At 70.9% G+C, this 56894-nt stretch carries 54 protein-coding genes and 2 rRNA genes (1 of these 56 running past the window's edge); 10 read left to right on the top strand and 46 right to left on the bottom strand.

What is annotated here, in order from left to right; genetic code table 11:
* The 9 genes from LY41_RS23020 to LY41_RS22980 all read right to left on the bottom strand — a co-directional run.
* Positions 1-255: the beginning of an SCO3242 family prenyltransferase gene (locus LY41_RS23020; RefSeq protein ID WP_253866557.1), read on the bottom strand. 645 nt of this gene lie to the left of the window's left edge; the window shows 255 of its 900 coding nt (coding positions 1-255); its start codon is at positions 253-255; its stop codon lies beyond the left edge, outside the window.
* The gene (locus tag LY41_RS23015) at positions 252-1448 is read right to left on the bottom strand and encodes an inositol-3-phosphate synthase (RefSeq protein WP_253866556.1); all 1197 of its coding nucleotides are present in this window, start codon (positions 1446-1448) and stop codon (positions 252-254) included. Before LY41_RS23015 ends, LY41_RS23020 begins: the two co-directional genes overlap by 4 nt.
* Before the next feature lie 97 nt (positions 1449-1545).
* On the bottom strand, positions 1546-3666 hold the full coding sequence (locus tag LY41_RS23010; RefSeq protein ID WP_253866554.1) for a PQQ-dependent sugar dehydrogenase: 2121 nt from the start codon (positions 3664-3666) through the stop codon (positions 1546-1548).
* Positions 3667-3775: 109 nt separating this feature from the next.
* Positions 3776-4735, bottom strand: coding sequence for a sugar phosphate isomerase/epimerase family protein (locus tag LY41_RS23005; RefSeq protein WP_253866552.1), 960 nt, complete (start codon positions 4733-4735; stop codon positions 3776-3778).
* A gap of 80 nt (positions 4736-4815) precedes the next feature.
* Positions 4816-5817: a sugar phosphate isomerase/epimerase family protein gene (locus LY41_RS23000; RefSeq protein ID WP_253866551.1), complete on the bottom strand. Its 1002-nt coding sequence runs from the start codon at positions 5815-5817 to the stop codon at positions 4816-4818.
* Positions 5817-7004: a Gfo/Idh/MocA family protein gene (locus LY41_RS22995; protein ID WP_253866549.1), complete on the bottom strand. Its 1188-nt coding sequence runs from the start codon at positions 7002-7004 to the stop codon at positions 5817-5819. The genes LY41_RS23000 and LY41_RS22995 overlap by 1 nt, the downstream gene beginning before the upstream one ends.
* A 37-nt stretch (positions 7005-7041) precedes the next feature.
* Positions 7042-8088 carry a substrate-binding domain-containing protein gene (locus LY41_RS22990; RefSeq protein ID WP_253866548.1) on the bottom strand — a complete coding sequence of 349 codons (1047 nt, stop codon included), beginning with the start codon at positions 8086-8088 and terminating at the stop codon, positions 7042-7044.
* Between the two features lie 77 nt (positions 8089-8165).
* The gene (locus LY41_RS22985) at positions 8166-9125 is read right to left on the bottom strand and encodes an ABC transporter permease (RefSeq protein ID WP_253866722.1); all 960 of its coding nucleotides are present in this window, start codon (positions 9123-9125) and stop codon (positions 8166-8168) included.
* A 77-nt stretch (positions 9126-9202) separates the two neighbouring features.
* Positions 9203-10741, bottom strand: a complete 1539-nt coding sequence (locus LY41_RS22980) for a sugar ABC transporter ATP-binding protein (protein WP_253866546.1) — start codon at positions 10739-10741, stop codon at positions 9203-9205.
* A gap of 149 nt (positions 10742-10890) precedes the next feature.
* On the opposite strand from LY41_RS22980, the gene LY41_RS22975 reads away from it, so the two are divergent.
* The gene (locus LY41_RS22975; RefSeq protein WP_253866544.1) at positions 10891-12066 is read left to right on the top strand and encodes an ROK family transcriptional regulator; all 1176 of its coding nucleotides are present in this window, start codon (positions 10891-10893) and stop codon (positions 12064-12066) included.
* Positions 12067-12520: 454 nt separating this feature from the next.
* On the opposite strand, the gene LY41_RS22970 is transcribed toward LY41_RS22975, so the two are convergent.
* Positions 12521-12850: an RHS repeat domain-containing protein gene (locus tag LY41_RS22970; protein ID WP_253866542.1), complete on the bottom strand. Its 330-nt coding sequence runs from the start codon at positions 12848-12850 to the stop codon at positions 12521-12523.
* Positions 12851-13068: 218 nt separating this feature from the next.
* On the opposite strand from LY41_RS22970, the gene LY41_RS22965 reads away from it, so the two are divergent.
* Complete coding sequence (locus LY41_RS22965; protein WP_253866540.1) at positions 13069-13593, top strand: rRNA adenine N-6-methyltransferase family protein; 525 nt, start codon at positions 13069-13071, stop codon at positions 13591-13593.
* Between the two features lie 218 nt (positions 13594-13811).
* Here the strand turns inward: LY41_RS22965 and htpG are convergent, their stop codons facing one another.
* The 5 genes from htpG to aztB all read right to left on the bottom strand — a co-directional run bounded on the left by htpG (position 13812) and on the right by aztB (position 20200).
* Positions 13812-15764, bottom strand: a complete 1953-nt coding sequence (gene htpG, locus LY41_RS22960; RefSeq protein ID WP_253866538.1) for a molecular chaperone HtpG — start codon at positions 15762-15764, stop codon at positions 13812-13814.
* Positions 15765-15945: 181 nt separating this feature from the next.
* A complete protein-coding gene (gene aztD, locus LY41_RS22955; RefSeq protein ID WP_253866536.1) occupies positions 15946-17136 on the bottom strand; it encodes a zinc metallochaperone AztD in 1191 nt (396 codons plus the stop codon).
* A gap of 63 nt (positions 17137-17199) precedes the next feature.
* Positions 17200-18132, bottom strand: a complete 933-nt coding sequence (aztC, locus tag LY41_RS22950; protein ID WP_253866534.1) for a zinc ABC transporter substrate-binding protein AztC — start codon at positions 18130-18132, stop codon at positions 17200-17202.
* Positions 18129-19313 (bottom strand): WD40 repeat domain-containing protein, encoded by a 1185-nt coding sequence (locus LY41_RS22945; protein ID WP_253866532.1) that lies wholly within the window; start codon positions 19311-19313, stop codon positions 18129-18131. The genes aztC and LY41_RS22945 overlap by 4 nt, the downstream gene beginning before the upstream one ends.
* Before the next feature lie 8 nt (positions 19314-19321).
* Positions 19322-20200, bottom strand: coding sequence for a zinc ABC transporter permease AztB (gene aztB, locus LY41_RS22940; RefSeq protein WP_253866530.1), 879 nt, complete (start codon positions 20198-20200; stop codon positions 19322-19324).
* A gap of 66 nt (positions 20201-20266) precedes the next feature.
* Between aztB and aztA the strand changes: the two genes are divergently transcribed.
* Positions 20267-21088 (top strand): zinc ABC transporter ATP-binding protein AztA, encoded by an 822-nt coding sequence (gene aztA, locus LY41_RS22935; RefSeq protein WP_253866528.1) that lies wholly within the window; start codon positions 20267-20269, stop codon positions 21086-21088.
* 40 nt (positions 21089-21128) lie between these two features.
* Here aztA and LY41_RS22930 read toward each other — a convergent pair whose 3' ends face one another.
* A complete protein-coding gene (locus tag LY41_RS22930) occupies positions 21129-22496 on the bottom strand; it encodes an MFS transporter (RefSeq protein ID WP_253866526.1) in 1368 nt (455 codons plus the stop codon).
* A 79-nt stretch (positions 22497-22575) separates the two neighbouring features.
* On the opposite strand from LY41_RS22930, the gene LY41_RS22925 reads away from it, so the two are divergent.
* Entirely contained in the window at positions 22576-23193 is a 618-nt protein-coding gene (locus LY41_RS22925; RefSeq protein WP_253866524.1) for a TetR/AcrR family transcriptional regulator, read from the top strand.
* A gap of 83 nt (positions 23194-23276) precedes the next feature.
* Here the strand turns inward: LY41_RS22925 and LY41_RS22920 are convergent, their stop codons facing one another.
* From LY41_RS22920 to mbhE, 11 genes are all read right to left on the bottom strand, one after another.
* The gene (locus LY41_RS22920) at positions 23277-24179 is read right to left on the bottom strand and encodes a proteasome assembly chaperone family protein (RefSeq protein ID WP_253866522.1); all 903 of its coding nucleotides are present in this window, start codon (positions 24177-24179) and stop codon (positions 23277-23279) included.
* Between the two features lie 113 nt (positions 24180-24292).
* Positions 24293-25738: a ribosome biogenesis GTPase Der gene (der, locus tag LY41_RS22915; protein WP_253866520.1), complete on the bottom strand. Its 1446-nt coding sequence runs from the start codon at positions 25736-25738 to the stop codon at positions 24293-24295.
* Between the two features lie 2 nt (positions 25739-25740).
* Positions 25741-26346, bottom strand: a complete 606-nt coding sequence (locus LY41_RS22910) for a lysophospholipid acyltransferase family protein (RefSeq protein ID WP_253866720.1) — start codon at positions 26344-26346, stop codon at positions 25741-25743.
* 74 nt (positions 26347-26420) lie between these two features.
* Positions 26421-27134 (bottom strand): (d)CMP kinase, encoded by a 714-nt coding sequence (gene cmk, locus LY41_RS22905; protein WP_253866718.1) that lies wholly within the window; start codon positions 27132-27134, stop codon positions 26421-26423.
* 136 nt (positions 27135-27270) lie between these two features.
* Positions 27271-27612, bottom strand: coding sequence for a monovalent cation/H(+) antiporter subunit G (gene mnhG / locus LY41_RS22900; protein ID WP_253866518.1), 342 nt, complete (start codon positions 27610-27612; stop codon positions 27271-27273).
* Positions 27609-27875, bottom strand: a complete 267-nt coding sequence (locus LY41_RS22895) for an MrpF/PhaF family protein (RefSeq protein ID WP_253866516.1) — start codon at positions 27873-27875, stop codon at positions 27609-27611. The genes mnhG and LY41_RS22895 overlap by 4 nt, the downstream gene beginning before the upstream one ends.
* Positions 27872-28495 (bottom strand): Na+/H+ antiporter subunit E, encoded by a 624-nt coding sequence (locus LY41_RS22890; RefSeq protein ID WP_253866514.1) that lies wholly within the window; start codon positions 28493-28495, stop codon positions 27872-27874. The genes LY41_RS22895 and LY41_RS22890 overlap by 4 nt, the downstream gene beginning before the upstream one ends.
* The gene (locus LY41_RS22885) at positions 28495-30027 is read right to left on the bottom strand and encodes a Na+/H+ antiporter subunit D (protein ID WP_253866513.1); all 1533 of its coding nucleotides are present in this window, start codon (positions 30025-30027) and stop codon (positions 28495-28497) included. The genes LY41_RS22890 and LY41_RS22885 overlap by 1 nt, the downstream gene beginning before the upstream one ends.
* Positions 30024-30512: a Na(+)/H(+) antiporter subunit C gene (locus tag LY41_RS22880; RefSeq protein WP_253866511.1), complete on the bottom strand. Its 489-nt coding sequence runs from the start codon at positions 30510-30512 to the stop codon at positions 30024-30026. Before LY41_RS22880 ends, LY41_RS22885 begins: the two co-directional genes overlap by 4 nt.
* Positions 30509-31246: an MnhB domain-containing protein gene (locus LY41_RS23950; RefSeq protein ID WP_308292299.1), complete on the bottom strand. Its 738-nt coding sequence runs from the start codon at positions 31244-31246 to the stop codon at positions 30509-30511. Before LY41_RS23950 ends, LY41_RS22880 begins: the two co-directional genes overlap by 4 nt.
* Positions 31243-33603 (bottom strand): hydrogen gas-evolving membrane-bound hydrogenase subunit E, encoded by a 2361-nt coding sequence (gene mbhE, locus LY41_RS22870; protein ID WP_253866509.1) that lies wholly within the window; start codon positions 33601-33603, stop codon positions 31243-31245. The genes LY41_RS23950 and mbhE overlap by 4 nt, the downstream gene beginning before the upstream one ends.
* Positions 33604-33762: 159 nt before the next feature.
* Between mbhE and LY41_RS22865 the strand changes: the two genes are divergently transcribed.
* Both LY41_RS22865 and LY41_RS22860 read left to right on the top strand, forming a co-directional pair.
* A complete protein-coding gene (locus tag LY41_RS22865) occupies positions 33763-34245 on the top strand; it encodes a cation:proton antiporter regulatory subunit (protein ID WP_253866507.1) in 483 nt (160 codons plus the stop codon).
* A gap of 9 nt (positions 34246-34254) precedes the next feature.
* Positions 34255-35433, top strand: coding sequence for a cation:proton antiporter (locus LY41_RS22860; protein ID WP_253866505.1), 1179 nt, complete (start codon positions 34255-34257; stop codon positions 35431-35433).
* 60 nt (positions 35434-35493) lie between these two features.
* Here the strand turns inward: LY41_RS22860 and LY41_RS22855 are convergent, their stop codons facing one another.
* On the bottom strand, positions 35494-36117 hold the full coding sequence (locus LY41_RS22855; RefSeq protein ID WP_253866503.1) for a TetR/AcrR family transcriptional regulator: 624 nt from the start codon (positions 36115-36117) through the stop codon (positions 35494-35496).
* 107 nt (positions 36118-36224) lie between these two features.
* Between LY41_RS22855 and LY41_RS22850 the strand changes: the two genes are divergently transcribed.
* On the top strand, positions 36225-36653 hold the full coding sequence (locus LY41_RS22850; protein ID WP_253866501.1) for an organic hydroperoxide resistance protein: 429 nt from the start codon (positions 36225-36227) through the stop codon (positions 36651-36653).
* A gap of 101 nt (positions 36654-36754) precedes the next feature.
* On the opposite strand, the gene LY41_RS22845 is transcribed toward LY41_RS22850, so the two are convergent.
* The 6 genes from LY41_RS22845 to xerD all read right to left on the bottom strand — a co-directional run bounded on the left by LY41_RS22845 (position 36755) and on the right by xerD (position 42107).
* Positions 36755-37495, bottom strand: a complete 741-nt coding sequence (locus LY41_RS22845) for a pseudouridine synthase (RefSeq protein WP_253866499.1) — start codon at positions 37493-37495, stop codon at positions 36755-36757.
* Entirely contained in the window at positions 37485-38261 is a 777-nt protein-coding gene (gene scpB / locus LY41_RS22840) for an SMC-Scp complex subunit ScpB (RefSeq protein ID WP_253866497.1), read from the bottom strand. The genes LY41_RS22845 and scpB overlap by 11 nt, the downstream gene beginning before the upstream one ends.
* Positions 38258-39238, bottom strand: a complete 981-nt coding sequence (locus tag LY41_RS22835) for a segregation and condensation protein A (protein ID WP_253866495.1) — start codon at positions 39236-39238, stop codon at positions 38258-38260. The genes scpB and LY41_RS22835 overlap by 4 nt, the downstream gene beginning before the upstream one ends.
* Entirely contained in the window at positions 39238-39651 is a 414-nt protein-coding gene (locus tag LY41_RS22830; protein ID WP_372493352.1) for a cobyrinic acid ac-diamide synthase, read from the bottom strand. Before LY41_RS22830 ends, LY41_RS22835 begins: the two co-directional genes overlap by 1 nt.
* 275 nt (positions 39652-39926) lie before the next feature.
* Positions 39927-40949, bottom strand: coding sequence for a ParA family protein (locus tag LY41_RS22825; RefSeq protein ID WP_253866493.1), 1023 nt, complete (start codon positions 40947-40949; stop codon positions 39927-39929).
* 225 nt (positions 40950-41174) lie between these two features.
* Entirely contained in the window at positions 41175-42107 is a 933-nt protein-coding gene (gene xerD, locus LY41_RS22820; RefSeq protein WP_253866492.1) for a site-specific tyrosine recombinase XerD, read from the bottom strand.
* Between the two features lie 133 nt (positions 42108-42240).
* Here xerD and LY41_RS22815 point away from each other — a divergent pair, with 133 nt between their 5' ends.
* Complete coding sequence (locus tag LY41_RS22815) at positions 42241-42741, top strand: DUF1707 domain-containing protein (protein WP_253866491.1); 501 nt, start codon at positions 42241-42243, stop codon at positions 42739-42741.
* 35 nt (positions 42742-42776) lie between these two features.
* Here the strand turns inward: LY41_RS22815 and LY41_RS22810 are convergent, their stop codons facing one another.
* Both LY41_RS22810 and pyrG read right to left on the bottom strand, forming a co-directional pair.
* Positions 42777-43412: an NUDIX domain-containing protein gene (locus tag LY41_RS22810; protein ID WP_253866489.1), complete on the bottom strand. Its 636-nt coding sequence runs from the start codon at positions 43410-43412 to the stop codon at positions 42777-42779.
* The gene (pyrG, locus tag LY41_RS22805) at positions 43409-45106 is read right to left on the bottom strand and encodes a CTP synthase (RefSeq protein ID WP_253866487.1); all 1698 of its coding nucleotides are present in this window, start codon (positions 45104-45106) and stop codon (positions 43409-43411) included. The genes LY41_RS22810 and pyrG overlap by 4 nt, the downstream gene beginning before the upstream one ends.
* Before the next feature lie 86 nt (positions 45107-45192).
* Between pyrG and aroA the strand changes: the two genes are divergently transcribed.
* Complete coding sequence (gene aroA, locus LY41_RS22800; RefSeq protein WP_308292298.1) at positions 45193-46539, top strand: 3-phosphoshikimate 1-carboxyvinyltransferase; 1347 nt, start codon at positions 45193-45195, stop codon at positions 46537-46539.
* Positions 46540-46568: 29 nt separating this feature from the next.
* Here aroA and LY41_RS22795 read toward each other — a convergent pair whose 3' ends face one another.
* The 3 genes from LY41_RS22795 to recN all read right to left on the bottom strand — a co-directional run bounded on the left by LY41_RS22795 (position 46569) and on the right by recN (position 50893).
* Positions 46569-47519, bottom strand: coding sequence for a copper transporter (locus LY41_RS22795; RefSeq protein WP_253866485.1), 951 nt, complete (start codon positions 47517-47519; stop codon positions 46569-46571).
* On the bottom strand, positions 47516-48700 hold the full coding sequence (gene steA, locus LY41_RS22790; protein WP_253866483.1) for a putative cytokinetic ring protein SteA: 1185 nt from the start codon (positions 48698-48700) through the stop codon (positions 47516-47518). Before steA ends, LY41_RS22795 begins: the two co-directional genes overlap by 4 nt.
* Positions 48701-48892: 192 nt before the next feature.
* The gene (gene recN / locus LY41_RS22785) at positions 48893-50893 is read right to left on the bottom strand and encodes a DNA repair protein RecN (protein WP_253866713.1); all 2001 of its coding nucleotides are present in this window, start codon (positions 50891-50893) and stop codon (positions 48893-48895) included.
* Here recN and LY41_RS23740 point away from each other — a divergent pair.
* Positions 50784-51518: a DUF4232 domain-containing protein gene (locus LY41_RS23740; protein WP_301297535.1), complete on the top strand. Its 735-nt coding sequence runs from the start codon at positions 50784-50786 to the stop codon at positions 51516-51518. The genes recN and LY41_RS23740 overlap by 110 nt on opposite strands.
* A 151-nt stretch (positions 51519-51669) precedes the next feature.
* Here LY41_RS23740 and LY41_RS22775 read toward each other — a convergent pair whose 3' ends face one another.
* The 7 genes from LY41_RS22775 to LY41_RS22745 all read right to left on the bottom strand — a co-directional run.
* Complete coding sequence (locus tag LY41_RS22775) at positions 51670-52593, bottom strand: NAD kinase (RefSeq protein WP_253866479.1); 924 nt, start codon at positions 52591-52593, stop codon at positions 51670-51672.
* 25 nt (positions 52594-52618) lie between these two features.
* Positions 52619-53440, bottom strand: a complete 822-nt coding sequence (locus LY41_RS22770) for a TlyA family RNA methyltransferase (RefSeq protein ID WP_253866478.1) — start codon at positions 53438-53440, stop codon at positions 52619-52621.
* Positions 53441-53497: 57 nt separating this feature from the next.
* Complete coding sequence (locus tag LY41_RS22765; protein ID WP_253866737.1) at positions 53498-53728, bottom strand: hypothetical protein; 231 nt, start codon at positions 53726-53728, stop codon at positions 53498-53500.
* An 87-nt stretch (positions 53729-53815) separates the two neighbouring features.
* The gene (locus LY41_RS22760) at positions 53816-54838 is read right to left on the bottom strand and encodes an HAD-IIA family hydrolase (protein WP_253866475.1); all 1023 of its coding nucleotides are present in this window, start codon (positions 54836-54838) and stop codon (positions 53816-53818) included.
* Complete coding sequence (locus LY41_RS22755; protein WP_253866473.1) at positions 54831-56312, bottom strand: hypothetical protein; 1482 nt, start codon at positions 56310-56312, stop codon at positions 54831-54833. Before LY41_RS22755 ends, LY41_RS22760 begins: the two co-directional genes overlap by 8 nt.
* Positions 56313-56419: 107 nt before the next feature.
* Positions 56420-56536 (bottom strand): 5S ribosomal RNA (gene rrf, locus LY41_RS22750).
* A gap of 101 nt (positions 56537-56637) precedes the next feature.
* Positions 56638-56894: ribosomal RNA gene (locus tag LY41_RS22745) — 23S ribosomal RNA — on the bottom strand; the annotation flags it as partial.

Raw genomic sequence — 56894 nt, 5'->3', positions numbered from 1 at the left:
CAGCGCGAGTGCCTCGCCGGGCCGCACCCTCCCGGACGGGATCGGGCGCTCGGGGCGTTCCACGGCGTCCAACTCGCGGTCGGCGTAGTCGTTGAGCGCCATGCCCGCCAGGTAGAAGCACGCCGAGGCGGCCGGCATCGCCCAGCCCCGCTTGCCGTACGGCCAGCCCGCCGCCGCGCCCCCGGCGAGGCTGTCGCCGGGGATGGTCAGTACGGCAGGCAGCCGTACCAGCTCGACTGCGTCCCGCGCCTTCATCGGTCACCTCCGAGCCGCCCACACCATTCGGTGAGGGCGCGCCACTGGCCTGCCAGGTCGTGCCCGCCCTCCCCTGCGGGGTCCTTGAAGAAGAAGCCGAGCGCGCCGAGTGGGCCGGACTCCCCGACCTGGTGGGCGCGCGCCACCAGCCGGGCGAGGTCGAGCACCAGCGGCGCGGCGAGCGCGGAATCGCAGCCCTGCCAGGTGAACTGCATCGACATCCTGGTGCCGAGGAAACCTTCGAACGACACCATGTCCCATGCCGTCTTCCAGTCACCGAGATCGTCGACGTAGTCGATGTGCAGCGGGCCGTCCACCGGCTCGCCCAGCATCTCGGTCAGTCCCTTGCCCTTGGTCGCCGTCTTGCTCGTCGCCGTCACCGGATCGGCCAGTGCCCGACCGTCTCCGCCGCCGAGCAGGTTGTACGACGCCCACGAGCGCACCCGCAGGGCTCGGGTCGCGAACATCGGCGCGAGCGCCGACTTGACCAGCGTCTCACCGGTCTTGCCGTCCGACCCCGCCCACGGCAGGCCCATCCGCTCGGCCAGTTGACCCAGCGCGGGAAGCCGGGGGCCTGGGCTCGGCGTGAACGCGACGACCGGGCACCCCGCCCGGAATGCCGCGTAGGCGTAGAGGGAGCTGAGCGGCAACGGCGACTCCCCCGCCGCCAACGCCCGCTCCAATGCGTCCAGATCGGACAGTTCCGGGGTCACGTCGACCGGTGGCTCGGTGGTGGCGACGTCGACGACGATCACCCGATCCAGCGCGTGCGCCGCACGGAACCCGGCGAGGTCGCGGCTGATCCGCTCGACGGCGTCTCGCTGGGTGCCCTCGTCGGGACCTTCCGAACCGGTGTGCTGCCCGTCGTGCGGACCGCTGCTCGCGACGCCGTGCCGGATGCGGGCGTCCACCCGGGTCAGCCCGTCGTGCACCGCCCGCGCGAGCTCGACGCCGAACACCCCGCCGTCCGCCAACGCCTCGGCGCGTTTCGGCAGTGAGTCGCCGGCGACGTCGTGGCCACCGATCGCCAGGTCGGCCACTCCGGGCGGCCGGGCGGCCGCCACCTCGGCGAGATCCGTGACGCACCCGGTGCGCCGCGTGAGCCCCGCGGTGAGCGCGAGCGCGCCGACGGTAGCGGTGGTGGCCACCGACCCGCGCGCGCCGATGAACCACAGTCCGGTCTTCGGTGCCATCCTCCGGCCTCCCTGGGGTGGTTGGGTCACGGGGAGCGTGAGTCGTTGCGGCCGGCAGACGGCCACAACGACTCACGCTCCGTCAGGAGTGGTGCGTTTACTCCGCCGGTTCGAGCACGACCTCGTCACTGCCGGTCAGCGACGGCAGACCGTCGGCGCCCGGGTCGCTGTAGGTCGCGTTGAACACGCCGTGCAACTCGTCGTGTTCGGGGTCGTGACCTTCCGGCTCGCTGGTCTCGATCGAGCCGGAGCAGCCGGACGCCGTCGTCTGCGGGTGGCCGTGATCGTCGTGGCCGAGGATGTAGGTCACCTCGACCTGCGAGCAGTCCACCGCCTGGTCGTCGCTCACCGAGACCTCGAACTCGACGACGTCGCCGAAGGAGAACTGCTGCCCGTCGACCGGCGTGGTGAACTCGACCACCGGCTCCTGGTTGCCGACGACGATCTCCACCTCGGCGACGCCGGTCTTGCCCCGGTGCTTGCCGCCGACGTCGGTCACCTGCAACGAGGCGTTGTAGACCCCGTTCTCGGTGTAGGTGTGCGTGGGGTTCGGCTCCCGCGAGTCGACCTCACCGTCGGCGTCGAAGTCCCAGGCGTAGCGCAGCCGGTCGCCCTCGGCGTCCTCGGTGCCGTCGCTGGAGAACGACACCGTCAGCGGCGCCTGCCCGTTGTCGACGTCGGCCGTGGCCGCCGCCTCCGGGCTGTGGTTGCCGTTCGGTCCGATGTAGTCGATCCGCGACAGCGCCGCCCCCGGCAGTTCGCCGAAGTAGCCCTTGCCGTACTCGAGCATGTAGAGCGCACCGTCCGGGCCGAACTCCATGGCCATCGGGCCGGACAGCGGGATGGACGACACCACGTCCTCGATGCCGCTCACCGCGCCGGAGTCGTCGAGGTGGAATCCCTTGATGTAGTCGCGGGTCCACTCGAAGAACAGCGGCATCCCGTCGTAGTGCTTCGGCCAGCCGACCGGGGCGCGGCCACGCCGGTTCTTGTGGTCGAAGTCGTAGGCGGGACCCGCCATCGGCCCGATGCCGCCGGTGCCGAGCTCGGGGAACTCCGACGACTGCTCGTAGTCGTACCAGACCTGCGGCTGCTCCACCGGCGGGAGCTCCGTGAGCCCGGTGTTGTGTGGCGACTCGTTCACCGGCGCCGCGCAGTCGAAGGCGTCGCCGGACTCGCCGGTGGCGAAGTCGTAGTCCACATAGGGCAGCTCGGCGGTGGCGCAGTACGGCCAGCCGTAGTTGCCCGGCTCGGTCGCGACGAACCACTTGCCGGTCCCTGCGGGCCCGCGGTCCGGGTCGGCGGTGGCCGCGTCCGGCGAGTAGTCGCCGACGTAGAGCGCGCCGGAGTGGGGGTCGACGTCGATGCGGAACGGGTTCCGCAACCCCATCAGGTAGATCTCCGGGCGCGTCTTCGGTGTGCCCTGCTCGAAGAGGTTGCCGTCCGGGACGGTGTACGAGCCGCCCTCGCCGACATCGATCCGCAGCACCTTGCCGCGCAGGTCGTTGGTGTTGGCCGAGCTGCGCTGCGCGTCGAAGGCCGGGTTGCGGCCGTCCCGTTCGTCGATCGGCGCATAGCCGTCCGAGGCGAACGGGTTGCTGTCGTCGCCGGTGGCGAGGTAGAGATTCCCGTCGCTGTCGAACGCGATGTCCCCGCCGACGTGGCAGCACGTGCCCCGGTCCACCGGGACGTCGAGGACCTGCTGCTCGCTCGACAGATCCAGGGTGTCGCCGTTGAGCTGGAACCGCGACAGCCGGAGCGCGCCTTCGAACGGGGCGAAGTCCTCCGGCGTGCCGAATTCCGGCGCATCGCCTTCATTGACGTCCGGTGTGGACGGATCGTCCACCGGGGTGTTCATCGGCGGCGAGTAGTAGAGGTAGACCCAGCGGTTCGTCGTGCCGTTGAACCCGGGGTCGATCGCGATGCTCTGCAGACCCTCCTCGTCGTGTTCGTAGACGTCGACGTCGGCGGCGACGATGTTGCGGCCGGTGTCCGGGTTGTGCATCCGCACCTCACCCGACCTCGTGGTGTGCAGCACTCTGCCGTCCGGCAGCACGGCGAGATCCATCGGCTCACCGGGGGTGTCGTCGAGGACGACCTTCTGGAACTCCGAGTCCGGCGGTGGCGGCGGAGCTTCCTCCGCCGTGGACAATCCTGGCGCTGTCAGTAACGCGGTTGTCACGGCGGTCACGACCGCCGCGACGGGAATTTTGCGCATGACGAACTCTCCTCGGATAGGTGGAGACCAGACGCGCGGCTGAGGTGACCGCGCGCCACTGGGACGGGATCGGCTCCGGTGACGACCGGCCGATCAACGGGAAGGGGACTCAGAAGCGCAGGTTGCGCAGGTAGGAGTAGCCGACCTCGGAGGTCCGGGGGACGCTCACGTCCGGGGTGTCGTTCTCGACGATGTACTCCCGCACGGAGTGCGCGCGGAAAATGCGGGCGAAGTCGATGTGGCCGGTGCCCAGGTCGGCCATGTCGCCGTCGTGGGCGTGCCGGTCCTTGACGTGGTACTGCAGCACCCGCTGCGGCGCGGACCGCATCGTGTCGATGGTGAAGCCCTCGGGGTCGCTCGCCCCGTCGCCGCTCTCGATGCCGCCGCGGACCACCCAGTAGATGTCGATCTCGAGGTGCACGAGCTTCGGGTCCAGTTCGGACGTCAGCACCTGCCACGGCGTGACGCCGCCGCCGAGGTCGGTGGTGAACTCGTGCGCATGGTTGTGGTAGCCGTAGTGCAGGCCGGCCGACCGGGCCACCTCGGCCTCGTGGTTCATCCGCTCGGCCCATCGCTGCCAGTCGGCCTTGTCGGACGAGTTCAGGTACGGCACCACCATGTACGACTGGCCGAGCGTGAGTGCGTTGTCGATCTTGGTGTGCAGCGCCTGCTCGCTGTCGCTGATGTCGTCGTGGCCGGACGTCGCCGAGATGCCGATGCCGTCGTAGAACTCCCGCAGCTCCCGCGCGGTGCGGCCGAAGTAGCCGAGCGCCTGCTCGACCTTCGGGTAGCCGGTCTCGGCCAGCATCCGCAACGTGGCGTCGAAGCCCGGCTCACCCTGCAGTGCGGAACGCACCGTGTACAACTGCATGCTGATCAGCCCCGGCGGCACCAGGGGCCGGCCGGTGCCCTTGATGGTGGCCTGCGCCGCCGGTGCGGCCACGCCGGCGGCGAGCAGGCCGGCACCGACGGCACCGCCGAGTGCGGTCCGCAACGCGCCTCGTCTGCTGAGGCCCCGCTCACCGAGCGAGCGGCGGATCGCGCTCTCACCATCGAATCCGTAACACATGAACCCTCCTTTTCCGTACTACTTCGTTGGAGACGTCAGGATCGGGTGCAACCGCACGCGAGGCGCGCGGGTGTCGAGGTTCAGGAACTGAACGCCGCGTCGAACGCGGCATCCGGTGGGTCGAACAACTGCTCGCGCACGTACCGCAGCGACTCGGGAGCGCCCCGCAGCCGGTCCATGCCCGCGTCCTCCCACTCGATCGAGACCGGACCGTCGTAGCCGATGGAGTTCAGCACGCGGAAACACGTCTCCCACGGCACGTCGCCGCGTCCGGTGGACACGAAGTCCCAGCCGCGCCTCGGGTCGCCCCACGGCAGGTGCGAGCCGAGCCTGCCGTTGCGGCCGTTGCCGGTGTTGCGCTTGGTGTCCTTGCAGTCGACGTGGAAGATCCGGTCCGCGAAGTCGACGAGGAACCCGGCTGGGTCGATGTCCTGCCACACCATGTGGCTCGGATCCCAGTTGAGGCCGAACGACTCCCGGCGCCCGATCGCGTCGAGGGTGGCCACGGTGGACCAGTAGTCGTAGGCGATCTCCGACGGGTGCACCTCGAGCGCGAACCGCACGCCCTCGGCCTCGAAGACGTCCATGATCGGGTTCCACCGATCGGCGAAGTCCTGGTACCCGGCCTCGACGAGCTCGGCGGGCACCGGTGGGAACATCGCCACGTACTTCCAGCTCGCCGAACCCGTGAAGCCGACGACGGTGTTCACGCCGAGTTGCGCGGCGACCCGGGCGGTGTGCTTCATCTCCTCGGCCGCGCGTTGCCGGATGCCCTCCGGCTCGCCGTCACCCCAGATCCGCTCCGGCAGGATCGCCTTGTGGCGCGCGTCGATCGGGTCGTCGCAGACCGCCTGCCCCTTGAGATGGTTGGAGATCGCCCACACGCCGAGGCCGTACTTGTCCAGGATGTCCAACCGGGACCGGAGATACGACTCGTCCTCCACCGCGCGCCAGACGTCGAGATGATCGCCCCAGCAGGCGATCTCCAGTCCGTCGTAGCCCCATTCCGATGCGAGCTTCGCGACCTCCTCGAACGGCAGGTCCGCCCACTGCCCGGTGAACAGGGTGACCGGTCGTACCATCAGACAACCTCCCTCGTCGTGCCTGCTGCCTTCGTCTCGTGTACGGCGACCCACTGGCTGCCTGCCGCCGCGCTGGCCTGCACGGCGGCGACCACCCGCTGCACCCGCAGCCCGTCGGCGAACGACGGCTCGGGGTCGGTGCCCTCCGCGATCGCGGTGAGCAGATCGGCGGCCTGGTGCGAGAAGCCGTGTTCGTAGCCGAGCAGGTGGCCGGGTGGCCACCACGCGCCGAGATACGGGTGCGTCGGCTCGGTGACGAGGATCCGCGTGAATCCCTGGGTCTCGGCCGGCGCCGAGGCGTCGTGGAACCACAGGGTGTTCATGTCCTCGAAGTCGAACGCCAGGCTGCCCTCGGTTCCGTTGAGTTCGATGCGAATGGCGTTCTTGCGGCCTGCGGCGTAGCGAGTGGCCTCGAAGGTGGCCATCGCGCCGCCGCTGAACCGGCCGTGGAACACCGCGGCGTCGTCCACGGTCACCCGGCCGGTGCCGTCGCCGTCGGGTAGTGGGCGTTCGGGGACGAAGGTGTCCAGCGTGGCGCTGACCCCGGTGATGTGCTCGTCGGTGAGGAACTGGGTCAGGTCGATCACGTGGGCACCGATGTCCCCGAGCGCGCCGGAGCCCGCCCGGGTGGCGTCGAGCCGCCACGAGTAGGGCGCGGCCGGGTCGGTGAGCCAGTCCTGCAGGTACTGCGCCCTGACGTGGCGCAGCGTGCCGATCCGGTCGTCGCGCACGAGTTTTCGGGCGAGCGCGAGTGCGGGAACGCGCCGGTAGGTGAATCCCACCATCGCCCGGACGCCCTCGGCGTGGGCTTGTTCGGCGGCCTCGGCCATCTTCTCGGCTTCGTCGACCGAGTTGGCGAGCGGCTTCTCGCAGAGCACGTGCTTGCCCGCCGCGAGCGCGGCGATCGCCATCTCGGCGTGCGTGTCACCGGGGGTGCAGATGTCGACGAGGCCGACATCGTCCCTGGCGATCAGCGCGCGCCAGTCGGTTTCCACGCTCTGCCAGTCGAACCGGCGGGCCATCTCCTCGGCCTTGGCACGGTCGCGCCCGCCGAGCGCGACCAGCCGGGGCTCCAGCTTCGGGTCGAAGAAACTCTTGGCATTACGCCACCCCTGGGAATGCGCCATCCCCATGAAGGCGTAGCCGATCATGCCGATCCCGATCGGCTCTCTGTCCACGTGCGTCATCAGCCCTCCCGGGGCGGTCGTTCGTCGGTGCGGCGGGTCAGGACTCGAATCCGAGCGGGAGGTACTCCTCGACGTTCTCCTCGGTCACCACAGGGGCGTTCAGCACGATCCGGCGCGGCACCTCGCGCTGCACCAGGTCGGACATGCCCTTGTCCTGGGCGAGCAGCCGCGCGAGGCGGACACCGTCGGCGGCCTGTGTCGGCGGGTAAAGCACGGTGGCTTCCATCTCGCCCTGCTGGATCCAGCGCATCGCGTTCTTCGAGCCGGCACCACCGATGAAGAAGAACTCGTCGCGGCTGGCGTTGTCGAAGGCGGCCTTGACACCCACGCCCTGGTCGTCGTCGTGGTTCCAGATGATGTCGATCTCCGGCACGGCCTGCAGCAGGTTCGATGCCGCCTGCTCGCCGGACTCCACGGTGAACTCCCCGGCCACCCGGTGGTCGACCTCCTGACCGCACTCCTTCAGCGCGTCCTTGAACCCGTCGGAGCGGTCCTGGGTCAGCGGCAGCGAGTCCGTGCCCGCGATCTCGGTCACCACCGCGTCGCCGCCGAGGTCGTTCTCCTCGACGAGATTGCAGGCGTAGGTGCCGGCCGAGACGCCCATGCCGTAGTTGTCACCGAGGATCGTGGTGCGGGCGGCGAACTCGCTGGAGAACTCGCGGTCGACGTTGACGACCGGGATGCCCGCGTCCATCGCCTGCGTGGCGACCTTGGTCAGCGCCGCGCCGTCCGTCGGCAGCAGCACGATCGCGTCCACGCCGTCGTTGATGAACGTCTCGATGTGGCTGATCTGCATGCTCGGGTCGTTGGTGCCTTCCGCGACCCGCAGCGTGACGTCCTCGTACTCCTCGCCCTCGGCGACGGCGGTCGAGTTGATCGCACCCAACCAGCCGTGGTCCGACTCCGGGCCGGAGAATCCGATGACGACTTCCTTGCCCGGGTCGTCGTTCGAGCTGACCGCCCTCGGGTCGGTGTTGGTGGTCTCCTGCGAGGCCGGTTCGTTACTGGTACAGGCGGTGGTGAGCAGGGCGAGGGCCGCGATCGCGCCGGTGGCACGAAGGAGTCTGCTGCTGCGGTGCGGCATGGTTCTCTCCTCGGGAGTGGGTTCCGATGTGTGTCGCGTAGGGAGTAGCGCGGTTGTGTCGCTCAAGGAGTCGCTGGTCACGGCGGGGAGCCGTTGCGGGCCGCGACGCGCTGTTGCAGCAGCACGGCGACGACGATGATCACGCCCTTCGCCACGGCCTGGGTGGACGTGTCGAGGTTGTTGAGCGTGAAGACGTTGGTGAGCGTGGTGAAGATCAGCACGCCGAAGACGGTGCCGACGATCGTGCCGCGACCGCCCGAGAGCAGCGTCCCGCCGATGACGACGGCGGCGATGGCGTCGAGCTCGTAGAGCATGCCGTGCGTCGAGGTCCCCGCGGTGGTGCGCGCCAGCAGCATCACCGCGGCGAGTCCACATGCGACACCCACGATGACGTACAGCAGCGTGGTGTGGCGCTTGACGTTGATTCCCGCCAGCCTCGCGGCCTCCGGATTGCCGCCGACGGCGAGGGTCCGGCGGCCGAAGGTGGTGCGGTTGAGCAGGATCCAGCCCGCGACGGCGACCACCGCGAAGATGATCACGAGCACCGGGATGCCGAGCACCCTGCCGCCGATGACGTCGATGAAGTCGCTGACCGTGACGACCTGCGTGCGCTTCTGCGCGATGATCTCCGCGAGGCCGCGCGCCCCGGCCATCATCGCCAGCGTGACGATGAACGCCGCCATTCTGCCGTAGGCGATGAGCGCCCCGTTCACGAGGCCACATCCCGCGCCGACCACCAACGCCGTGGTGACCATGACGATCCAGTGGGTGTCCGTCGCGAGCGTCTGCGTGGCGAGGGTCGACGCCCACACCGACGACAGCGCCACGATCGCACCGACCGACAGGTCGATACCGCCGCCGGTGATCACGAACGTCATACCGACGCTCACGACGCCGATCACCGACGCGAGACGCAGGATCGTCATGAGGTTGTCGAAGCTGACGAACCGGTCGCCCGCGGTGATCACACCGACGACGCACAGCAGCAGCAGCGCAAACACCAGACCGAGGTTGCGCCCGGCAGGACCGGAGAACATCGCGGTGACGCGGCTCAACGGCCCGTCGGTGTGCCCACCGGGCGCGCCGGCGCCGGTTCTCTCGTCGGATGCGATCGTCATGCCGCGTCTCCTTCCATCACCATGTCGAGCACCTGGTGCTCGTCGATCTCGTCGGCGGGACCGTCGTGGAGGAGGGCGCCGTCGGAGATCACCAGGACCCGGTCGGACAGCCCGATCACCTCCTCGATCTCGCTGGAGACGACGACGACCGCGATGCCGCGTGCCGCCAGATCCCTGATCAGCGCGTAGATCTCCGACCGCGCGCCGACGTCGACGCCGCGTGTCGGTTCGTCCAACGCCAGCACCCGGCACTCCCGCAGCAGCCAGCGGGCCAGCACGACTTTCTGCTGGTTGCCGCCGGAGAGCGTGCCCGCGTGCCGCTCCGCGTCGGCAGGCCGCACGTCGAGAGCGCGAACCTGGTCGTCGGCCGCTCGCCGCTCGTCACGACGGTTGACGAAACCACCGCGGGCGAACCGGCCCAGGCTGGCGAGCGATATGTTGCGCGCCACCGACTCGTGCAGCACGAGTGCCTGACTCTTGCGTTCCTCGGGGCACAGCCCGACGCCCGCGGCCACCGCGGCACCGACCCGGCCCGCGCGCAACCGGCGTCCTGCGACGGACACCGTGCCCGCCCGGGCTTTGCGCGCGCCGTAGATCGTCTCCAGGATCTCCGAGCGACCGGAGCCGACCAGCCCCGCGAGGCCGACGACCTCCCCGGCGGCCACGGTGAACGACACGTCGTGGAACTCCCCCGGCCTGCTCAGCCCCGACACCTCGAGCACGGTGTCGCCCAGTTGCCGCTCCGGCCGTTCCGGGAAGACGTACTCGATCGACCGGCCGGTCATCAGCCGGATGATCTCCGATGTCGGTGTCTCGGCCGCCGCGAGGCCGGTGGCGGCGGTACGCCCGTCCTTGAGGACGGTGACGCGGTCGCCGATCTCGCGGATCTCCTCCAGCCGGTGTGAGATGTAGACGATCGCGACACCCTGCGCCGCCAGTTCGCGGATCACGCCGAACAGCCGGGTGACCTCTTCCTGGTCCAGCACGGCGGAGGGTTCGTCCATCACGATCAGCTCCGCCTCGTGCGACAGTGCACGGGCCATGCTCACGATCTGCTTTCCCGCGGCCGGCAGTCGCCCCACCTCGACGTCGGGGGCCACCTCGGGATGACCAAGCCGACGCAGCAGCTCAGCGGCTGAGCGGTTCGCTTCGGTTCGCGTGACGACGCCCCATCGCGCGCGCTCGTGCCCGAGGTAGATGTTCTCCGCCACGGTCAGCCCGTCGACCAGGTCGAGCTCCTGGTAGATCGTGGCGATCCCGTGGTCGATCGCGTCCTGCGGGTTGGCGATGCGGATGTCGTCGCCGTGCCAACGGATCGTGCCGCCGTCCGGCTGGTGCGCCCCGGCGAGAACCTTGATCAGCGTGGACTTGCCTGCGCCGTTCTGCCCCAGCAGGCAATGGACGTCGCCCGCCCGCACCTCGAGGTCGATGCCGTCCAGCGCTTTCACGCCGGGGAAGTGCTTGACGATGCCACTCATCCGCAGCAGGGGTTCCTGCCCGGCATCGGCTGTGATCTCGCTCTCCCTTGAGCTCATGACTGGGGACCCTAGGCTCACTTTTGCATGAGCGTCAATCAAAAGTTCACTAGTTGCATCCAAATGGCCGCATATCCGGCGTGAGAAGCCAGGGGTGTTCTAGTGTCGGGCTAGCGAATTCTGCTGACGAGGGGAAGGAAGGCGATCACATGACGCGGGGGGAGCTGTCACCGGCAGGTACGGCGGCGCTGTTCCAGTTCCTGCGCGACGGGCGGCCACGCACCCGCGCCGAGCTGTCCGCCGAGACAGGCCTGGCACGCTCGACCGTCGCCGAGCGCATCGACACCCTGCTCAGCTCAGGTCTGCTGAAGTTCAGCGACAAGGCCAACTCCACCGGCGGCCGTCCGCCGACGACGGTCGCCTTCAACCCGGCCGCCAGGGTGGTGCTCGCCGCCGACATCGGCGCGACACACGCCAAGCTCGCGGTCACCGACCTCGCGGGCGACGTGCTGGTGGAGGAGGACAAGGTGCTCGACATCGCCAACGGTCCCGAGATCGTGCTCCGGGAAGTGTGCGACCGCGGCCGCGCGCTGCTCACGCAGGCCGGGCGGGACGAACGCGATCTGCTCGGCGTCGGCATCGGACTGCCCGGACCTGTCGAGCACCTGTCGGGTAAGCCGGCCAATCCGCCGATCATGCCCGGCTGGGACGGGTTCGACGTCCCCGCGTTCGTGCGCGGTGAGCTCGGGGCGGTGACGCTGGTGGACAACGACGTCAACATCATGGCGCTCGGTGAGTACCGCGCCCACTGGGCTGAGCACGAGCACATGGTGTTCGTGAAGGTCGCCACCGGCATCGGCAGCGGCCTGATCAGCTACGGCCGGCTGCACCGGGGGTCGCAGGGCGCGGCAGGCGACATGGGGCACGTCCGGGTGCCGCACGACACCGACGTCCGCTGTCGCTGTGGCAATGTCGGATGTCTGGAAGCCGTCGCCAGCGGAGCGGCGATCGCGGCGAAGCTGACCGAGGCGGGTGTCCCCGCGACCAGCAGCGCCGACGTCGTCACGCTCGCCCGCAACGGCTCGGTGCCCGCGTTGCAGTACGTCCGGCAGGCCGGCCGCGACATCGGAGAGGTCCTCGCGACGGCGGTCAGCCTGTTCAACCCGTCCGTGCTCGCGGTCGGGGGCGCGCTCTCGCTGGCGGGTGAACACCTGATCGCCGGAGTGCGGGAAGCCGTCTACCAACGCTCCCTACCGCTGGCGACGCAGAACCTGCGCATCGTCCCGCTGCACTCCGGCGACGAGGCCGGTGTGTCCGGTGCGGCGTTCATGGTGATCGATCATGCCCTCGCGGCCGGTCAGGTGGAGTCGCTGCTCACGCAGTGAGCCGTGGCGCGCGGGAATCCTCGTTGGAGGGCGGGCCGGGACGTCCCGCGCCCGTCGTGGCCGTGCGGTGTTTCGCCTACGACGGGCCGGCAGCCGCGGCCGCGGTCGGTCGAGCAGGGAGGCTGCCCCTGCCCGCGCGCAGCTGTGCCAATGTCAGGACCCGCAGGCTCCGGTCAGGTGAGTGGTTGACGCGCCTTCAGCCGGCCGGGGGCTTCATCGTCCCCGGGGAAGTATCCATCCCGGCTCGGCCACGCTACTGCGGTGTCGCCGGTATGGGGGTTGGTCGCGAGCACACGGTCACCGAGCTCGACCTCCTCGATCGACCGAGAAGTCCCATCGGCCGTCAACACCACGGTGCTGAACCGCGCCGGGGTTCAGTACGACCCGCACGACGTCCTCACGAAACTCACGCGGATACGGCTTGGGCACAGCAACATTCGTCCACGCCTACATCTCAGCAAGCGACATCAAATGCCACAGAACCCTTCAGCAGCCCCAGATACTCCGACTCTCGACCGTCGTGCCGGGTGACTTTCGACGTCCGCCCAGCCGCGTCCCACTCGAGTTGCTGCGGTGAACCGCCGACATTACGGGAGGTCATGTTGCCAGCCGCGTCGTACGCGTGGAAGGAGTGAACGCGGTCGTCAACCGCTGCAGGCCCAGACAGCTCGGCCTCACGTTCCGGAATCGTCACCTCGACGCGGGTAGGCCGTAGCGCGTTGTCGTACCAGCCGATCTTGCGGGTGTACGCCTGACCGTCAACGAATCGGGTGGCCTCATCCACCAAGCCGGTCTTCAACTGGTCATAGGTCCAGGATGCCGTCGACGTCGCTCAACATCAGCGCCGAGACCGAGCCCGGCTCGGTGGACGTCAGCGAACAGTTCGGCCACCGATCACTGCTCCCCTCTCCAGGGTGGCGGCGGGTGCGCCGTCGACGGTCGTCGCGTGACAGGGCCGGTCCGCATCGCGGAGCTCGGCACCGCGGCGGACAATGCGGAGGCATGAGAGGTCCTGCGAACAGGGATGAACTGCACGCCTTGGCCGACCCGGCTCTCGAGCAGCACTTCCTGGTATCGCCCGACAAGCTCACCATGCTCGTCGACGCGGCCGGCATCCGCCCGAGCGATACGGTGCTCGAGGTCGGAGCAGGAGCAGGCACGGTGGCGCGCGCCATGCCGCCCTGCGCCGGCCTGACCGTCGTGGAACTCGATCCGCGGCTGCTCGAGGCACTCCGGCGGGCAGTACCACATGCACACATCCGGCAGGGCGATGCGCTGCAGCTCGTGCACGAGCTGCGTTACGACGTGCTGATCGGCAGCCTGCCCGACGTCGTCACCGAATCGCTGATCGACCTTCTGCCGCAGCTCTCGTTCCGCACGGCCGTGCTCGCCACCGGCCGGGACTCCGACTTCGGCAGGCTTCCGCCCGAGTTCACGGTCACCGAGATCACCCGCATCGGCGGTGACGACTTCAGCCCGCCGCAGCCGAGCATGTCCCGCATCGTGCGGGTCGCGCGTCGCACCTGAAAGCGTTCCCGGGCCCGCGCCGGTGCTCCGGTTCGCGGAGAGCACCGGCGGCCGGCAGCGCCATCGGCCGCCGGCAGCGCCACCGGCGGCCGGTCCACGACACCGTCACGGCGCCCGGTGCCGACGCGCTCGGTCGAACGGACCTGCCGAACGACAAGGGGCGGGCCGGGACCGAACTGCTCCCCGGCCCGCCCCTCACGTGCGGTGTTCGGCCGCGCTCAGCCGAGTCCGGCGGCGAGCCTGCCCGACAGCAGCTGCGCGAACCGGTGCGGATCCGGCAGCTCCTCACCCTCGGCCAGCAGCGTCGTGCCGTACAGCAGCTGTGCGACCTCCGGCAGCGACGGGTCGTCCGCATTCTTCGCGTGCGAGTCGCGCAGACCCGTCACGAGCGCATGCTCCGGGTTGATCTCCAGGATGCGCTTGACGTCCGGCAGCGGCTGGCCCAGCTGGCGGTAGATCCGCGCCAGCTCGGGGCTCAGGTCGCCCTCGTCACCGACGATGCACGCGGGCGACGTCGTCAGCCGCGACGACAGCCGCACGTCCTTGACCTCGTCCGACAGCGCCTCGCGCAGCCATTCCAACAGGCCGGCGAACTCCTCCTTGACCGACTCGTCGGTGGAGTCCTCGCCCTCACTGTTTCCGTCCAGGTCCACCTCGCCCTTGGCGATGGACCGGAACGTCTTGCCCTGGAATTCGGCGCCCGAGTCGACCCACATCTCGTCGACCTGGTCGGTGAGGATCAGCACCTCGATGCCCTTGCTGGTGAAGGCCTCCATGTGCGGCGACTTCTCCACCATCTCGCGCGACTTGCCGGTCAGGTAGTAGATGTGCTCCTGACCCTCGGGCATGCGCTCGATGTACTCGGCGAGCGTCGTCTGCTCGTCGGCCGCGCGGGTCGAGTCGAACGAGGCGATCTCGAGGATGTCGGACCGGCTGTCGGGGTCGGTGACCAGCCCCTCCTTCACGCACGTGCCGAACTGACTCCAGAACGTGCGGTACTTGTCCCGGTCCGCCGTGTCCTCGGACTTCACCAGGCCCGCGACGGTGGACAGCACCTTCTTGGCGAGCCTGCGCCGCATGGCGCGGATCTGACGGTCCTGCTGCAGGATCTCGCGCGAAACGTTCAGCGACAGGTCCTGCGCGTCGACGACACCCTTGACGAAGCGCAGGTACTCGGGCATCAGCTCTTCGCAGTCGTCCATGATGAACACGCGCTTGACGTAGAGCTGCACCCCGCGCTTGGCCTCGCGGGTGAACAGGTCCATCGGTGCGCGCGAGGGCAGGAACAACAGCGCCTGGTACTCGAACGTGCCCTCGGCATGCAGCCGCATCGTCTCGAGCGGGTCGGACCAGTCGTGACTGATGTGCTTGTAGAACTCGTTGTATTCCTCGTCGGTGACCTCGCTGCGCGGGCGCGCCCACAGCGCCTTCATCGAGTTGAGCGTCTCGGACTCGACGACGGTCTCCTCGGACTCGCCGTCCTCACCCTGCTGCACCCGCTCGACGTCCATGCGGATCGGCCAGGCGAGAAAGTCCGAGTAGCGGGTGACGATCTGCCGCAGCACACCGGTCTCGGTGTAGTCGTGCATCCCGTCGTCGGTGTCGACGGGCTTGAGGTGCAGCGTCACGGCCGTGCCCTGCGGCGCGTCGGGCACGTCGGCGATCGTGTAGGTCGCCTCGCCCTCGGACTCCCAGCGGGTGCCCACGGCATCCCCCGCCTTGCGCGTCACGACGGTGACCTTGTCGGCCACCATGAACGCCGAGTAGAAACCCACACCGAACTGGCCGATGAGGTCGTTGCCCTGTGCCTCCTGCGCGGACTTGAGCTTTTCGAGGAGCTCGGCCGTCCCGGACCGGGCTATCGTGCCGATCAGCTCGACGACCTCCTCGCGCGACATCCCGATGCCGTTGTCGCGCACGGTCAGGGTGCGCGCGGCCGGGTCACGCTGCAGCTCGATGTGCAGATCCTCGGCGTCGACGTCCAAGTCCTTGTCGACGAGCGATTCGAGTCGCAGCTTGTCCAGCGCGTCGGACGCGTTGGACAGCAGTTCCCGCAGGAACACGTCCTTGTCCGAGTAGATCGAATGCACCATCAGCCGCAGCAGCTGCCGCGCCTCGGCTTGGAACTCGTGCGTCTCGGCCTGCTCCGACTCCACTGGCTGCTCCGCCATCGGCGATGGACCCCCTTGGGTGACATGACTGGTGATGTGACGTTGGCGGCGATGCGCCGCCCCCAATCATCACCGACGGGTGAAACGCGCGGTCAGCGCCCCTGCCTTCCCGGCCGGAGCGCCGACCGCACGCGGACCGCGGCGACCCGCCACCGCCTGCGCAGTCGCCTGCGCAGTCGTCTCAGTGCGCGTGCACCACGCCGCTGAGCTCGTTCGGAGCGGACTCGAGATCGGCGGTCGCCCTCGTCTCGCCGGAGTCGAGATCCACGGCGTGGAGCTGCTGCTTCTCCGGATCCGACACGTAGGCGGTGTCGCCGCGCACGAAGAGCGCGGGCCGCGGCTGCTGCCACTCGATCGGCTCCGACCACTCCTGCTCGAGCACGTCGATCGACTCGGTCAGCTGACCGCTGCCGGGGTCGACGACGTGGATCCTGCCGTCCGTGCCGAGCACGAGCGCTTCACCCTCCGGGCCCCGCGCGAGCGAGCGGAACGTGTAGCTGGCGGGCAGGTCGACCCGCTGCAGCTGCGCGTTCTCGGTGTCGACGAGCGAGAGCTGCGTCGGCCGCTCCAGTTCGGCGTCGGCGTCCTGTTTGTAGTCGCCCAGCGCGATCGGAGACTCGGGCGATCCCGCCTGGTTGCCGATCCGGCCGTACTCGGTCGGGCTGTCGACCTTCGTGATCTTGCCGTCGCGGTAGATCAGGACGCCGTCCTCGCAGCCGACCGCGATGGCACCGCCCTGCGCGGCCGATTCGCCGTGCACGCCGGGGCAGTCCTCGTTTCGGGTGATCTCGGCGCGGCTCTCGTCGAGGATCGCGATGCCGCCTCGTTCCTCCTCGTTGCCGACGGTGACGAGCATGCCACCGTTGTCCAGCTCGACGGCCACCCCGTGGTGCGGCTCCTCGGTGCGGTACTCCTTCGTCTCCGGCTTGCCGTCGCCGAGGTCGTGCGGGTCGAAGCTGCGCACCTGGCCGGTGCCGTCGGTGAACAGCACCGTGCGGCCCGCATGGCGCACGACGTGGCCGGGCTCGGCGCCACCGAACGTGACGTCGGTCAGCTGCCCGCCCACCGCGTCGAGTACCCGAAATCCGTCCGACGTGGACACCATGAGGTGCCGGTCGTCGCCTGCCGGGTTGATCCGGTTGAAGCCTTCCAGCGGGATGTCGGCCTGCACCTCGAGCGTGTCGCCGTCGAGTACGTAGATGCCGCCGTCGTAGGTGGTGACCACGGGTTCGGTGATATCGGCGCCACCGCCCTGCTCACCGCCGCCACCGCCCTGGCTCGCCTGCTCGTCCGTGCCGCAGGCGCTCACCGCGACCATCGCGGCGGCCGCCGACGCCGCGGCGATTCTCCTGGTCCGGGTCGTACTCGTCATCTCTTCTCCTTCTGGTGGGAACCAATTCGGTGTCCGCGGCATTGCTCGACCCGCCGCGGGGAGTCATGGGCCGGTGAGCCCGTCGACGATGGCGTCGGTGTTGGCGCGCATCATGGCGAGATAGGTCGGCGCGCCGCCGTCCCGACCGGTGAGCGATTCCGAGAACAGCGAGCGCACCTGCACGTCGACGCCGGCGCGGTCGGCCAGCACGTTCGCGAGCCGGTCCGGTTGGGCCGCATCGGCGAAGATCGCCGGAACACCCGCCTCGCGCACCGTGCCGGCCAGGTCTTCGAGGTCCGAGGCGCTGGGCGAGGCCAACGTCGTTCCGCTGGGGATCACCGCGCCGAGCACGGTGAAGTCGTAGCGCTGCGCGAGGTAGCCGAACACGTGATGGTTGGTCACCAGCGTGCGCCGGTCGTCGGGGATGCGGTCGAACCCTCGGCTCATCCGGTCGTCGAGCTCGTCGAGTTTCGCCAGGTACGCCGCCGCGTTGTCCCGCACCGCCCGCTCCTCGATTCCGTCTACATCGGACACGATGTGCTCGGTGATGCGCTCGACGGCGGTGCGCATCCGGTGCGGATCGGTCCAGAAGTGCGGGTCGGCCTCACCGGCGGAGCCGCCGCCGGAGAAGCGGATGGGGTGCACCTGCTCGGCCACGGCGAGGTCCGGCACGCCCGCCTCGACCGCGGCGTCGACGTTGCGCTGCACCCCCTCCTCCAGTCCGAGTCCGTTGTGGACGAGCAGGTTCGCCTGTTCCACGATCGCCGACTCCCGGGCCGAGATCGCGAACGAGTGCGGATCGGCTCCGGGCTTCATCAGCACCGTCACGTCGGCCTCGTCACCCGCGATCTCGCGGGTGACGTCGCCGAGGATGTTGGTCGTCACGACGATTCCGCCGGGCCCGGCACCGGCCGCCGAGCAGCCGCTCAGCACGAGCACGCACACCGAGGCCAGTGCCGCCGCCACGACCGCGGGGCCGCCACCTCGCGCGCTCATCGGCCGGTCTCCACGAACCGCGAGGGCGTGACGCCGACGTCGAACGTCCGGGCGACGCGCAGCTCGTCGTGGTAGTCGATCTCGTGCACGGTCGACGCGGCGGGATCGTTGACATAGGCGCGCTCGGTGTCGGCCGCGATCGTCACCCCGTCGGGCACGTCGCCGTCCAGCAGCGTCGCCGTCGCGGTCTCCTCCCCCGTCCCGGCGTCGTAGGCGTGGAGAACCCCGTCGCGGGTGAGCACCAGCAACGGGCCGTCGGCACCGGTGGCGGTCACGGCCGCGGCGGGCCCGCTCTCCGCACGCGTCCACCGGCCCTCGCCGGTGTCGAGACTCCAAGCACCGTCGCGGCCCGCCACGGCGCCGAGCGTCCCGGAGCCGGGCCGCTGCCGGAACGCGCCCGCGCGGGGCCCACCGTCCGGGTACGGCATCTCCTCCCCGACGAACCCGCCGTCAGCGCCGTCACCGGCGTCGACGAGCACCGCACCGCCGGCGCAGCCGAACACGACCCCGCGGTTCGTGACGGCCGCGTCCTCCGGCTCCCTGCAGGCCGCGCCGAGGTCGGCGACCTGCCCGCCGTCGCGCTCGCGCACGGTGATGCCGTCCCGGCCGGCAACCACGAGGTGCTGTTCGTAGGGCACGGCGACGCCGTCGACCGTCTCGCGCTCGCCGACCTCGCCCGCGTCGAGCTTCTCGCGGTCGAGCAGCACCGTCGTGCCGTCGTCGCGGGCGAGCGCGGTGACTTCGCTGTCCGACCACGCCCCGGTGACCGTGCCGTCGAGCGTGCCCACCCGGCCCGCCCGGGTCCGGTAGTAGTGGTGGTGATCGCCGTGCGCGACGGCCCATCCGCCACTGTCGACCACGCGGGTGCGGCCCTGCCCGGCGAGGAAGGCGAACCGGCCGTCGGTGACGGCGCCGGTCACGCGCCCGTCCCCCGGCAGTTCGGTCACGTCCTCGGTCAGCAGGTCGAGGACATGCACGCCCCGACCGTCGGCGTCGGCGAGCACCAGCCGCAGCTGGGGTTCGGCGGCCTCCTCGGCCCCGTCGACGTGGCCGTGCGGAACGGCGGAGGAATCGGGCTGTCCCGCAGGTTCGGCGTTCCCGCCGCAGGCGGTCACGGCAAGTCCACAAAGGACGGTGGTGAACGCGGTCGCGGCGCGGGACCGGATCGCTGGCGTTGTCACGTGCGGTGTCACGGTGTCCTTTCCGGAAGAGGTTCGGGGGAAACGGCGCGTGCCGCGTCGCGGCGCGGGCGCAACCGGGAGAGCAGAACGGAGAACAGAGCGGAGAGGCCGAACAGCGCCACGGCGACGAGCGCGATCGTCGCCCCCGCGGCGGTGCCCGCATGCCACGAGACGAGCAGTCCGATGACCGTGGCGGCACTGCCCAGGAGCGCGGCGCCCACCATGACCAGCGGGAGCCGGTCGGCCCAGAACATCGCCGCGGCAGGCGGAGCCACCAGCAGCCCGACGACCAGCAGCGTGCCGACGACGTGCAGCGACGAGACGATCGCCAGTGTCAGCAACAGCAGCAGCGCACCGTGGGCCACCCGCGGGCGCAGTCCGAGCGCCGTCGCCGTCCGGCGGTCGACGCTCAGTGCGACGAACGCCCGGTGACCCGCGGCGCACACCACGGCGGCGAGCGCGAGCGCCACCCCCAGCTGCAGCAGATCCTGCGAGCGCACCGCGAGGACGTCGCCGAAGAGGATGCTCGTGAGGTCGACCGCGAACGATCCCGAGTACGACACGATGATCACGCCGGCGGCCAGCATGGCGACGAACAGCAGCCCGATCGCGGTGTCCTGCGCGAACCGTCGTGACCGGCCGAGGACGGTGACCCCGCAGGCCATCGCCGCGGCGCTCAGCGCTCCGCCGAGCATCAGATTGCCGCCGGCCAGGGACGCGACGGCGACTCCGGGCAACATGCCGTGGGCCATCGCCTCACCGAGAAACGCCATGCCGCGCACGACGACCCAGGTGCCGGCCAGCGCACAGATCACCGAGACGAGGACACCACCCCACAGCGCCCGCTGGACGAACGAGACCTCGAACGGCGCGATCAACCACTCCACCCGCGATAGCCTAAACTGAAAACGAATTTCATTTCAAACAGGGCCACCGGATGACCGAGGAGAGCCATGACACAGACGAGACAGGACACCGGCGCCACCTCCCGCCGGCACCGCACTGCGAGTGCCGATCCGCCGCCGGGCGCGGCGCCCCGGATGCCCGAGGCCGGCCCGGCACGTTCCGCGGCCGACGGTGTGGCACTCGACGACGTCTCGGCCGGCTACGACGGCGCACCCGTACTGCAGGGTGTGAGCGCACGGATTCCCCGGGGCGCCGTCACGGCGGTCGTCGGGCCGAACGGCGCCGGAAAGTCCACAATGGTCGGCGTGATCGCCGGGGTGGTGCCGGCCACGTCGGGCACGGTGACGCTGCCGCCTGCCTGCAGGCCCGCACTGGTCGTCCAGCACTCGGGCGTGCCCGAACAGCTCCCGATCACCGTGCGGGACGTCGCGCGCATGGGCCGGTGGGCCCACCGCGGACCGTGGCGCAGGCTGCGCCGGGACGACCACCGGCTCGTCGACGACGCGCTCGGCCACCTCGGCATCGCCGACCTCGCCCGCAGGCGGCTCAGCACCCTCTCGGGCGGACAACGGCAGCGAGCACTCGTCGCCCAGGGACTCGTCCAGCACTCGGCCGTCCTCCTGCTCGACGAGCCGACCGCGGGACTCGACGTCGCCGCCCAGGACGCGATCGCCACCGCGCTCCGCCGTGCCGCCGACGACGGAGCCGCGGCCGTGCACGTGACCCACGACCTCGCCGACGCCGATCGCGCCGACCACTGCGTCCTGCTCACCGGCGGTCGCGTCGTCACCGAGGGCCGCCCCGCCGCGGTCCTGACGCACGAGACCGTCGACCACGCCTGGGGCCTGGACCGGTACCACGGCAGGTAGCGCGGTGCGGCACGACGGAACAGCGGTAGACCCGGTCCGGTCACGTACTCCGTTCCGACGCGGAGACCGGGGCCGACGGACTGCGGCGGCGGGGAATCCCGGCGACGACCGCCGACACCGTCACCAGCGCGGCCGCCATCACGACGAAGGCGGCCGCGTCGGTTCCGGTCGTGGCGGTCACGGTGGACGCAGCGGCGAGGCCGATCGCGCCTCCGAACTGCTTCGAGGTGTTCATCAGACCGGACGCGGCACCGGTGTGTCCGGTTCGGACGCCGGTGGTGACGATCGTGGCCAGCGGCGTGCTCAGCAGGCCCCCGCCGATGCCGATCATGATGCTCGGCACCAGGACGGCGACGGCGAACGGCCCGTGATCGAGCACCGCGAACCAGATCAGCCCGGGCACGGCGAACGTGACACCGGCGGCGACGAGACCGCCGGGCGCGTGCCGCTTCATCAGCCGCGGTGTGACCACGAGGTTGACGACCACCATGACCGTGGTGAGCGGCAGGAAGGCCAGCCCGGCCTGGATCGCCGTGTAGCCCAGCTGGTTCTGCATGCGATAGGTCAGGAAGTACCACAGCCCGACCTGGAAGCACGCGGCCGTCAACGCGGTCGCGACGTTGCCGGCCGCGATGGTCCGGTCCCGCAGCAGCGCGCCCGGCACGAGTTTGTGCGGTGTCCGTCGCTGCTGCACGGCCAGCAGTACCCACAGCACGAGCGCGCTTCCGCCGGCCACGACGGGCAGGACACCGGCGGCCGGATCCCCGGCCGCCGACAGCGCGTAGGCCGCACCCGTGAAGGCGCCGGCCGCCAGCACGGCACCGGTCACGCTGATCCGCCCACCGCGGCGATCGTCGACCTTCCACCGGTGCAGCACGGCCGCGGCCACCGCCACGCCGGCCCCGATGGGCAGGTTGATCAACAGGGTGAGGCGCCACGAGATCAGCTCGGTGAGCACGCCACTGGCGATGTTGCCGACCCCGCCACCGGCCACACCGACCGCCGTCCAGAGTGCGATTGCGCGAGTGCGCCTCGGCCCTTCCGCGTGGGTGATCGTCAGGAGCGTGAACGTCGCAGGCGAGACCACCGCAGCGGCGAGCCCCTGCGCCGCCCGTGCCGCGACGAGTACCCAGCCATCGGTGGCCAGGCCGCCGATCGTGCCTGCCAGCGCGAACGCCCCGGCGCCCCAGGACAGCAGTCGCGCGGTGCCGACGACATCGGCCAGCCGCGCCCCCACCAACAGCACCCCGGCGAAGCCGAGGCTGTAGGCCATCGCCACCCACGACGCCGTGATCCGGCCGATCCCCAGCTCCGCCTGGATCGACGGCAGCGCGACGTTCACCACGGACACGTCCAGCACCACCAGCAGCTGAGCCAGGCACGACGTCCACAGTCCGAGTCGTCGCACCGCGGCAACCACCTTTCCTGATACGGATGTATCAAAATTTGATACGAGCGTATCATCGGCGGAGCGAAAGGAGTCGCCGATGCCCGAGAGCGAACGCAGGACCGAGATCATGGAAGCCGTCGAGCGCCTGCTGGCACGAGGCGGTGTCGGCGCGGTGACCATGCGGGCCGTGGCGACCGAGGCCGGCGTGTCACTCCGGCTCGTCCAGTACTACGGCAGAACGAAGGACGACCTACTGAGTTCGACCCTCGATCGCCTCGCGGATCGGAGCATCGCACGGTGGCGCGCCCGCACCGCGCATCAGGAGTCGGGCCGATCGGCCCTCGACGAGGTCCGGGCGTTTCTCGACGAGGCTCTGCCCACCGACGAGGAGAGCACGGGGTTCCACCGGGTCGGCGTGTCCCTCGAAGCTCTGGCGATCACACACCCGGACACGGCGGGACGCGCCTACCGGCGGCACCTCGACGCCCTCGCCGACCACCTCGCCGACACGCTCCGCTCGGGCACGTCCCTCGATGCCGCGCCCCTCGATGCCACGCCCCTCGATGCCGCGTCCGCGCGACTGCTCGCCCTGGAGGTCATGGGGCTCGCGCACGGCCTGGGAACCCTGCTGATGGCAGGGCGGCTCGACCGGCAGGAAGCCGGCGCCGTGACCTCGGACTACCTGCAGCGGCTCCGGCCACGCCTGTCACCGTGACCGTGGACCACCCCGGTGACCGTCTGACCGGGTGGCGGCCGGCCGGGCAGCGCCGACGGCACCGTCCGACCGGCCCGACCAGCTCAGTCCTGCTCGGTGCCCGGCTGCTGGGCGAGGAAGCGCTCGAACTCGGTCGCCAGCTCCTCACCGGTCGGCATGTCGGCGTCACCGACCAGCAGATTGTCCTCCGACGAGGTGAACGCGTCGTACTGCTCCTCGAGCGAGTGCACCACGTTCGCCGCCTCGTCCGATTGCCCGACCTGCCGGTCGACCTCGACTTCGGCACGCCGCGCCGATTCCCGCAGCGCATCGTCCGGCAGCTGCACCCCCGCCACCTTCTGCACCGCGTCGACGAGCGTCAACGCAGCCGCGGGGTAGCGCGACTGCGAGAGGTAATGCGGCACGTGTGCGGCGAACCCCGCCGCGTCGTGTCCGGCCTGCCCCAGGCGGAACTCGACGAGCGCCTCCGCGCTGCCCGGCACCTGGGCGCGGTTGAACGTCGGGCTGAACTGGCGCACCAGTTCCGTCCGCGTCGCGTGCGCGGTCACTCCGAGCGGCCTCGTGTGCGGCACCGCCATCGGGATCCCCTGGAACTGCACGCTCAGCCGGACCTGCCAGCGCTCCACCAGCCGGCGCACCGCCTCGGCGAACAGCTCCCACTCCCGATCCGGCTCCGGACCCGTGAGCAGCAGCATCGGCGTCTCGTCGGCGTCGTGCAGCAGGCGCACCGTCAGCTCCGGCACCTGGTAATCGGCCCAGCCGTCGCCGTCCCACGTCATCGCAGGCCTGCGCGACCGATAGTCGATGAGCCGGTCGACGTCGAATCGCGCCACCACCGGGCCGTCGAACGTCTCGGTGAGGTGTTCGGTCAGCAGTTCACCCGCGTTGCCCGCGTCGACGTAACCGTCCAGGTGGTACAGCAGGACCGCACCGTCGAGCACCGGCACGTCGGAATCGACCACGTACAACTCGTCCGCATCGGCCATGTCGCCACCTCCTCCTCGGCCCATCGCGTCGCGGTCCGCACTGCCCGGCCGTCCTGAGGCGGGGCGCACACCAGCCGCGATGGGTGGTCGCCGGCGCCCCAGTGCGCCTGTCGCTACCGCTGCTTCTTCGGCTTCTTCTCCCTCACCCGCACGTTGATCCGCACCGGCGAGCCGTGGAATCCGAACCGCTCCCGGAACTTGCGCTCGACGAACCGGCGGTAGCCGGCCTCGAGGAAGCCCGTCGTGAACAACACCAACGTAGGCGGACGGATTCCCGCTTGGGTCGCGAACAGTACCTTCGGCTGCTTTCCGCCTCGTACCGGCGGGGGCTTCGCCGCGACCAGCTCCGACAACCAGCTGTTCAGCTGCCCCGTGGACACCCGCTGGTCCCACGACTCCAGCGCCGTCCGCAGGGACGGCGCGAGCTTGCGCACCGCGCGCCCGGTCAGCGCCGACACGTTGACCCGCTCGGCCCACGGCACCCGCACCAGTCCGCGGTCGATCTCCCGCTCCAGCTGATTCCTGCGGTCGTCGTCGACGAGATCCCATTTGTTGAACGCGAGCACCAGCGCGCGACCCGCCTCCGAGACCATCGTGATGACCCGCAGGTCCTGTTCGGACAGTGGTTGGCTCGCGTCCAGCAGTACGATCACGACTTCGGCCGCATCGATCGCCGTCTTGGTGCGCAGCGACGCGTAGTACTCCATGCCGCTGGCCGTCTGGACCCGCTTGCGCAGCCCCGCGGTATCGACGAATCGCCAGTCCTGCCCGTCGAGCTCCACGAGCGAGTCGACCGGATCGACGGTCGTACCGGCGGCCTCGTCCACGACCGACCGCGGTTCACCGGTGAGCTTGTTCAGCAGGCTCGACTTCCCGACGTTCGGCTTGCCGACCAGCGCCACGCGCCGCGGGCCCGCCGCCGGGGCCCGCTTCTCCCGCGGCGCCTCCGGCAGGGCAGCCAGGATCGTGTCGAGCAGGTCACCGGAGCTGCGGCCGTGCAGCGCACTCACCGGATGCGGCTCGCCGAGTCCCAGCGACCACAGGGACGCCGTCTCCGCGATCAGCCGCTGGTCGTCGACCTTGTTCGCCGCGAGGATCACCGGGCACTTCGACCGGCGCAGCACCTTCGCGACCGCCTCGTCGGTGGCGCTCGCCCCGACGGTCGCGTCGACCACGAGCAGCACCGCGTCCGCTGTGGACATCGCCAGGTCCGCCTGCGCGGCCACCGAGCCCTGCAGACCGTCGGCGTCCTGCTCCCACCCGCCGGTGTCGACGAGCGTGAATCGCCTGCCTGCCCACAGGGCGTCGTAGGCCACACGGTCGCGCGTCACACCCGGCACGTCCTGCACGACGGCCTCGCGGCGTCCCAGGATCCGGTTCACCAGCGTCGACTTGCCCACGTTCGGCCTGCCGACCACGGCCAGCACGGGTTGCGCGCCGACGACTTCCCCGTCGTCGGCCCCGGACTGAGCGCCCAGCTCGTCGAGGCGGGCGAACTCGGCCTCATCGGACCACGTGCCGTCCACCTCGCCGGGGGGCGTGCCGTCTGCTTCGGTCATCGCTACTGTTTCTCTTCTCTGTCGCTGTGCCTGGCCGCGTCGACGCGGGAGACCAGGTCGGCGAGCGCTGCGCGGATGTGCTCGGTCGCCTCGGCCAGTCCGCTGCGCCCGCGGCCGACCTCCAGTGTGAAGGGTTCCCCCGCGACCACGTCCACTGCGGGGCGCAGTCGCCTGCGCGGCAGCTCCGGCGGGCGCAGCGTGCCGCGCACCACCACCGGCTGCACCACCGCACCGGAGTTGCGCACCAGCCATGCCGCGCCGTGATGCGCCGAGGCCACCTCACCGGCACCGCGGGTGCCCTCAGGAAAGACTCCCACGAGCCCCCCGGCGGACAACACGCCGGTCGCCGTCGTCAAGGCCGTTCGGTCGGCCGCTCCCCTGGTCACCGGCACCTGGCCGATCCGCCGCAGCCACGGACCGGCGACGGCGCCGAACATCTCGTCCTTGACCAGGAACACCGAGCGCCGCGGTACGAGACCGAACAGCAGCTGCGGTTCGATCATCGTGCTGTGGTTGGCGACGAGCACCACGGGCCCGGTGCGCGGCACCCGCTCCATACCGGCCACGCGCACTCGGTACGCCGGCCGGTACAGGTGCCGCCCGACCATCCTGCCCAGGTCGTGCAACCACGGCACGGCTCCGGCCGGCAGCCCGCCGGAGCCTTCCGGAGCCGCGGATCCGGTCACCGGCACGGCTCCGCCACGTCCTCGTGGTCCTCGTCGAGCAGTCCGCGCGTGCCGGCCAGCTCGGTCAGCGCCACGAGCACCTGGTCGATCGACAGGTCCGACGTGTCGAACTCGACCGCGTCGTCCGCGGGCCGCAGCGGCGAGGCCGCCCTGCTCGAATCCAGCCGGTCACGGCGCTCGACCGACGCCAGCACCGCGGCCTGGTCGGCCTCCCTGCCCGCCGCAGTGTCCTGGGCGCCGCGGCGGGCCGCACGCACCGCGGCCGACGCGGTGAGGAACACCTTCAGCGGTGCATCCGGCACCACGGCCGTCCCGATGTCACGCCCGTCGACGACGATGCCACCGCCGCGGGCGGCCACGTCCCCGATGAGCGTGCGCTGCCGCTGCACCAGCAGTTCCCGCACCTCCGGCACGGCCGACACGGCCGACACGGCGGCATCGACCTGCGGCGTCCGGATCGACTCGCCGACGTCGGCGCCGTCGAGCCGCACACTCGGCCGGTCCGGGTCGGTCGCCACGTCCAGCCGCACCGACCGCGCGAGCGCGACGACCGCATCGGCATCGTGCGGGTCGGCCCCCGCCTGCAGGACGGCCAGCGTCACCACGCGGTACATCGCACCCGTGTCCAAGTACCCGGCGCCCAGCTCGGCAGCCAGTCTCCGCGCCACCGTGGTCTTCCCCGTCCCCGACGGCCCGTCGAGGGCGACCACGCCGTGTAGGGCTCCCGTCACCGACGTCTCCTCGCTACTCGCCTGCGTTCGCGCACACACCACCCGGTCGGGTCACCGCTCGCGTGTTCCCGCAACCGCGGTCCGTGCTGCGCCGCTGTCCCATTCTGCCCGGTCGTCACTGCCGACCGGCACGCAGGCGCTGCGACAGTTCGTCGACCACCAGTGTCGAACGGTCGACACAGCCCGTCCGGTACGCGGCACGTCCCATCAACTGCGACAGCACCGGCGCGGTGATGACCTGGAACAGCCCGGCCAGCGCGAGACCGGCCGCGTAATGCGGCTCGAGCCGCACCGCGGTGCCGGCGAGGATCAGCAGCAGCCCGAGCGTCTGCGGCTTCGTCGCGGCCTGCAGCCTGCTCAGCGTGTCCGGCAGCCGCACCATGCCCCACGCGCCGATCACGCAGAACAACGCGCCGGAGACGAGCAGCCCCGCGCTGATCCAGTCCCGCACGCTCACCGGTACTCCTCCCTCCGCTCGACGAGCCGCACCACCGAGATCGTGCCCACGAAGCCGAGCAGCGCGACCACCACGATGAGGGCGATGTAGATGCCGCGCGACGACATCGCCATCCCCACCGCCGTGCCCGCGACGATCAGCACGACCAGCACGTCCACGGCGAGAATCCGGTCGAGTGTGCGCGGGCCGCGCACGATGCGCAGCATGGTCAGCAGGCCCGCCACTCCCAGCAGGCCGAACGTGATCGCGAAGACGATGCTCATCGATCCTCCCGCTCCTGGTCACCGTGGTCCGCCTCGCCGGAGCGATCGGCGCCGGTACGGCGGCGCCGCTTCGCCTCCTCGGCACGGCCGGCCGCCGCCGACGCCTCCTCGTCGCCCGCGACCGCCCACACCACGGCCCGCTGCATATCCAGGACGTCGTCGACGGCCTTGTCCACGTCCGGTCCGGTGTGCACCCCGGTCACGTAGACGTACCAGATGCCGCCGGGGCGATCGATCTGCAGCACGAATTTGCCGGGCGCCAGCGATACGACGTTCGCCGCCGACGCGATGACGTGGTCCACATCGGACAGCACGGGCACGTGGACGATCGCCGCCGACACCGAACCGCCGTTGCGCACGATATCGGCCAGGAACCGCAACGCGGAGCCGAACAGATCCACGACGACATACAACGCCACCGTCACGAGCCGCAGCGGGCGGCGGAAGATGTTCCACCGGTGGGACGGCAACGGGAACAGCACCAGCACGACGAGCGCCACCAGCGTGCCGTAGACGAGGCTCGCGACGTCGAACGTGCCCCACAACAGCAGCCATACGAGCACGAGCCAGATCAGCAGCGACGGCGCGACGCGGGTGCCGGGCAGCGTGCGCTTGGCCATCAGCGACCCTCCTGTCCGAGCACCGCCGAGCGGTACCCCTCGTCGTGCAGCAGATCGTTCGCGGCGCGTTCGCTCATGGCGGCCAGCGGGCCCGCGAACACGGCGATCAGTACGCTCACCACGACCAGACCGCCCGTGGCACCCAGCATCGCGCCCGACGTCGAACCCGTGCCGACGGTCACGTCGTCGTTCGGATCCGGATCGGGCTCCGGCAGCGCGGGCTTGCCCCAGAACACGCCCGCCCAGATCTTCGTGACCGCGTACAGCGTCAGCAGACTCGTCACGACGGCGCCCGCCGTCACCGCGAGGGCCACCGGCGTCCCGACGTCGGTACCCGCCTGCAGCAGCGCGATCTTCGCGACGAAGCCCGACAGCGGCGGAATCCCCGCCAGGCTCAGGGCCGGCACCGCGAACAGGACGGCCACCACCGGATACGCCTTCGCCACGCCCGACATCGCCTGCAGCGACACGGTGCCGGTGTGCCGGGTGACGAGACCGCTCACCAGGAACAGCGCCGCCTGCACGGTGATGTGGTGGACGACGTAGAGGATGACGCCGGCCAGCCCGATGACCGTGAACAGCGCCAGCCCGAACAGCATGTAGCCGATGTGGCTGACGAGCAGGAACGACAGCATCCGGTTGAGGTCGTTCTGCGCGATCGCCCCGAGCGCGCCGACGATCATCGTCAGCAACGCGACGACGAGCAGCACCGCCCAGCTGTCGGTGTGCACGAACACGAGCGTCTGCGTACGGATCAGCGCGTACACGCCGACCTTCGTCAGCAGGGCGGCGAACACCGCGGTGATCGGTGCGGGTGCGGTCGGATAGCTGTCCGGCAGCCAGAAGTGCAACGGCACGAGCGCCGCCTTGATCCCGAACACGATGACGATCAGCAGCGCGAGGCTCGACTGCACTCCGGGCGGCAGACCCGCGATCTTCTCCGGCAGCGCAGCGAGGTTGACCGTGCCCGTGGCGGTGTAGACGAGCGCGATCATGGTGATGAACAGCAGCGACGAGGTGAGGCTGACGATCACGTACGTCATGCTCGCCCGCACCCGGCGCGCGGTCACCCGTCGCGTGATCAGCACGTACGACGAGGCGAGCATGATCTCGAACGCCACGAACAGGTTGAACAGGTCCGCCGTCAGGTAGGCCAGCGACACACCCGCGCACAGCATCAGATACATCGGGTGGAACGTCGTCGAGGCGGCCCTGCGGCCGAAATCGGTGATGCGCTGGCCGACCGAGAAGATCAGCACCGCCAGGGTCACGAGCGCCGAGACGAGCAGCAGCAGGGACGCGAGCCGATCGGCCACCAGGGTGATACCGAACGGCGGTCCGTAGCCGCCGAGCTTCAGCACCACGGGCCCCGCGCTGTCGGCCTCGACCAGCAGGACACCGGCGACCACGGCGATCACCGTCAGCACGACGACGCCCAGCGTCCGCTGCACCATCGGCGACCGCCCCGCGACCAGCGACAGCGCGGCCGCCAGGAGCGGCAGCAGCACCGGGAGCGCGACCAGGAAGCTCATCGGATTCCGGCCTCCTCGTCGGTCTGCCCCGGACCGGCCTCCGGCGCCTCGGGCGCCTCGAACCCGGCCACGCGCTCGCTCTCGCCCACCTCGGCCTCGGCCGCCTCGTCCTCACGTTCCCGCGCAGCGCGCTCGGCCGCGGCGACACGACGGTCCTCCACGTCGTCCTGCACCTCGTCGTGGCCGAGCAGCGCCCACGACCGGTACGACAGCGCGAGCAGGAAGGTCGTCAGGGCGAAGGTGATCACGATCGCCGTCAGTGCCAGCGCCTGCGGCAGCGGGTCGACCATCGCCTCGATCACCGCGGTGCCCACGAACGTCGGCTCCCCCGGCGGGCCGCCCGCCACCTGCAGGAACAGGTTGGCACCGTGCCCGAGGACGACGATGCCGAGGATCACCCTCATCAACGAGCGCTGCATGAGCAGGTAGAAGCCGATCGAGTAGAGACCCGCGAGGGTGACGGCCATCGTGATGTTGATGGTCATGGTCGCCTCACCTCGTCGTCGCCGAACCCGTCGAACTCGTCCGCGCCCACACCGCCTTCGGCGTCCTCGGCCTCGTCGGCGTCCCCGGCGTCCCCGGCGTCCCCGGGATCGTCGGGGTCCTCCGGGGCGTCGGGGTCCTCCGGCGCCTCGCTGTCCACGCCGGGCCCGCCCCGCTCGGTGCCCGAGCCGACCGTGCGCAGCAGATCCACCACGACGCCGATGATCAGCAGATACACGCCGAGGTCGAGCGCCAGATTCGTGGTGACCTTGAGTTCGCCGAGCACGGGCAGTTCCAGCTTCCACACCGCCGAGGACAGCACGAGCTCGCCGAACAGCACCGGCACCAGTGCGGTCGCGACGGCGATCGTGAGTCCGAGTCCGATGACCACCGGCGGTCGCAGGCGCACCGCCGTCGCCAGCTCGGCACCCCCGCCCGTCACGTATCGCAGCACGAACGCCAGCCCGGCCACGAGGCCGCCGCTGAACCCGCCGCCGGCGTTGTGGTGGCCGGCCAGCAGCAGATACACCGAGAACACGAGCACGGTCGGGAAGAGAACCCGGGCGAGGACCTCGAGCAGCATCGACCGCGGCCAGCCGCCGGCCCGCTGTTCGGTCATGAGCCACTGGTCGCGCGGGGTGTCCCACGCCGTCCAGGGCGTAGGCTCACGCGACGGTGCGGTGGGACCGGGATCGCGGTGCTCGCGGTCGTCCGCGGACTCGGAGCGCTCGGTCACGACGTCACCTCCGGATGCGCATCGCCCCGGCCGGTGTCCCCGGCCTCGGCGCCCGTGTCGCTGCCGCCCTGCCGGGTGCGCCTGCGCGAGCGGGCGAGGATCAGGCTCGCCGCCCCGGTGGCGGCCACCGCGAGCACGGCGATCTCGCCGATGGTGTCGAACGCGCGGAAGTCCACGATGATCGCGTTGACGACGTTCGTCGCCCCCGTCTCGTCCTCGGCCCGTTCGATGTACTCGCGGCTCGCCTCGGGCATGCCGTGGGTGTACCCGGAGTACAGCACCGCCAGGACCGCGACGAACGTACCCGCGACGCCGGCGACGGCGGCCTTGACCCACCGGCCGGGCACGTACGGGCGGTCCTTCGTGAACCGGGGAGGGAACCGCCGGATGACGAGCACGAACACGACGAGCGTGAGCGTTTCGACGAGGAACTGGGCCAGTGCCAGGTCCGCGCCGCCGTCGACGACGAACCACGCGCCGATGCCGTAGCCCACGACCCCGGTCAGCAGCACGGCGGTGAGCCGGCGCCGGGCGAGCAGTGCCGTCGCCGCGGCGGCGAGTACCAGCACGGCGAGCGGCACCTGAAGCCAGTTGTCGAACAGCCGCAGCTGCCCGAACTCGGCACCGCCCGCCAGCACACCCGCACCCGGCACGACGACCAGCGTCGTCAGGATCACGCCGAGATACACCGGCAGCGAACCGACCTGGATGCGGCCGGTGACCCCGCGCGCGACGTGTTCGAGGCCGTCGACGGAGGCGCGGTACCAGTTCTGGGCCTGCAGCGGCTCGGGCAGCCGCCCGCCGAGCCGCTGCAGGCCCGCATACCGGTGCACGAGGTAACCGGCGACGATGATGCCGGCGCTGATCGCCAACGGCGGCGTGACGCCGTGCCACAACGCGAGGTGGTAGTCCGGACCCGGGCCGAACGAACCGGCGTAGCCTGCGAGGACCGGTTCGGCGATCCCGGGCACGAGCCCGAGCACGAGCCCGGCGAAGGCGGGCAGCGCGACCAGGCCGGTCATGACGCGCCCGCAGGGCGCCGACGGCGGGGGTTCGACGTCCGGCTTTCTCGAGAACGCGCCGCGGAGGAAGCGCAGGCTGTAGGCGACCGTGAGTACGGAGCCGAGGACGACGCCGGCGCAGGCGACCAGGCCGGCCGCGCCGGCGTGCAGCAGCGCCTCGAGCGCCGCCTCCTTGCCGACGAACCCGAGCAGCGGCGGCAGTCCGGCCATCGACAGCAGCGCCAGCGTGGCCAGCGTCGTCAGCACGCGCCACCGCCTGCCGAGACCGGACAGCTCCCGGATGTCCCGGGTGCCGGTGCGTTTGTCGATGATGCCGACGGTGAGGAACAGCGCCGATTTGAACAGCCCGTGCGCGAGGATCAGTGTGCCCGCGGCGAGCGCCGACAGCCACGTACCGGTGCCGAGCATGATCATGAGAAAGCCGAGCTGGCTGATCGTGCCGTAGGCCAGCAGTGTCTTCAGGTCGTACTGGCGCAGCGCGCGGAACCCGCCGAGCAGCATCGTCCAGATGCCGCACCCGACGATCGGGATCCACCATGCCGGCTGGTCGGCGAACCCGGGCGCGAACCGGGCGACGAGGTACACCCCCGCCTTCACCATCGCGGCCGCGTGCAGGTAGGCGCTGACGGGGGTCGGCGCCACCATGGCGCCCGGCAGCCACGGGTGGAACGGCGCCTGCGCCGATTTGGTCAGCGCTCCGAGCAGGATCAGCAGCAGCGCCGCCGGCACCACCCCGCCGCCGGGAGGGTCCGCCAGGATCTCGGAGATCCGCAGCGTACCGGCCGCCGTGGCGAGCAGCAGGAGCCCGAGCAGCATCGCCAGCCCGCCGAGCGCGGTCACCAACAGCGCCTGCGTGGCGGACTGGCGGAGGCGTTTGCGGATGCCGTCCCCGCCCACGAGCAGGAACGAACACACCGTGGTGAGCTCCCAGAACAGGTACAGCGAGATGACGTCGTCGGCGAGGACGAGGCCGAGCATCGCGCCCGCGAAGGTCACCAGCAGCGCCGAGTCCCGCGCCGCGGTGCGGCGATCGCCGACCTTGGCGTACCCGGCGTAGTAGCAGAGCACCACCGTGCCGACCCCGCTGATCAGCAGGATCAGCAGCAGGGCCAGCTCGTCGAACCGCGTCGTGAACTCGAGACCGATCGCGGGCGCCCAGGCCAGCGTCTCCGACGGCGGCACCGCCGCAACCGCGTCCCCCGCCCGAGTGAATGCATGGACCAGCGTGCCTGCCGGGACGAGCGCACCGACCACGAACGCCGCGCGGCCGTACCGGCGCGCGACGAGCGGGAGCACGGCAGCGAGCGCGAAGTGCGCCACGATCGCCACCAGCACCCGGCCTCACCCGCTCCCATTCGGCGCCGCAATGGGAGTGATACTACGAACCCGCCGATCATGCCGCACGACCGGCCGAAGTGGACGGTGTGCCACCGAATCGGGGCGGCGTCTCCGCCACGGGTGCTCGCCCCGCAGCCGGAGGGGTACGGTGAACACGTGAACGTCGAAGTCACTCCACTGCCGGGCATCGGTGTCCGGAAGGAATTCGTGGCGGGGAACGGCCGCAGGATCGGCGTCGTCAGCCACCGCGACGGCACGACCGATCTCATCGTCTCCAAATCGGACGACCCCGACGCGTGCCTGGCGTCGCTGCCGCTGACCGCCGACGAGGCGGGCGCGCTGGCGAACCTGCTCGGGGTGCCGCAGCTCGTCGCGCAGCTCGCCGAGGAGCAGAAGGACCTGCCGGGCATCAGCACCCGCCAGCTGACGATCAAGGCGGCGTCGCCCTACGACGGCCGGACACTGGGCGACACCGCGATCCGCACGCGGACCGGCGTGTCCGTGGTCGCGGTGATGCGCGCAGGTCAGATCCACCCGTCCCCCGCCCCCGACTTCGTCTTCACGGCCCGGGACCTCGTCGTCGCCGTCGGCACCGCCGAGGGGCTCGACGCGGCCACGAAGATCCTCCATCAGGGGTGACGGCCCGCCGTGGACCACACCGCCCTCGCCCTGATCGAGCTCGGCGCGGTCTTCTTCCTACTCGGGGTACTCGGCAAGGTCGCGCAACGTGTCGGCATGTCACCGATTCCGCTGTACCTGGTCGGCGGGTTGTTCTTCGGCCACGGCGGTGTGATCGAGCTGGGCGACATCGGCCAGTTCACGCAGCTGGCCAGCGAGATCGGCGTCGTACTGCTGTTGCTGCTGCTCGGGCTCGAGTACTCGGCGACCGAGCTCGTCGGCGGGATGAAACGGTCGTGGCCAGCCGGCCTCGTCGACATCGTGGCCAACGCCGCGCCGGGTGCCGTGGTGGCACTGCTGCTGGGCTGGGGTCCGGTCGGCGCACTGGCACTCGCCGGTGTCACGTACATCTCCTCGTCCGGCATCATCGCCAAGGTCCTCGGCGACCTGGGCAGGCTCGGTAACCGCGAAACCCCGGTCGTGCTGTCCATCCTGGTGTTCGAGGACCTCGCGATGGCGCTGTACCTGCCGATCCTGACCGCGGTCCTCGGCGGCGTGAGCCTGCTGGGCGGCCTGACGGCGGTGGGCGTGTCGCTGCTGGTCATCTCGGTCGTGCTGGTGATCGCGATCAAGTACGGGCGATTCGTCTCCGCGATCGTGGACAGCGACGACCGCGAAGTGTTCCTGCTGCGCGTGTTCGGGGCGGCGCTGCTGGTGGCCGGGCTGGCGCAGGCGCTGCAGGTCTCGGCCGCGGTGGGCGCGTTCCTGCTGGGTATCGCGATCTCCGGATCGACGGCGGAGAACGCCACCCGCCTGCTCGAACCGCTGCGCGACCTGTTCGCGGCCGTGTTCTTCGTCGTGTTCGGGCTGAACACCGACCCCGCGTCGATCCCGCCGGTACTGGCCTGGGCCGTCGTGCTCGCCGTGGTGACGACCGTGACGAAGGTCGGCACCGGGTGGTGGGCGGCGCGACGCTCCGGGGTCGGCAGGCTGGGCCGGGCGCGAGCGGGCGCGGCGCTCGTGGCGCGCGGGGAGTTCTCCATCGTCATCGCCGGACTCGCGGTGAGCGCAGGCGCCGTCGAGGGCGAACTCGCCGCGCTCGCCACCGCGTACGTGCTGCTGATGGCGATCCTCGGCCCCACCGCGGCCCGCGTCGTCGAACCCGTGGCCCGGCGCCTGCAGCCGAGCCCGGCGACGACCGGCTCGTGACCGGCACGTCTCCGCCGACCTGCCGGAGCCGCGGGGCGGCGGGCGACCGCGCGCCGGGATTCAGCGTGCCGCGCGGATGATCGCCCGTCCGCCGGCGAGGAGGGTCTGCGCTCGCGTCTCGTCGGATCCGCCGAGGTCGCCGTGGACCATCGCACCGTCCCGCAGCATCATCAACTGCTCGGCGACGGCCGGATCCGTGACGCCGAGTTCGCCGAGCTGCTCCTGCAGCACGCCCGCGAACCATGCGCGGTGAGCGGTCACGGCGCGGCGGACGACGTGTGCCGGGTCGGAGTACTCGGCGGCGGCGTTGATGTACGGGCAGCCGCGGAACCCCGGAGCGCAGCTGACGGCCGCGAGCTCGCGCGCCAGCCCGGTGAGCATCCCTTCCGGATCACCCGCGTGCTGCGTGCGCAACGCCTCGACCGCCTCGCGCTCGACGGACGCGCGCAGTTCGAGGTAGGCGACGACCAGGTCGTCCTTCGTCGGGAAGTGCCGGTAGAACGTCACCTTGCTCACGCTCGCGGCGGCGATGATCCGGTCGGCGCTGACGGCGCGGATCCCCTCGGCGTAGAACAGCTCGTCCGCCGCATCCAGAATCCTGTCCCGCACCGGGAGCTGTGCCCGTTCGGCCGCGGCTCCCGTACCGCCCCTCCTCGCCCCGCCCCGGGTGGTTCGCTCCGCCATCTCGCTCCCTTCGTCGCCGATCGGCGACTCGCCTGCACCTGCTCCCGTTCGGTGCTAACGTATAGACGTACTAGTTAGTCTACATGACGCCGAACGAGGAGAACTCCATGTCAGAAGCCGTGTACACCGCGATCGCGACCTCCACCGGCGACGGCAGGCGCGGCGGCAGGGCCGCCACGAACGACGAGACACTCGACGTCACGCTCGCGGTCCCGACGGAAATGGGCGGCACGGGCGACGGCACCAACCCGGAACAGCTGTTCGCGGCGGGCTGGGCCACGTGCTTCCACTCCGCGCTGAAGGCTGTGGCGGCGCAGCGCAAGACGACGATCAGCGACTCGGCCGTCGTCGCCGAGGTGCAGCTGCGACCGCAGGACGAAGGCGGGTTCAGCCTCGCCGCGGACCTGCACGTCGAGCTGTCGGGCGTCGACCAGGCCACCGCCGACGAGCTGGCCGAGGCCGCCCACGCGATGTGCCCGTACTCCAACGCCACCCGCGGCAACATCCCGGTGACCGTCGACACCACGGTCGCCTGACCACCCGACTGCGGCCTCGCACGCCACGGGCGCGAGGCCGCAGTCGGCGTGAGTCCGGATACGTGAGTCCGGGTATGCCTGCGGGTACGCGGCGAGGGCCGTTACGAGCGCACGACCTTGTAGAGCGAGCCGACCTCCTGACGGTTCAGCTTGCGGATCGCGCCGGGTTTGGTCTGCCCGAGCTGCACGCCGCCGACCGACGTGCGAACCAGTTTGCGCACCGGGTGGCCCACCTGGCGCAGCAGCCGGCGCACGACGTGCTTGCGGCCCTCGTGCAGCACGAGCTCGATCATCGTCCGCCCCGCCTGGATGTCCTTGACCCGGAACTCGTCCACGCGCACGGGCCCGTCGTCGAGCTCGATCCCGTTGCGCAGCCGCTTACCGAGGCCACGCGGCACCGCGCCGTCCACTTCGGCCACGTAGGTCTTCGGCACGTGGAACGACGGGTGCATCAGCTTGTTCGCCAGGTCTCCGTCGTTGGTCAGCAGCAGCAGGCCCTCGGTCTCGGCGTCGAGCCTGCCGACGTGGAACAGGCGTTCGTTGCGCTTGCGCACGTAGTCGCCCACGCACGGCCTGCCCTCGTCATCGGACATCGTGCTGTGCACGCCCTTCGGCTTGTTCAGCGCGAGGTACACCAGCGTGTCGTCGACGATCAGGCGCTCGCCGTCGACGTGGATCACCGCGGTGTCCGGGTCGACCCGCCTGCCGAGTTCCCGCACGGTCTCGCCGTCGACGCTCACCCGGCCCCGCGCGATCAGCTCCTCGGACGCGCGCCGCGACGCGACACCCGCCTGGGCGAGCACTTTCTGCAGGCGAACCCCTTCGGGGCTGCTAGATGTCATCGATCGAATCCACTTCGGGTAGCAAGGGTGCGATGGGCGGCAGGTCGTTCAGCGACTCCAGACCCAACCGCTCCAGGAACAGCTCGGTCGTCACGTACAGCGTGCCGCCGGACGCGCCATCGGCGCCGCTCTCCGCGATCAGACCGCGCTGTACGAGCGTACGGATCACGCCGTCGACGTTCACACCGCGTACCGCCGCGACCCTCGAGCGCGTGACCGGTTGCCGGTAGGCGATCACCGCGAGCGTTTCGAGCGCCGCGCGCGTGAGCTTCGACCGCTGGCCGTCGAGCAGCAGTTTCTCCACGAACGGTGCGTACACCTCGCGCGTGTAGAACCGCCATCCTTCGCCGGACCGACGCAGGTCGAAACCGCTACCGCGGTCGGTGTAGTCCTCGGCCATCGTGCGCAACGTCTCGGTCACCCGATCGACCGGCTGTTCCACCGCACCTGCCAGGGACTCCTCGGTGGCAGGCGCGTCGACGACGAGCAGCATCGACTCGAGCGCCGACACCAGCGCGCCGTAATCGGACAGGTCCGGCAACGTCCGGTCCTGCGCCACCGCCGTCAGGCTCGTGTCCTCACTCTCGCCGTCCTCGGTGCCGGGATCCCCCTCGGCAGGGCCGGACCGGTCCCCGAAGCCCTCGGCGTCGCCCTCCTCGGCGGTCGGGTCGGTCGTGTCCACGGTGGTGTCGGCCGTGTCCACGGGGCGGTCGGTGGCGCCGGACGCGTCGCCGGCCTGCGCATCGCTGTCGTGTGGCTCGCTCACCCGTACTCCTCGTCGTCCGTCCCGGTGGACCGGTCGGCCTCGGACCGCGCGGTCGCCTCCTCGACCGAACCGCCCGTCCAGCGCACGTGCAGTTCGCCCAACGCCTCCTCCTGCTCGAGGTCCACCGACTTCTCCCGATAGAGGTCGAGCAGCGCCAGGAACCGCGCGACCACCTCGATGGTGTGCTCACAGTCGGCCACGAGCTCGCGGAACGTACCCGTGCCCTCCTCGGCGAGGCGCACCCGCAGCATCGCCGCGTGTTCACGCACCGAGACCTTCCCCATGTGAAGGTGATCGAGCGACACCTCGGGCTCCGGCTTCGGCCGGAACACCCCGAGCGCGACGTCGGCGAACCTGTCGGGCGTGACGCCGAGCATCACTTCGGGCAGCAGGCCGAGATACCGCTCCTCCAGGCTGACCGACCGCGGGTAGCGCCGGAGTGCACCCGCCTCCAGCTGCCCGAACAGCGCCGCCACCTGCTTGTACGCACGGTACTGCAGCACGCGCGCGAACAGCAGGTCACGTGCCTCCAGCAGTGCCAGGTCGTCCTCGTCCTCGACCTCGGCCGAGGGCAGCAGCCGCGCGGCCTTCAGATCGAGCAACGTCGCCGCGACGACGAGGAACTCGGTCGTCTCGTCGAGGTCCCACTCCTGGCCGAGCGACCGGGTGTGGGCGATGAAGTCGTCGGTGACCCGGTGCAGTGCCACCTCGGTGACGTCCAGCTGGTGCTGCGAGATCAACTGCAGCAGCAGGTCGAACGGGCCCTCGAAGTTCTCCAGCCGCACCTGGAACCGCGGCGTGCCGTCGGCGGCCTCGGTCTGGTCGGAATCCTCCGCGCCGCCGGCACCCGCTTCCACGGCGATTCCGGGCGTCGCGACCGCACCGATCCCGGAACCCTCGTCCGGAGCCGAGGCGGTGGTACTCGGGTCGGCCGACGTGTCGTCGGCATCCGACCGGGGCGGTGCCCCGTGGTCCATCAGTCCGCGGCTTCCTGGTCGTCGAGGTCGCCGTCACGCAGCCGGGTCACCAGCACCGAATCCTCGCCGCGGGCCTCGAAATCGGCCAGCAGGACGGCGACGGCCTCACGCACGATGCGCCCGCGATCGACCGCGAGAGCGTGCGAGGCGCGCAGCGCCAGCCGAGCCTGTTCCATCGCGACCAGCTCGTCACCGGACAGGTACACGGTGATCTTCGCATCGTGCTTCTGCCGGCCCGAGCCACGGCGCTTCGTGCTCGCCTTCGCCAGACCGCCCGGGCCCGCCTTCTCCGAGGCCGCCGTCCCCGCCGCCGGATTCTCCCCGGCCGACTCGGTCCCACGCGCCGGCTTCGCGTTCCGGGCCTGCTCCGTCTTCCGGGCCTGCTCCGTCTCCGGAACCGGCTCCGTCTCCAGGGCCAGCTCTGCCTGCCTGGCCGACCCCGTGCCACCAGCGGGCTCCTCCGGGGCCGTTTCCGTGTCCGCCGCAACGTCCGCGGGGGCAGGCTCCGCCGGGGCCGGTGCCTCGGCCGCGCGTGACGACGCGTCGGGTGTGGCCGTCTCGACCGATTCGGCCTCCGGAGCCGGTGCCGGCGAGGGCGGCCCGGCAGGCGTCACGGCACCGTCACCGAACACGGGATTGCTGGTGCGGCGGAACAGTTCGGACGCGCCGGGCAGGGATGCTCGCCTGTTCACCGGCCGATCACCTCACGTGCCAGCTGCCGGTACGCCGCAGCGCCGGCCGAACGCGGAGCCCACTTGGTGATCGGTTCACCGGCCACAGTGGTCTCCGGGAATCGCACGGTGCGGTTGATCACCGTGTCGAACACCGTGTCCCCGAATGCCTCCACCACGCGCGCCATGACCTCCTTCGAATGCAACGTCCTCGAGTCGAACATCGTGGCGAGAATGCCGCTGATGTCCAGTTTGGGGTTGAGCCGTTCGCGCACCTTATCGATGGTGTCGATCAGCAACGCCACGCCCCGCAGACTGAAGAACTCGCACTCCAGCGGGATGATCACGCCGTCGGACGCGGTCAGCGCGTTGACGGTGAGCAGTCCCAGCGACGGCTGGCAGTCGACCAGAACATAGTCGTACTGCTTGATCACCGGATGCAGCACCCTCAGTAGCGTGTGCTCACGCCCGACCTCGGCGACCAGCTGCACCTCGGCCGCCGACAGGTCGATATTGCTCGGCAACAGGTCGATGCCCTCGAGTTTCGTGTCCCGGATGACGCTGTCCACCGGGAGCGAGCGCTCCATGATCACGTTGTAGACGCTCTGCTCGAGTTCGTGCGGCTGCACGCCGAGACCGACCGACAGGGCGCCCTGCGGGTCGAAGTCGACGAGCAGGACGCGCCTGCCGTACTCGGCGAGCGCGGCGCCGAGGTTGATCGTCGAGGTCGTTTTGCCCACTCCGCCCTTCTGGTTGCACATGGCCAGCACCGTGGCGGGGCCGTGTGCCTGCAGCTCCGGAGGCTCCGGGATCTCCCGCAGCGGCCGCCCCGTCGGGCCGAGCTTGACCTTGTCGGCCGACGCCTCGTCGGCCGCCTCGGCGGCCGGTCCCTCGCCTGCCGCCGAGGGTGCTGTGTCGGCCGCAGCCGCGCCGGAGTAACCCGGGCCTGCTGCGGGGTCGGACGGGGCGCCTGCGGTCGCACCACTGCCCTCGGCAGACGTGCCGCCGGACTCGGATCGCGGCTGCTGGGAGGTCGACATAGGGCGGAAGCTCCTCCTTGGGGCAAGAACGCCGCCAGCCTATTCGGGTTGTAGACATAGCGGCAAAGAGGCTCGCCGCGTGGCGCGGCGGATTGTCGCCGGTCGGCGGTGCCTGCTACCTGCCGGCCACGCCGTGACCGCACACCCCGCCACCGCACCGGTCACCGCCCACCGGTCACCGCACCGCCCACCGGTCACTTCACCGGTCACCGGTCACTTCACCGGTCACTTCAGTGCGCGGGGATGCGCCGTCGCGTACACCTCGCGGAGCGTGGTGACGGTGACGAGGGTGTAGACCTGCGTGGTCGAGACCGACGCATGTCCGAGCAGCTCCTGCACCACCCGGACGTCGGCACCACCTTCGATGAGGTGGGTGGCGAACGAATGCCGCAGGGTGTGCGGCGACACGGCCGCACCGATGCCCGCTCGCTCCGCGGCGGTCTTGAGCACGTGCCACGCGCTCTGCCGCGACAGTCTCCCGCCGCGCGCGTTGAGGAACACCGCGGCGGTGCCCCGCCCCGACCTGGCCAGCACCGGGCGTGCACGCACGAGGTAGGCGTCGAGCGCGTCCAGTGCCGGCCTGCCGATCGGCACGAGTCGCTGCCTGCCTCCCTTGCCGTCGAGCAGCACGGTGCGCTCGGCCGTATCGATGTCGTCGACGTCCAGTCCGACGGCCTCGGAGATGCGCGCACCGGTCGAGTACAGCAGTTCGAGCAGCGCACGATCCCGCAGTGGGCGTTCGCCGTCCGGCGCCGGGGTCGCGAGCAACCGCAGCACGTCATCGACCGGCAGCGCCTTCGGCAGTCGTCGCGGAGGTGCGGGCGGGTGCACGTCGCGGGCAGGGTCGTGCTCGGTGATGCCGTCCGCACTGGCGAATCTGTGCAGCCCGCGCACCGCCACGAGCGCCCTGGCCGCCGACGACGCCGCCAGCGGGCGGTGCTCGTCGTCGCCCTCCCGCAGCGCGGCGCCGAACTCGGCGACGTGCGCCGGTTCGACGGCCGCCGGGTCGGTGATCCCGTTGCGTTCCAGGAACGCCACGTACCGGCGCAGGTCGCGGGTGTAGCCGTCGAGAGTGTTCTTCGACGTACCGCGTTCCACCGCGAGATGGTCGAGATAACTCGTCACGACGTGTTCGACGGAGCCTCGCGCGCGTGCCACGCCGACACTGTAAACGGACCGGTCGCGTCGGCAGGCACATTCGCCAGGGCCTGTTCCCCCTCGTTCGCGTGGGCGAACCGCGCCGGCCTGCCAAGAGCGCCCGAACCGGCGTCGAACCGGTAGCGTCGCGCCCATGACGCAGGACCCGAACGCGCTCCGCGTCGGAGACGCCGAACGGGAGGAAGCCTCCCGCGTGCTCGCCGACCACTTCAGCGCCGGCCGGCTGTCGATGGACGAGTACGGGGGCCGCGTGGGCGCGGCCGCCGCGGCACGGACACGGGCCGACCTGAGCGGACTGTTCGACGACCTTCCCGCGCCGCACCCCACATTCCTCCGGCCTCAGCCCGAGCCGTTCCCACCGACGACACACCACCCCGGTGCGGTGCCCACAGCGAACCGCACCGCCGAGGTGCTACCTCCGCCCGACAAGTCGAAAATCGTCGCCGGAGTGCTGCAGATCCTGCTCCCGTTCGGCATCGGCAGGTTCTACACGGGACACACCGGCTTGGCGCTCGCCCAGTTGTCGGTGACGCTGCTGACACTCGGCGTGGGCTCGATCTGGCCGCTCATCGACGGGATCGTGCTACTGGCCAAAGGCGGAGTCGACGGCAACGGCCGGCGACTCCGCGACTGATCTCGCCGCCGGCCGCCGGTACCGTGGCCGGAGTGTCAGACGCCGTCGCGGAACCGTTCGGCGAACGTCATCGGCCGGTGCCGCCAGGGTGCATGCGGCCCCCGCGGGGACCGGTCGCCGGCGAGCACGGTGTGCGCCGCGAGCACCCCGGCGACCGTGGCACCGTTGACGAGCTCACCGGACAGCGCCATCCCGACGGCCTCGGCCAACGGGACGGTCGTGATCGTCAGATCGGCCTCCTCGTCACCGTGTGCCTCGCGCCGGACCGGTGTCAGCTCCCGCGCCAGGTAGACGCGCACGACCTCGTCCGTGAACCCCGGTGACGCGGCGACCTCGACGAGCGTGTCCCAGCGCGCCGCGGACAGTCCCGCTTCCTCGGCGAGTTCCCGGGCTGCGGTGTCCACCGGCTCCTCGCCGTCGACGTCGAGCAGCCCCGCGGGCAGCTCCCACAGCCGGTCGTGCACCGGGTGGCGGTACTGGTGGATCAGCGTCACCGCACCGTCGTCGCCGACCGCGCAGACGGCCACGGCGCCGAGGTGCTCGACCACTTCGCGCTGCGCCGTCGCCCCGCCCGGCATCGACACCTCGTCGACGCGCAGTCCGACGACCCGTCCGATGTGCACGTCCCGGGTGGACACCACCTCGAACTCGTGCGTTCCCGGTTCGTTCACCGCGTGCCCGCCGATTCCGGCAGTTCGACGGGGAGCCGCTCGGCGGTGTGGTACTCGACGACCGCGCCGACGAACGCGCTGAACAGCGGGTGCGGCCGCGTCGGCCTGCTCTTGAGCTCGGGGTGCGCCTGGGTGGCGACGAAGAACGGGTGCTGGTCGGCCGGCAGCTCCACGAACTCGACGAGCCGGTCGTCGGGCGAGGTGCCGGAGAAAGCCAGGCCCGCCTCCGACAGCCGGGCGCGGTAGGCATTGTTGACCTCGTAGCGATGGCGGTGCCGCTCGGAGATCTCCGTCTCGCCGTAGGCGGCTGCGACCTGCGATCCCGGCTGCAGCTTCGCCGGGTACGCACCGAGTCGCATCGTGCCGCCCATGTCCTTCTCCCCCGCGACGACCTCCTTCTGGTCGGCCATCGTGGAGATCACGGGGTGCTGCGTGTCGGCGTCGAACTCGGCCGAGTCCGCACCCTCGATGCCGGCGAGATTGCGGGCCGCCTCCACGACCATGCACTGCAGCCCCAGGCACAGGCCCAGGACCGGGATCCCGCGCTCGCGGGCGAACGTGATGGCACCGATCTTGCCCTCGATACCGCGGATACCGAAACCGCCGGGGATCAGTACGCCATCCACATCGGACAGGGCGGCGGCCGCACCCGACTCGGTGAGCAGGTCGTCGGAGGCGACCCAGACGATCTTCACCTTCGCGTGGTGGGCGAAACCACCGGCCCGTAGCGCCTCGGTCACCGACAGGTAGGCGTCGGGCAGGTCGATGTACTTGCCGACCAGCGCGATCCGCACCGTCTCGTTCGGGTTGTGCACTCGCTCGAGCAGGTCGCCCCACACCGTCCAGTCGACGTCGCGGAACGGCAGTCCGAGCCTGCGCACCACGTAGGCGTCGAGCGCCTCGGCGTGCAGCACCTTCGGAATGTCGTAGATGGACGGCGCATCCGGGCAGGCAATGACGGCCTCACTGTCCACATCGGACATGAGGCCGATCTTGTTCTTGACCTCGTCGGACAGCTCGCGGTCGGCGCGGCACACCAGCGCGTCCGGCTGGATGCCGATGTTGCGCAGCGCAGCCACCGAGTGCTGGGTCGGCTTCGTCTTGAGCTCGCCCGACGGCGCGAGGTACGGCACGAGCGAGACGTGCAGGAAGAAGCAGTTGTCCCGGCCGACGTCGTGGCGCACCTGGCGGCATGCCTCGAGGAACGGCAGGGACTCGATGTCGCCCACGGTGCCGCCGACCTCGGTGATGACGACGTCGGGCCGCTTACCACTGCCGTCGCCGTCGGCGACGGCCATGATGCGTGCCTTGATCTCGTCCGTGATGTGCGGAATGACCTGCACCGTGTCGCCGAGATACTCGCCGCGGCGTTCCTTGGCGATCACGGAGGAGTACACCTGACCGGTCGTCACGTTGGCCGAACCGGACAACTCACGGTCGAGGAAGCGTTCGTAGTGTCCGATGTCCAGGTCGGTCTCGGCGCCGTCCTCGGTGACGAACACCTCACCGTGCTGGAACGGGTTCATCGTTCCCGGGTCGACGTTGAGATACGGATCCAGCTTCTGCATCGTGACGCGGAGTCCACGAGCGGTGAGGAGCTGGCCCAGGCTGGAGGCGGTCAGCCCCTTGCCGAGCGAGGAGGCGACGCCTCCGGTGACGAAGACGTACTTGGTTGTCCGCGGCTGAAGTCCCACGGGCTTCCACCTTAACTCACCCTTACGGATTCGCGCGCAGGCGCCTCACGCGCGCCGCGTGCCCCCGCGCATGCGACAGTGACTCCGTGCCCTCCGACGACCCCGTGCCCACCACGTCCCCCTGGACCGCCCCGACGGCGCCGCACGCGCAGGGAACGGCGGGCGGCGACGGCACACTCGGCGGCGCACTCGACGCCACGGTGCGCGTGCCCGGGTCGAAATCGATCACCAACCGGGCGTACGTACTCGCGGCGCTGTCGACCGGCCCCACACTCGTGCGCGAACCGCTCGATTCGCGGGACGCCCGCCTGATGCTCGGCGCCCTGACCGCCCTCGGCGCGACTGCCGAGCACACCCCGGACGGGGTCCGCATCAGCCCGCTCACCCCCGGCAGCGGTGAGACGGACGTGGCACTCGGCAACGCCGGCACGGTCGCCCGGTTCACCCCTGCACCGGCCGCGCTGGGCAACCGGACCGTCCACTTCGACGGCGACGCCGCGATCCGCCACCGGCCGCTCTCCCCGCTGCTGGACGCACTGCGTGACCTCGGCGCGGACGTCGCGGACGAGGGCGGCCGTCCCGGAGCCCCGCCCTTCACCGTCCACGGTCACGGCGGGCTCACCGGCGGCGAGGTCGACCTCGACTCGTCGGCGTCCAGCCAGTTCCTGTCGGCGCTGCTGCTGGCCGCTCCCGCATTCGAACGCGGCGTCACGGTGCGCCTGGTCGGCACGGTTCCCAGCGAGCCGCACATCGCGATGACCCTCGACATGCTGCGCCGGTTCGGCGCGGCACCCGAGCGCCACGGCCGCGAGGTCCACGTACCGCCCGCCACGCTCACGCTCGCCGACTACACCGTCGAACCGGACCTGTCGACCGCCGCACCGTTCGTGGCGGCACCGCTGGTCGCCGGTGGCACGGTGCGGATCGCCGGATGGCCGCGCGAGACCACCCAACCGGGTGACTGGCTGCGCAGTCTCGTCGCCGAACTCGGTGGTGAGGCCGTGTTCGAACGCGCACCGGACGGCTCCGACCTGCTCCGCGTGACCGGCAGCGGCCACCTGCCCGGACGGGAACTCGACCTGCACGAGGTCGGCGAGCTGACGCCGGTGATCGCGGCGATGCTGTGTTTCGCCGACGGCCCTTCACGCATCTCCGGCGTGGCGCACCTGCGCGGGCACGAGACCGACCGGCTGACCGCGCTCGCCACCGAGCTGACCGCGCTCGGCGGCGACGTCACCGACACCGCCGACGGACTGGTCATCCGCCCGGCACCGCTGCGCGCAGGCACGTTCCACACCTACGACGACCACCGGCTCGTCATGGCGGGTGCGGTGCTGGGTCTGCGGGTGCGCGGTATCGAGGTGGAGAATCCCGCCACGGTCGGCAAGACGTTCCCCGGCTTCGTGGACGCCTGGCACGCCGTACTCGGCTGAAAACCGGCTGACAGCCGCCGGAGCGAGCGTCAGCGGCTCTCCTGATCGACACCCGGCGCCGGGGCCTCGGCGTTGCCCGCCGTGCCGTAGCGACCCACGTCCCCTTCGAGCTGTTCACGCAGTGCCAGCACGGTGGCGATCCGGCCGGAGTGCGACGCGATGTTGTCCACCGTGGACAGCACGGATGTCACTGCGGTGTCCGCCCTGGCCACGCCGACGGCACCGGTGCCACCCGCAGTGCCCTCCCTGCCTGCCAGCACGGCCCCCGCGCCCGAACGGTCGAGCTGGGCCGCGAACCGGGCCATCGTCGCGGCCTTGTTGCCGGCACCCTCGCCTTCGGCCTCACCACCGGTGAGCACGATCGCCAGCTGCGCCGGCTTCGCGGACTCGCTGCTCGGATCGACGAACCCGCTGTCGGTCAGCCCGGACAGCGCGGCCTGCCGTTCGTCGCCGGAGGCCTGCGGTTTCGCGTTCTCCCCGTCGAGCAGCAGTACCGAACCGACGAGCGCCCCGGCCAGCGTGCCCGGATCGCCCGCCGTCGGGAACTGCGCACCCGACGGCTGCAACCGCGTGGCGACCTCGCGCACCTGATCCGACTGGCCGGGATCGGTGAACGCATCCGTCAGCTGCACCTCGCCGGTGACGTCGGCACCCGCCTGCTCGATCCGTTCCGTCAGCGCATCCCGATCGGCCGAACTCGCGTCCGGGGTCGTGACGAACACGACCGAACGCTTGTCGAGCAGCCCGTCGACCACGTTGCCACCGACCGACCCCGCGAACTCGTCCGCATCTGCCAGCTGTGCCTGCAACGCGTTGCGCTCCGATTCGAGGTCGCTCACCTTCGCGGCGAGCTCCCCGCGCTCGTCCGACAACCCGGACAGCAGCGTCCCGTTCAGCGCGGTCGAGCCGAGCACGACACCGATCGCCAGCGCGAGGAACACCGCTGCGATCGAGACGATGTGGTATCGCAGCGAAATCACGACAGCAGCCCCCTGATCCAGGACGCGAACGAATTCCAGGTGTCGCGCAGCCAATCCGCGTACACGCTACCGACGTCGGAGACGAGCAGCGCGGCCGCGACCACCGCCAGCGCAGCGAGCACGAGCAGCACGACGGCACTCATCGACACCCGGCTGCGGTGCAGTGTGGCGACGGCCTTCCCGTCGACGAGTTTCGTGCCGAGCTTGAGTCTCGTCAGGAACGTCGACGGGTTGGAACCGGACCGGCCGTGGTCGAGAAACTCGCGCAGCGTCGCCTGGAACCCGACCGTCACGACCAGTCCGGCGTCGTGGGTGTCGGCCAGCAGCAACGCCAGGTCCTCCGAGTTGCCGGACGCCGGGAACGTGACGGCCCCGATCCCGAGGTCCTGGATCCGCTCGACACCGGGCGCGTAGCCGTCCGGCTGCGCCGGCACGACGACCTCGTGGCATTCCTTGAGTGTCTGCGCCCCGATGCCGCTCGGGTCCCCGACGACGACGTCCGGGGTGTAGCCCAGTTCACGCAGGGTGTCGGCCGCTGCGTCGACGCCGATCAGCGCGGGCCGGTGCTCGTTGATGTACTTCTTCAGCGCCTTGAGGTCCTCGGCGTGTTCGTTGCCCGGCGCGACGACCAGCACATGCCGGTCCTTCAGCGGCAACCGCAGCTCGGGAACACCCACACCGTCGAGGATCAGTGCTCGCTCCCGGCGGAGGAACTCGATCGTGTTGGCCGAGAACGCCTCCAGTTGCGTGGACATCCCGGCCTTGGCTTCGATCATCGCATCGGCGATGCTCTCGGCCGTCTGCACCGTGCCGGACGCGAGCTCTTCGTCCCCGGCGTACAGCGTGCCCTCGAGCAGGCGCAGCTTGCTGCCGTCCTTGATGCGCTGCACCACGTCCGTGCCGACGCCGTCGACCAGCGGGATACCCGCTTCGACGAGGATCTCCGGGCCGAGGTTGGGGAACCGGCCCGAAATAGACGGTGCGGCATTCACGACCGCGGCCACCTCGGCCGCGACGAGCACATCCGCCGTGGCGCGGTCGATATCGACCTCGTCCATCACGACGATGTCCCCGGAACCCACCCGCCGCAGCAGCTCCCGGGTGCGCCGGTCGACGCGTGCCACTCCGCTGATGCCGGGCAGCGATTCCTTGGCCCGGGTGAGCAAGCCGGAGAGTTTCATGGCTCGATACTGGCAAACGAACTCGCCGAACACCGCGGCGACGCGCCGGGGACGGCCGACGATCACCGTCATCCGCGCCGAGGATCACACCCCGTGCGACCGCGCCGGCCGGGCCTCACCGGAGGCCGCGGCACCCGATCCATCGGTGTCCGGCGCAACGGCCGGCGCCCACGAAGATCCACTTCGGACCGGTCATTTCCGGCGCCGTTTCCCGGACTTCTCGGTCGCAGTGCCCGCCGTGCCCGCCGCCTTCTTCCGCCCGCTCCCCGCGCCTCGGGAACCGGAACCCGTGGAACCGGCACCGTCCGCATCGGCACCGTTGGCATCGGCACCGTCCGCATCGGCGTGGTGCGAACCGCCGCGCGGCGAACCCGCGTTGCGCGGGGCCGTGCCGGTCTCCCCCGCGTTGCCGGTGCCGGCATCACTCGTCGGTGTGACGGTCTCCGATTTGTACGTGTCGGCGGTGGCGATGAGCTCTTCCGCGTGTGCCCGGCCCGCGTCGCTGTCGTCGAGGCCCGCCAACATGCGCGCGAGCTCGTCGACGCGGTGTGCCGGGTCCAGCACGGTCACACCGCTGCGGGTGATCCCGTCGGCCGTGCCCTTGTCCACCACGAGATGCCGGTCCGCGAACGCGGCGACCTGCGGCAGGTGCGTCACCACCAGCACCTGGTGGGTACGCGCCAGTCTGGCGAGCCGTTTGCCGATCTCGACCGCCGCGCGGCCGCCGACACCGGCGTCGACCTCGTCGAACACGAGCGTCTGCACGGGATCGGCGTGCGCCAGTACGACCTCGATCGCCAGCATCACGCGGGACAGCTCACCACCGGAGGCCGCCTTGTGGACCGGCATCGGCTGCGCACCGGAATGGGCCTTGAGCACGAGTTCGACCTCGTCGACGCCCTCCGGACCGGCGTGCACCCGATCCCCGGCGACGGTCAGCCCGTGCGGGTCCCCTTCGTCGGCGGCCTTGGCGCGGACCGACAGTGCGACCTCCGCCTGTCCCATGGCCAGGCCTGCCAGCTCGGCGGTGATCCGGTCCGCGAGCTCGGCCGCGGCGGCGCGGCGCGCCGTGCTCACCGCTTCGGCGCGGTCCGCGAGCTCGGCGGCCAGCTCGTCGCGGCGCGCCGCGAGAGCGGTGAGGGCCTCGTCGGAGGTGTCCAGCCCGGCCAGCCGTTCCCGTGCGTCCTGCGCCCATGCGAGCACGCCGTCGACGTCGGCGCCGTACTTGCGGGTCAGCTTCTTCAGGTCCGACTGCCGGGCCAGGATCCGCTCCAGCCGCTCCGGGTCGGCTTCGAGCCCGTCGAGGTAGCCCGTGAGCTCGGCACCGACGTCGGACAGCAGTGTCGCCGCCTCGGCCAGGCGCGGTTCGAGGTCACGCAGCACCGTGTCGTCGACCGCCGACATCCGGCGGCGGGCGTCGGCCAGCAGACCGAGCGCACCCGGAACGTCCGGATCGCCGTCGGCGGCACCGGACACGGCCGCCGACGCGGCCGAGGCCGCCTCCCGCAGCTCGTCGACCGCCGACAGCCGTTTCACCTGTTCGGTCAGTTCGGTGTCCTCACCGGGCTCCGGGGCCACCGACTCGATCTCGGCGAGACCGTGCCGCAGCATGTCGGCCTGCTGGGCCAGTTCCCGTGAGCGCGACGACCGCTCCTCGAGCTCGGCGATCACGTCGAGCCAGTCGCGCCGGATCCGCCGGTACTCGGCGAGCGGGGTCGCGACGGGCTCGCCCGCGAACCGGTCGAGCACCCCGCGCTGCTCCGTCGAACGCAGCAGTTTCAGCTGATCGTTCTGCCCGTGGACCGCGATCAACTGCTCGGCCAGGTCGCCGAGCACGCCCACCGGCGCGGACCGGCCGCCGAGATGCGCACGAGAACGGCCGTCGGCACCGACCGAACGGAGTGCGATGACACTGCCGTCCTCGTCGATGTCGGCGCCCGCATCGGTCACGATCGTCGGCGCACGGTCCCCGGCCGCGTCGATGCCCTCGAACCGCCCTTCGACGGTTGCCTTGGCCGCACCCGCGCGCACTTTCGAGGCGTCCGACCGGCCACCCGACAACAGGTGCAGTCCGGTGACGACCATGGTCTTGCCCGCCCCTGTCTCACCGGTGACGACGGTGAGACCCGGGTGCAGTTCGAGCAGGGCGTCCTCGATCACTCCGAGGCCCTGGATTCGCATCTCGGCCAGCACGGGCACCACCGTATCGGCAGTCACCGACAACCGGGAGGATGCACGGGTGAGAAGTCGCGTACCCGCATCGCTCGGCCTCCTGTCCGTGCTGCTCCTCGGAGCCTGCACGGCCACCCCGGCCCCGGAAGCCGTGGATACGCCGACAGCGGCACCGCCGCCCCCCGGCGAACCGTGTCCCGCAGGTGGATTGCGGGTCGCAGCCGACGGCAGTGAGGCCGCCATGGGACTGCGCATCCTGCACCTGGAGGTCACGAACTGCGGCGGGCGGCCACAGGGCCTCAGCGGGTATCCCCGGCTACGGGTGCTCGACGAGAACCGCACGCGGATGGACGTGCGCGTCCGCGAGGGGTCCGCGGGGATCGCGACGGTCGACGGGTTCGACGACCCGCCCCGGAGCGTCACACTCGAGCCGGGCGGAACCGCGCGCACCGGCCTGATGTGGCGCAACACGAACACCGGAACCACCGCACCCGGGGTGGGCGAGTACCTGGAGATCGCTCCCTCCGGGACACGGCCGTGGCAGCCGGTGGAGCAGCCGGCACCCGACCGGAACGGGTTGCACATCGATCTCGGCACGACCGGCACGCTCGGGGTCCGCGCCTGGTACCAGGACGACGGCCGCTAGACCCGGTCACCGGCGGCAGCCGGGGCACACCGCGCAGGCCGACGGGTTCCCACGCCGCGGCCCGGTCCCCGCACGGCGGCCGGCCACGCTGCCAACTCGGATCCCGTCTACTCGGATCCCGTCTACTCGGGTCCCGTCAGCTCGGGTCCCGTCAGCTCGGGTCGCCGCGATCGTGGCGCTCGCGCCAGCTTTTCACGGGCAGGGAGAACTTGTGCACGAGCCGGTCGGTGAACGGCCCGTCCCACAGGTGCGCCAGCCGGACGGGCACCCTGCCCGCGACGACCCGCACCTGCATACCGGCGTCGAGCTCGATGTGACGCAGCCCGTCGCAGGTCAGCACCGCGGGCGAACCGTCGGGATCGACGTTCACCGAGATCACCGATTCGCGCGAGACGACCAGCGGCCGCGAGAACATGGCGTGTGCGTTGCTCGGCACCACCAGCAACGCCTCGACGTCCGGCCACACCACGGGCCCGCCGGCCGAGAAGGCGTACGCCGTCGACCCGGTCGGCGTCGAGCACAGCACGCCGTCGCAGCCGAACGCCGACACCGGCCGCCCGTCCACCTCGATCAGCGCGTCCAGGATGCGGTCCCGGGTGGATTTCTCCACGCTCGCCTCGTTGAGCGCCCACGTCGAGGCCACGACCTCGTCACCCCGCGTCACGGTCACGTCGATCGTCATCCGCTCGTCGATGCGGTACGCACCCCGCACGACGCGTTCGACCGTGTCGGCCAGCGCATCCGAATCGGCCTCGGTCAGGAAGCCGACCCGGCCCAGGTTCACGCCGAGCACCGGAACCCCGGCGGGCCGGGCGAGTTCGGCGGCCCGCAACAGCGTGCCGTCGCCGCCGAGCACGAGCACCAATTCGGCACCGTCCGCGGGACGGTCGTCCGGATCGACCACGACACACGGCGTGTCCCCTGCCCGCCCGACGAGCTGACGTACCTCGTCGTCGACCACGCGCAGGCCGATCCCGGCGCCGGCCAGGCGTGCGGCGACCGCGCGCGCGGCGTCCTGGGTCGACTCGCGGTCCGGGTGCACCACGAGCAGGATTTCGCGAGGCCCGAAACTCATCGCGGTCCTCTCACCGTCGCCGCCGTCACTGCGGACCCTTGTCGATCGCGGTGCGCACGAGCTGCTCCGGGTCGGCCCGGCCGGCCCCGGTGTCCAGGTCGCCCTTGCGCAGCCAGGCGAAGAACTCGACGTTGCCGGACGGTCCGGGCAGCGGGCTCGCCGTCACGCCGCGCGCATACAGACCGTGTTCGGCGGCCACGGCCAGCACCTCCAGCACCGCCTCGGCGCGCAGCTCCGGGTCACGGACGACGCCGCCGCTGCCCAGCCGGTGTTTCCCGACCTCGAACTGGGGTTTCACCATCGGCAGCAGATCGCCGCCGTCGACCGAGCAGGCAGCCAACGCAGGGAGCACGAGCTTCAGCGAAATGAACGAAAGGTCCGCGACGACCCGGTCCACCGGACCACCGATGCCGTCGGAAGTGAGGCTCCGGACGTTGGTCCGGTCCCGCACGAGCACGCGTTCGTCGGTGCGGAGGCGCCAGTCCAGCAGGCCGCGTCCGACGTCGGCGGCCACGACCTCCCGCGCCCCCTCCCGCAGCAGCACATCGGTGAAGCCACCGGTGGAGGCGCCCGCGTCGAGGCAGCGGGTCCCGGCGACGGTCAGGCCGTCGGGGGTGAACGCCTCGAGCGCGCCGAGCAGCTTGTGCGCACCCCGTGACGCCCAGCCGGGGTCGTCGTCGGTGCGCACCACGATCGGGGCGTCCGGCTCGACACTCGTCGCCGCTTTGCCCGCCGCCATGCCGCGCACGGTGACCCTGCCTTCGCCGATCAACGTACTGGCGTGTTCGCGGGAGCGGGCGAGACCACGTCGCACCAACTCGGCGTCCAGCCGTGCCCTACGCGGCATGTCCCGGCCACTTCCCGGGCCGGTGCACCGGCCCGCCGGAGCCTGCAACGGTCATGGTCACACCTTGTCGATGCTGGACAGAGCCACGGTGAGCTCGGTGTGCACGGCCTCGAACCGTTCGACGTGCTCGGCCACGGGCAGCTGATCGAGACCGTCGAGCGCGGCGACCGCCTCGTCGATCCCCGCACGCGGGTCGGCGTCCTGGGTCGATTCGGCGTCCGGGGGCGCTGGTGTTTCTCGGCCGGCCTCCGGCGACGGGCCTGCTGCCGGGTCGTTGTCCTCGTGCACGCCTCAACGCTATCCGATCGCCCCCTCGCCGGCCGTCGCCGCCAGGGGTCGCATCCGGCGACCCGTGCCCGGGACGGCGCGCAGCGGTCAGGCCAAGCCGAGGTCGGCCAACGCCGCCGCTGCCGGGCCGTCACTCCGGCCGTCCCCTGGGCGCACCGCGGTCGTCCCCGTACGCCACGCCGCATCGCACAGCGCGCGCAGCAGTGTCATCGGTTCCGCGGGTCCCTCGGCATCGCCCGCCGTGACCCGGAGCACGTCGCCGCGGGCGTCGACATGCCAGTCCTCGTGCGGCCCGACCGCCACCACGGCGGCGGGTTCGTCGAGTGCGGCGAGGTCGGCGGCCACGTATCCGGGACGTTCGGCCGGACCCGCTTCCAGTAGTTCGGCCGGTGTCACCACTCCGGTCAGGACCGCGAGCGAGGCCATGTCTGCGGCCACGGCACCTGCGATGTCGGTCTCGAGCCGATCTCCGATCACCAGTGGGTGCGTGCTTGCGGCCGAGTCCGCGGCGAGCCGCAGCAGCGGCGTCTCCGGTTTCCCCGCGACGAGCGGGGTCCGTCCCGTCGCGGCACGCAGTGCGGCGACCATGGCGCCGTTGCCGGGCAGCAGACCGCGTTCGGCGGGCAGCGTGGCGTCCTCGTTGCACGCCACCCACACTGCACCGGCCCGGATCGCCAGGCAGGCCTCGGCGAGTACGGGCCAGGCCGTCTCGGGCGCATGCCCCTGGACGACGCCGGCCACCGTGTCCTCGGCCGTGCGCACCGGCGTGAGACCGGCGGCCGCGACTTGTTCGGCCAGCGCGTCGGTGCCGACGACGAGGGCCGTCGCACCGGGATCGAGACGGTCCGCGAGCAGCCGCACCCCCGCCTGCGCACTCGTGCTCACCTCGTCACCGGTCGCGGGCACTCCCACTGCGGCGAGATGCGCCACGACCGACTCCGGAGCCTTCGACGCGTTGTTGGTCACGAACCGGACCCGCGCGCCGCGCTCGCGCGCCCGCGCAACCGCGCCGGCCGCCCCCGGTACGGGTTCGCCGCCCCGGTACACCGTGCCGTCGAGGTCGAACAGCAACGCGTCGCAGACCTGCGACAACGGCGCGGACTCACTCATCCGCGAGCTCCGCGGCCCGGTCGGCGGCATCGGTCTGCAGGTCGTCGTCGATCTCGGCGGCGTGCAGGAACCACTGCACCGCGTCCGCCGTACGTCCCGCCGCGGCGAGATTGTCGGCGTAGGCGTAGAACAGCCGCACGCTCCACGGCTGCGGCCGCTTCGGTTCGAGGTCGGCGCCCTGCAGCGTGACGACGGCCGCATCGAGCTGGCCGAGGTCCCGGCGCGCACCCGCCTCGACGATCTTCAGCTCGACCGCGGTCTCCTTCGCCAGCCCGGCGACGTCGGTCTCCTTGATGAGATCGATCGCGCGTTCCGGCCTTCCCATCGCACGTTCGGCGTCCGCGATCACCGCGACGTGCGCGTCGGTGTGGGTCATCCGGCGCACCGCGCGGAGTTCCGAGAGCGCCTCGGACCAGTTTCCGGTGTGATAGGCCGCCAATCCCAGCGCCTCACGCACCACGGCGATCCGGGACGCACGCTTCTTGGCGTAGCGCGCGTGGGCGAGCGCCGCATCCGGGTCGCTGTCGAGGAGTGTCCCGGCAGCGACGAGATGCCGGCCGATTCGCTCGCCGAAATCCTTCGGCAGCGACCGGAGTTCTCGCTTGGCGTCTCCGTCGAGCATCGCGTAGTCGGCCTCGTCCGGCAGGTCCGGCGCCGCCGGGACGTCGCGTGGGCCGTTACGGTCCGATTTCCCGGAATCGGGCTTGCCGCCCGAGCGCGGTCCGGAGCGGTCCGGACGGTCGTCCCGGCGTCGGCCGCCTCCGGACTGCCGATCCTCACCCCGGTTGCGATCGTCCCGGAATTTCCGGTCACCACCGCCGGGCCTCCGGTCTCCGTACCCCGGCCGGGAGTCGCCGGTCCTCCGCTGGTCGGCGCCGGGGCCTCTCCTGGTGTCGCGGGAACCCCGGTCGTCGGCCGCACCGCGGCCGTCCCGCGAGCCGCGGTCGTCCCGCGGGCCGCCCTTGCGGCCGTCGCGATTCCGGTCCCCGCGGTCGCGATCATCACGCCCGCGCTCGTCCCGGGGCCGGTCCGGCCTGCCGCCGCGATCGTCCCGGCCGCCCGACTGCCGACCGCGGTCGTCGCGCCCGCGGCCGCCTCCCCGCGCGTCGGATCCTCGGCCCTGGCCACTGTGCCCCTGACCAGCACCGCCCTGACCAGCCCGGCGATCCTCGCTGCGACCACCTCGCCGGTCGTCCGACCCGCGGCCGGATCCGCCCCGGTCGTAGCCGCCGCGCCTGTCGTCACCGCGTGAACTGTCACCGCGCCGATCCGAGCCGCGGCGATCGTCGTTGCGCCGGTCGCCGCGGCCACCGTCACTGCCGCCTCGTGCGGCGTCGTCCCGGCCTCGACCGTACGGCCCCGACCGTCCTGGTGTGCCCCGGCCACGGCTGCCGGAATCGCCGGCGCCGCCGGATCGCTCGGATCGGCCGCGATCGTCGCGGCCCGACCGGTCGCGCCCGCTCGTGTCGGACACGGGTCCTCCCACTGTTGAAGTTCTGGTTGAGCATACGTGTAGGGCCCGTCGGGCGCCCATCTCGTTCAAGATGGTCGACTCCGACGGGCCCTACCATTTTATGTTGGGTTCGGCGGTGTCCTACTCTCCCACACCCTGTCGAGTGCAGTACCATCGGCGCTGGCAGGCTTAGCTTCCGGGTTCGGAATGGGACCGGGCGTGTCCCTGCCGCTATCACCACCGAAACACTACGAAACAACACACCGTTGCCCCGCGCCACACGAACCAGCCTGTGGGGCGGGTGGTGTGGTGTTTCAGGATCGTAGAGTGGGTGCGTAGCATCGTTGTAGGCAAGTCCTCGGCCTGTTAGTACCAGTCCACTCCAACACACATTACTGCGCTTCCATGTCTGGCCTATCAACCCAATCATCTCTTGGGGGCCTTAACCCACAACGGGGTGGGAGACCTCATCTGGGAACAGGCTTCCCGCTTAGATGCCTTCAGCGGTTATCCCTTCCGAACGTAGCCAACCAGCCATGCCCCTGGCGGGACAACTGGCGCACCAGAGGTTCGTCCGTCCCGGTCCTCTCGTACTAGGGACAG

It is taken from the genome of Prauserella halophila (assembly GCF_024171895.1).
In the GTDB taxonomy this organism is placed as follows: domain Bacteria; phylum Actinomycetota; class Actinomycetes; order Mycobacteriales; family Pseudonocardiaceae; genus Prauserella; species Prauserella halophila.
The sequence above is the reverse complement of the archived record's forward strand: the minus strand, read 5'-3'. Positions and strand labels throughout refer to the sequence as shown.

Excerpts from the sequence above, each read along its gene's own strand:
- LY41_RS23015 (WP_253866556.1), bottom strand. The coding sequence starts at position 1,448 with ATGGCACCGAAGACCGGACTGTGGTTCATCGGCGCGCGCGGGTCGGTG.
- LY41_RS23010 (WP_253866554.1), bottom strand. The coding sequence starts at position 3,666 with ATGCGCAAAATTCCCGTCGCGGCGGTCGTGACCGCCGTGACAACCGCG.
- LY41_RS23005 (WP_253866552.1), bottom strand. The coding sequence starts at position 4,735 with ATGTGTTACGGATTCGATGGTGAGAGCGCGATCCGCCGCTCGCTCGGT.
- LY41_RS23000 (WP_253866551.1), bottom strand. The coding sequence starts at position 5,817 with ATGGTACGACCGGTCACCCTGTTCACCGGGCAGTGGGCGGACCTGCCG.
- LY41_RS22995 (WP_253866549.1), bottom strand. The coding sequence starts at position 7,004 with ATGACGCACGTGGACAGAGAGCCGATCGGGATCGGCATGATCGGCTAC.
- LY41_RS22990 (WP_253866548.1), bottom strand. The coding sequence starts at position 8,088 with ATGCCGCACCGCAGCAGCAGACTCCTTCGTGCCACCGGCGCGATCGCG.
- LY41_RS22985 (WP_253866722.1), bottom strand. The coding sequence starts at position 9,125 with ATGTTCTCCGGTCCTGCCGGGCGCAACCTCGGTCTGGTGTTTGCGCTG.
- LY41_RS22980 (WP_253866546.1), bottom strand. The coding sequence starts at position 10,741 with ATGAGCTCAAGGGAGAGCGAGATCACAGCCGATGCCGGGCAGGAACCC.
- LY41_RS22975 (WP_253866544.1), top strand. The coding sequence starts at position 10,891 with ATGACGCGGGGGGAGCTGTCACCGGCAGGTACGGCGGCGCTGTTCCAG.
- LY41_RS22965 (WP_253866540.1), top strand. The coding sequence starts at position 13,069 with ATGAGAGGTCCTGCGAACAGGGATGAACTGCACGCCTTGGCCGACCCG.
- htpG (WP_253866538.1), bottom strand. The coding sequence starts at position 15,764 with ATGGCGGAGCAGCCAGTGGAGTCGGAGCAGGCCGAGACGCACGAGTTC.
- aztD (WP_253866536.1), bottom strand. The coding sequence starts at position 17,136 with ATGACGAGTACGACCCGGACCAGGAGAATCGCCGCGGCGTCGGCGGCC.
- aztC (WP_253866534.1), bottom strand. The coding sequence starts at position 18,132 with ATGAGCGCGCGAGGTGGCGGCCCCGCGGTCGTGGCGGCGGCACTGGCC.
- aztA (WP_253866528.1), top strand. The coding sequence starts at position 20,267 with ATGACACAGACGAGACAGGACACCGGCGCCACCTCCCGCCGGCACCGC.
- LY41_RS22925 (WP_253866524.1), top strand. The coding sequence starts at position 22,576 with ATGCCCGAGAGCGAACGCAGGACCGAGATCATGGAAGCCGTCGAGCGC.
- LY41_RS22920 (WP_253866522.1), bottom strand. The coding sequence starts at position 24,179 with ATGGCCGATGCGGACGAGTTGTACGTGGTCGATTCCGACGTGCCGGTG.
- der (WP_253866520.1), bottom strand. The coding sequence starts at position 25,738 with ATGACCGAAGCAGACGGCACGCCCCCCGGCGAGGTGGACGGCACGTGG.
- LY41_RS22910 (WP_253866720.1), bottom strand. The coding sequence starts at position 26,346 with ATGGTCGGGCGGCACCTGTACCGGCCGGCGTACCGAGTGCGCGTGGCC.
- LY41_RS22895 (WP_253866516.1), bottom strand. The coding sequence starts at position 27,875 with ATGAGCATCGTCTTCGCGATCACGTTCGGCCTGCTGGGAGTGGCGGGC.
- LY41_RS22890 (WP_253866514.1), bottom strand. The coding sequence starts at position 28,495 with ATGGCCAAGCGCACGCTGCCCGGCACCCGCGTCGCGCCGTCGCTGCTG.
- LY41_RS22885 (WP_253866513.1), bottom strand. The coding sequence starts at position 30,027 with ATGAGCTTCCTGGTCGCGCTCCCGGTGCTGCTGCCGCTCCTGGCGGCC.
- LY41_RS22880 (WP_253866511.1), bottom strand. The coding sequence starts at position 30,512 with ATGACCATCAACATCACGATGGCCGTCACCCTCGCGGGTCTCTACTCG.
- LY41_RS22855 (WP_253866503.1), bottom strand. The coding sequence starts at position 36,117 with ATGGCGGAGCGAACCACCCGGGGCGGGGCGAGGAGGGGCGGTACGGGA.
- LY41_RS22850 (WP_253866501.1), top strand. The coding sequence starts at position 36,225 with ATGTCAGAAGCCGTGTACACCGCGATCGCGACCTCCACCGGCGACGGC.
- LY41_RS22845 (WP_253866499.1), bottom strand. The coding sequence starts at position 37,495 with ATGACATCTAGCAGCCCCGAAGGGGTTCGCCTGCAGAAAGTGCTCGCC.
- LY41_RS22835 (WP_253866495.1), bottom strand. The coding sequence starts at position 39,238 with ATGGACCACGGGGCACCGCCCCGGTCGGATGCCGACGACACGTCGGCC.
- LY41_RS22825 (WP_253866493.1), bottom strand. The coding sequence starts at position 40,949 with ATGTCGACCTCCCAGCAGCCGCGATCCGAGTCCGGCGGCACGTCTGCC.
- LY41_RS22815 (WP_253866491.1), top strand. The coding sequence starts at position 42,241 with ATGACGCAGGACCCGAACGCGCTCCGCGTCGGAGACGCCGAACGGGAG.
- steA (WP_253866483.1), bottom strand. The coding sequence starts at position 48,700 with ATGAAACTCTCCGGCTTGCTCACCCGGGCCAAGGAATCGCTGCCCGGC.
- LY41_RS23740 (WP_301297535.1), top strand. The coding sequence starts at position 50,784 with ATGGTCTTGCCCGCCCCTGTCTCACCGGTGACGACGGTGAGACCCGGG.
- LY41_RS22775 (WP_253866479.1), bottom strand. The coding sequence starts at position 52,593 with ATGAGTTTCGGGCCTCGCGAAATCCTGCTCGTGGTGCACCCGGACCGC.
- LY41_RS22770 (WP_253866478.1), bottom strand. The coding sequence starts at position 53,440 with ATGCCGCGTAGGGCACGGCTGGACGCCGAGTTGGTGCGACGTGGTCTC.
- LY41_RS22760 (WP_253866475.1), bottom strand. The coding sequence starts at position 54,838 with ATGAGTGAGTCCGCGCCGTTGTCGCAGGTCTGCGACGCGTTGCTGTTC.